This is a genomic window from Acetobacterium wieringae (assembly GCF_026646375.1).
Lineage (GTDB): Bacteria > Bacillota > Clostridia > Eubacteriales > Eubacteriaceae > Acetobacterium > Acetobacterium wieringae_A.
This window is the reverse complement of sequence record NZ_JAIPPU010000021.1, coordinates 1-49,515: the sequence shown is the minus strand read 5'-3', so window position 1 is coordinate 49,515 and position 49,515 is coordinate 1. Positions and strand designations below refer to the sequence as shown.

45 protein-coding genes and 1 riboswitch are annotated in these 49,515 nt (G+C 36.7%); of the genes, 16 read left to right on the top strand and 29 right to left on the bottom strand.

All coding sequences use genetic code 11. The annotated features are described in order from the left end of the window. From Q7P33_RS16065 to Q7P33_RS16050, 4 genes are all read left to right on the top strand, one after another. Positions 1–1,175: site-specific integrase (locus tag Q7P33_RS16065; RefSeq protein ID WP_303871757.1), on the top strand; the 1,175-nt coding region annotated here is incomplete at its 5' end. Continuing rightward, positions 1,159–3,426, top strand: coding sequence for a tyrosine-type recombinase/integrase (locus Q7P33_RS16060; protein WP_303871756.1), 2,268 nt, complete (start codon positions 1,159–1,161; stop codon positions 3,424–3,426). The genes Q7P33_RS16065 and Q7P33_RS16060, both read left to right, overlap by 17 nt. Beyond that, entirely contained in the window at positions 3,419–5,257 is a 1,839-nt protein-coding gene (locus Q7P33_RS16055) for a tyrosine-type recombinase/integrase (RefSeq protein WP_303871755.1), read from the top strand. Before Q7P33_RS16060 ends, Q7P33_RS16055 begins: the two co-directional genes overlap by 8 nt. Beyond that, positions 5,236–5,748, top strand: a complete 513-nt coding sequence (locus Q7P33_RS16050) for a hypothetical protein (RefSeq protein ID WP_303871754.1) — start codon at positions 5,236–5,238, stop codon at positions 5,746–5,748. Before Q7P33_RS16055 ends, Q7P33_RS16050 begins: the two co-directional genes overlap by 22 nt. A 46-nt stretch (positions 5,749–5,794) precedes the next feature. Here the strand turns inward: Q7P33_RS16050 and Q7P33_RS18085 are convergent, their stop codons facing one another. Further along, entirely contained in the window at positions 5,795–5,890 is a 96-nt protein-coding gene (locus tag Q7P33_RS18085; RefSeq protein ID WP_369693325.1) for a hypothetical protein, read from the bottom strand. A 496-nt stretch (positions 5,891–6,386) separates the two neighbouring features. Next, on the bottom strand, positions 6,387–6,725 hold the full coding sequence (locus tag Q7P33_RS16045) for a helix-turn-helix domain-containing protein (RefSeq protein WP_303871753.1): 339 nt from the start codon (positions 6,723–6,725) through the stop codon (positions 6,387–6,389). Between the two features lie 467 nt (positions 6,726–7,192). Between Q7P33_RS16045 and Q7P33_RS16040 the strand changes: the two genes are divergently transcribed. Further along, positions 7,193–8,437 (top strand): hypothetical protein, encoded by a 1,245-nt coding sequence (locus tag Q7P33_RS16040; RefSeq protein ID WP_303871752.1) that lies wholly within the window; start codon positions 7,193–7,195, stop codon positions 8,435–8,437. Between the two features lie 453 nt (positions 8,438–8,890). On the opposite strand, the gene Q7P33_RS16035 is transcribed toward Q7P33_RS16040, so the two are convergent. From Q7P33_RS16035 to Q7P33_RS16020, 4 genes are all read right to left on the bottom strand, one after another. Further along, positions 8,891–9,031, bottom strand: coding sequence for a transposase (locus Q7P33_RS16035; protein WP_303871751.1), 141 nt, complete (start codon positions 9,029–9,031; stop codon positions 8,891–8,893). 329 nt (positions 9,032–9,360) lie between these two features. Further along, a complete protein-coding gene (locus Q7P33_RS16030) occupies positions 9,361–10,050 on the bottom strand; it encodes a response regulator transcription factor (RefSeq protein WP_303871750.1) in 690 nt (229 codons plus the stop codon). Further along, positions 10,028–11,497, bottom strand: coding sequence for a cell wall metabolism sensor histidine kinase WalK (locus tag Q7P33_RS16025; RefSeq protein ID WP_303871749.1), 1,470 nt, complete (start codon positions 11,495–11,497; stop codon positions 10,028–10,030). The genes Q7P33_RS16030 and Q7P33_RS16025 overlap by 23 nt, the downstream gene beginning before the upstream one ends. A gap of 90 nt (positions 11,498–11,587) precedes the next feature. Continuing rightward, entirely contained in the window at positions 11,588–12,205 is a 618-nt protein-coding gene (locus Q7P33_RS16020; RefSeq protein WP_303871748.1) for a DedA family protein, read from the bottom strand. A gap of 291 nt (positions 12,206–12,496) precedes the next feature. Here Q7P33_RS16020 and Q7P33_RS16015 point away from each other — a divergent pair, with 291 nt between their 5' ends. The 4 genes from Q7P33_RS16015 to Q7P33_RS16000 all read left to right on the top strand — a co-directional run bounded on the left by Q7P33_RS16015 (position 12,497) and on the right by Q7P33_RS16000 (position 17,596). Next, a complete protein-coding gene (locus Q7P33_RS16015) occupies positions 12,497–12,868 on the top strand; it encodes a zinc ribbon domain-containing protein (RefSeq protein ID WP_303871747.1) in 372 nt (123 codons plus the stop codon). Between the two features lie 4 nt (positions 12,869–12,872). Beyond that, complete coding sequence (locus Q7P33_RS16010; protein WP_303871746.1) at positions 12,873–13,592, top strand: protein kinase family protein; 720 nt, start codon at positions 12,873–12,875, stop codon at positions 13,590–13,592. Between the two features lie 96 nt (positions 13,593–13,688). After that, a riboswitch (NiCo riboswitch) is annotated at positions 13,689–13,785 on the top strand. Positions 13,786–13,906: 121 nt separating this feature from the next. Further along, positions 13,907–16,429, top strand: a complete 2,523-nt coding sequence (locus Q7P33_RS16005; RefSeq protein ID WP_303871745.1) for a cation-translocating P-type ATPase — start codon at positions 13,907–13,909, stop codon at positions 16,427–16,429. A gap of 387 nt (positions 16,430–16,816) precedes the next feature. Further along, positions 16,817–17,596, top strand: a complete 780-nt coding sequence (locus Q7P33_RS16000; RefSeq protein ID WP_303871744.1) for a sulfite exporter TauE/SafE family protein — start codon at positions 16,817–16,819, stop codon at positions 17,594–17,596. A 644-nt stretch (positions 17,597–18,240) separates the two neighbouring features. Here Q7P33_RS16000 and Q7P33_RS15995 read toward each other — a convergent pair. The 15 genes from Q7P33_RS15995 to Q7P33_RS15930 form a co-directional block, all read right to left on the bottom strand. Then, on the bottom strand, positions 18,241–18,564 hold the full coding sequence (locus tag Q7P33_RS15995; RefSeq protein WP_303871743.1) for an STAS-like domain-containing protein: 324 nt from the start codon (positions 18,562–18,564) through the stop codon (positions 18,241–18,243). A gap of 61 nt (positions 18,565–18,625) precedes the next feature. Further along, the gene (locus Q7P33_RS18080; RefSeq protein ID WP_369693326.1) at positions 18,626–18,817 is read right to left on the bottom strand and encodes a hypothetical protein; all 192 of its coding nucleotides are present in this window, start codon (positions 18,815–18,817) and stop codon (positions 18,626–18,628) included. Positions 18,818–19,271: 454 nt separating this feature from the next. Then, a complete protein-coding gene (locus Q7P33_RS15990) occupies positions 19,272–19,988 on the bottom strand; it encodes a M48 family metallopeptidase (RefSeq protein WP_303871742.1) in 717 nt (238 codons plus the stop codon). Positions 19,989–19,991: 3 nt separating this feature from the next. After that, positions 19,992–23,030 carry a type I restriction endonuclease subunit R gene (locus Q7P33_RS15985; RefSeq protein WP_303871741.1) on the bottom strand — a complete coding sequence of 1,013 codons (3,039 nt, stop codon included), beginning with the start codon at positions 23,028–23,030 and terminating at the stop codon, positions 19,992–19,994. Beyond that, a complete protein-coding gene (locus Q7P33_RS15980; RefSeq protein ID WP_303871740.1) occupies positions 23,031–23,189 on the bottom strand; it encodes a hypothetical protein in 159 nt (52 codons plus the stop codon). Positions 23,190–23,302: 113 nt separating this feature from the next. After that, positions 23,303–23,974: a hypothetical protein gene (locus Q7P33_RS15975; protein WP_303871739.1), complete on the bottom strand. Its 672-nt coding sequence runs from the start codon at positions 23,972–23,974 to the stop codon at positions 23,303–23,305. Between the two features lie 115 nt (positions 23,975–24,089). Beyond that, the gene (locus tag Q7P33_RS15970; protein ID WP_303871738.1) at positions 24,090–25,226 is read right to left on the bottom strand and encodes an FRG domain-containing protein; all 1,137 of its coding nucleotides are present in this window, start codon (positions 25,224–25,226) and stop codon (positions 24,090–24,092) included. Between the two features lie 186 nt (positions 25,227–25,412). Next, entirely contained in the window at positions 25,413–27,338 is a 1,926-nt protein-coding gene (locus Q7P33_RS15965) for an ATP-binding protein (protein ID WP_303871737.1), read from the bottom strand. After that, positions 27,339–28,469: an SIR2 family protein gene (locus tag Q7P33_RS15960; RefSeq protein ID WP_303871736.1), complete on the bottom strand. Its 1,131-nt coding sequence runs from the start codon at positions 28,467–28,469 to the stop codon at positions 27,339–27,341. It abuts the gene before it with no gap. Then, a complete protein-coding gene (locus Q7P33_RS15955) occupies positions 28,466–28,603 on the bottom strand; it encodes a hypothetical protein (protein WP_303871735.1) in 138 nt (45 codons plus the stop codon). Before Q7P33_RS15955 ends, Q7P33_RS15960 begins: the two co-directional genes overlap by 4 nt. Before the next feature lie 257 nt (positions 28,604–28,860). Continuing rightward, complete coding sequence (locus tag Q7P33_RS15950; protein ID WP_303871734.1) at positions 28,861–30,021, bottom strand: hypothetical protein; 1,161 nt, start codon at positions 30,019–30,021, stop codon at positions 28,861–28,863. A 61-nt stretch (positions 30,022–30,082) separates the two neighbouring features. Then, positions 30,083–31,369, bottom strand: coding sequence for a restriction endonuclease subunit S (locus tag Q7P33_RS15945; RefSeq protein ID WP_303871733.1), 1,287 nt, complete (start codon positions 31,367–31,369; stop codon positions 30,083–30,085). A gap of 11 nt (positions 31,370–31,380) precedes the next feature. Then, positions 31,381–32,919 (bottom strand): type I restriction-modification system subunit M, encoded by a 1,539-nt coding sequence (locus Q7P33_RS15940; protein WP_303871732.1) that lies wholly within the window; start codon positions 32,917–32,919, stop codon positions 31,381–31,383. 380 nt (positions 32,920–33,299) lie between these two features. Then, positions 33,300–33,809, bottom strand: a complete 510-nt coding sequence (locus Q7P33_RS15935; RefSeq protein WP_303871731.1) for a leucine-rich repeat domain-containing protein — start codon at positions 33,807–33,809, stop codon at positions 33,300–33,302. Positions 33,810–34,083: 274 nt separating this feature from the next. Next, on the bottom strand, positions 34,084–34,359 hold the full coding sequence (locus Q7P33_RS15930) for a hypothetical protein (RefSeq protein ID WP_303871730.1): 276 nt from the start codon (positions 34,357–34,359) through the stop codon (positions 34,084–34,086). A gap of 266 nt (positions 34,360–34,625) precedes the next feature. Here Q7P33_RS15930 and Q7P33_RS15925 point away from each other — a divergent pair, with 266 nt between their 5' ends. From Q7P33_RS15925 to Q7P33_RS15915, 3 genes are read left to right on the top strand one after another with little or no spacing between them, the layout of a single operon-like run. Further along, complete coding sequence (locus tag Q7P33_RS15925; protein ID WP_303871729.1) at positions 34,626–34,994, top strand: GntR family transcriptional regulator; 369 nt, start codon at positions 34,626–34,628, stop codon at positions 34,992–34,994. After that, the gene (locus Q7P33_RS15920; RefSeq protein ID WP_303871728.1) at positions 34,991–35,845 is read left to right on the top strand and encodes an ABC transporter ATP-binding protein; all 855 of its coding nucleotides are present in this window, start codon (positions 34,991–34,993) and stop codon (positions 35,843–35,845) included. Before Q7P33_RS15925 ends, Q7P33_RS15920 begins: the two co-directional genes overlap by 4 nt. Before the next feature lie 4 nt (positions 35,846–35,849). Further along, the gene (locus Q7P33_RS15915; protein ID WP_303871727.1) at positions 35,850–36,614 is read left to right on the top strand and encodes a hypothetical protein; all 765 of its coding nucleotides are present in this window, start codon (positions 35,850–35,852) and stop codon (positions 36,612–36,614) included. 81 nt (positions 36,615–36,695) lie between these two features. Here Q7P33_RS15915 and Q7P33_RS15910 read toward each other — a convergent pair whose 3' ends face one another. Genes Q7P33_RS15910 through Q7P33_RS15900 form a run of 3 tightly spaced genes read right to left on the bottom strand, consistent with a single transcriptional unit; the run spans position 36,696 to position 37,922 of the window. Further along, positions 36,696–36,938, bottom strand: a complete 243-nt coding sequence (locus Q7P33_RS15910; RefSeq protein WP_303871726.1) for a zinc ribbon domain-containing protein — start codon at positions 36,936–36,938, stop codon at positions 36,696–36,698. Positions 36,939–36,982: 44 nt separating this feature from the next. Further along, entirely contained in the window at positions 36,983–37,330 is a 348-nt protein-coding gene (locus Q7P33_RS15905; protein ID WP_303871759.1) for a VOC family protein, read from the bottom strand. A 4-nt stretch (positions 37,331–37,334) separates the two neighbouring features. Next, positions 37,335–37,922 (bottom strand): TetR/AcrR family transcriptional regulator, encoded by a 588-nt coding sequence (locus Q7P33_RS15900; protein WP_303871725.1) that lies wholly within the window; start codon positions 37,920–37,922, stop codon positions 37,335–37,337. A gap of 185 nt (positions 37,923–38,107) precedes the next feature. On the opposite strand from Q7P33_RS15900, the gene Q7P33_RS15895 reads away from it, so the two are divergent. Further along, a complete protein-coding gene (locus Q7P33_RS15895) occupies positions 38,108–39,076 on the top strand; it encodes a GIY-YIG nuclease family protein (protein ID WP_303871724.1) in 969 nt (322 codons plus the stop codon). 219 nt (positions 39,077–39,295) lie between these two features. On the opposite strand, the gene Q7P33_RS15890 is transcribed toward Q7P33_RS15895, so the two are convergent. The 5 genes from Q7P33_RS15890 to Q7P33_RS15870 all read right to left on the bottom strand — a co-directional run bounded on the left by Q7P33_RS15890 (position 39,296) and on the right by Q7P33_RS15870 (position 45,512). Next, positions 39,296–41,830, bottom strand: a complete 2,535-nt coding sequence (locus Q7P33_RS15890) for an ABC transporter permease (RefSeq protein WP_303871723.1) — start codon at positions 41,828–41,830, stop codon at positions 39,296–39,298. After that, positions 41,823–42,503, bottom strand: coding sequence for an ABC transporter ATP-binding protein (locus Q7P33_RS15885; RefSeq protein WP_303871722.1), 681 nt, complete (start codon positions 42,501–42,503; stop codon positions 41,823–41,825). The genes Q7P33_RS15890 and Q7P33_RS15885 overlap by 8 nt, the downstream gene beginning before the upstream one ends. A gap of 97 nt (positions 42,504–42,600) precedes the next feature. Further along, positions 42,601–43,443 carry a sensor histidine kinase KdpD gene (locus Q7P33_RS15880; protein WP_303871721.1) on the bottom strand — a complete coding sequence of 281 codons (843 nt, stop codon included), beginning with the start codon at positions 43,441–43,443 and terminating at the stop codon, positions 42,601–42,603. Next, on the bottom strand, positions 43,440–44,120 hold the full coding sequence (locus Q7P33_RS15875; RefSeq protein ID WP_303871720.1) for a response regulator transcription factor: 681 nt from the start codon (positions 44,118–44,120) through the stop codon (positions 43,440–43,442). The genes Q7P33_RS15880 and Q7P33_RS15875 overlap by 4 nt, the downstream gene beginning before the upstream one ends. A 216-nt stretch (positions 44,121–44,336) precedes the next feature. Further along, positions 44,337–45,512, bottom strand: coding sequence for an NADP-dependent malic enzyme (locus tag Q7P33_RS15870; protein WP_303871719.1), 1,176 nt, complete (start codon positions 45,510–45,512; stop codon positions 44,337–44,339). Positions 45,513–45,848: 336 nt separating this feature from the next. Here Q7P33_RS15870 and Q7P33_RS15865 point away from each other — a divergent pair, with 336 nt between their 5' ends. The 3 genes from Q7P33_RS15865 to Q7P33_RS15855 all read left to right on the top strand — a co-directional run bounded on the left by Q7P33_RS15865 (position 45,849) and on the right by Q7P33_RS15855 (position 49,350). After that, the gene (locus Q7P33_RS15865; protein ID WP_303871718.1) at positions 45,849–46,172 is read left to right on the top strand and encodes a hypothetical protein; all 324 of its coding nucleotides are present in this window, start codon (positions 45,849–45,851) and stop codon (positions 46,170–46,172) included. Positions 46,173–46,249: 77 nt separating this feature from the next. Continuing rightward, positions 46,250–47,374 (top strand): tyrosine-type recombinase/integrase, encoded by a 1,125-nt coding sequence (locus Q7P33_RS15860; protein WP_369693324.1) that lies wholly within the window; start codon positions 46,250–46,252, stop codon positions 47,372–47,374. Further along, positions 47,374–49,350, top strand: coding sequence for a tyrosine-type recombinase/integrase (locus Q7P33_RS15855; RefSeq protein ID WP_303871717.1), 1,977 nt, complete (start codon positions 47,374–47,376; stop codon positions 49,348–49,350). Before Q7P33_RS15860 ends, Q7P33_RS15855 begins: the two co-directional genes overlap by 1 nt. Positions 49,351–49,515 lie beyond the last annotated feature (165 nt).

The window sequence follows — 49,515 nt, the reverse complement described above, 5'->3', positions numbered from 1 at the left end:
GAGGTATTTTTTATTGTCAATCTCTTGACCTATTTAAATTATACAGGAAGCTTTTGTACTGCTTTTTAGATATCACTAATTGTCGATTGGACAACCTTCAAAAAAAAGAAATCGATAAACTCATATATTTTCTTTTGGGTTTTTCTCCCAATGAAGGTAGCTTTGCAATTAATTTGTTAACAACACGAAATAATGCAACGGTCAACTCTTATCTTTCGGTAATAAGAGAGTACCTTTCTCATTTAGATATTGAATGCCCGGCACTTCATGATAGATATATAGTTAGAGAGGCTTCAATCAACCCCAAAACTGAGAACTCTCGCACCAGATTCAAATTCAGCACTAACCTTAAAACAAGAACTCCAGCCAATACAGTTCCAAAATACATCTCCGTTTCTGAATTTTCGGAACTTATTGACCTAATCAGAAAAGATAACAATATATTGGCTGAATGTATCGTAAGATTGATGTTCCAGTTTGGTCTTAGAATTGGAGAAGTTTTGGGAGCAACGTTTGAAGATCTCACAGAAATCAAAATCGAAGATGATCTATACCCAGTTTTATTTATTCGAAATCGCTTCTCAGACCGTCAATGGCAAAAGGCCAAGAGTTGCATGAATATTCATAATACAAAGCAATATAAAAGCAAGAATTACATAGCGAAAAACTTAGGCTACCAGTCTGTGATGTTAACTTATGACGTCTTTGAGTTGCTTAATGGTTATATCGAAATTTTTCATACAAAAGCACGAAAAAACAATCAAAAAAAATACACTGCTAACGTTCTTGCAGACAAAACTACTCAAATTAAATATGCAGATGATAATTATTACATTTTCCTAAATTCTTATGGCGATATACTCTCTCAACAGGCCTGGAACAAATCACTAAAAAAGTTACTTAATCTTGCCAGGATCACATTGGATCGAAATTGCAAAATGTCCAGTCTTAATCACAGATTCCGCCATGGCTTCGCGATGTTCCATGTCCAACATGCAAAAACTCCAATACTTGAATTAAAAGAATTAATGCGCCATCGAGACGTATCGAGCACAATGATTTATTATAATCCTACAGAAAAAGATGAGGCAGAAATAAAAAATAAATATGTAACCGAATTATACGATTTAGTTCCAGATTTGAGAGAAGGCTTTAATTATGACTCGATCAAGTAAAGGCGAAGTACAAAACCAATATGAGACACAAATCAATTCGATTTGTGATTCAACTATTAGAACATACCTAGAAACAAAGTGGCTAGAAGCAGTAGCCCAAACGAAAAATGGTCATCTAACTGAGGTTGATAGTCGGAAACGAGCACGATTATTTGCTTTTGGCGAATCAATTAAAGATCTATGGATCGAAAGCATACAATGGAACCCACTTTGCGAAATTGTTAATAACACGCCTCTCGCCGCACCCGGAATCTGTGATTTTATTTATTTTCTATTGAAAAACGATCTATACGCAGGTGATCATAGAGAAAAATTGAATGAATTAAAAGAGTTCTTTTCTGCATTCAACATTACTAATTCTTCTATTCATAAAATATTCATTTTTGATGAAGTCGAAAAAATCTATTACTATCAACCTGATCTGTTATTATTAGGTCGAAATTATTATGGTCCTAGATTTATATTCATAAATTCCGACACTAAATCGATAAGAGAACTACTATTCGATTTTTTTGCTCAGGACAATCCTGGAGGTTCTGTTTTTTGCAATGATTTTTATACTCTTTTTAGTCAAAGTCTCGAGGATAATCTATGTGAAGTATTTAAACCAAGTGATTTTAATTGCATTACTTATCAAACTCAACTAAATTTTTTTTTAAAAGCAAATCTAAAAAAAACGAAAACAGTTATCTTATCTCTAAACAGATTCTATGTTTATCTATCGGACATACTAGGAGTCGAAATATTTAAGAAAACAGATGCATTAGAGTTAATATTTCTCAAGAGACAAGATTATGCGCAAAGAATGATAGATGGTTTCGAACCTATTTACTTTAATCCTTATGCGCCTACACCAACATCAGACAAATGGATTTTGCATGTTAATAACAACGACCAAAACAGTACAACATCAAGTCCAATAACAACAAGAGTGTATGACTTTACGTCAATTCACTCCCAATTCTATCGCAATCTAACAAAAGACTATATTTGGAATAATAGAACCATAAATTTTACGAAGAAAGGGCGTCTCTTAAACAAACTTATTAATCCGCTAAATTTTATTCGTGGTCTTAAAAACAAGCCTAATTCTCCTAATCCCAAAGAAGATTACATCAATATTCAAGAGTCAATTATTATGTATCACTGGATTGACACGACTTGCCAAACCAATTCCAAAAAAAACAATTATATTTTCGGGATTAAAAGTTTTTTGAATTATGCACAGAAGATAAACACAATCTCACTAGAACCCCTATCTCTTAATTATATCAATGAATTTCCAAGAAAGCCCGATAAAAAAGCAACCGCAATTCCTGATCATGAACTCGAGAAAATTAACAGCATCATGGTTAAGCACCTTAACGATTCATACCTTAATCAATTATTTTACGCTATTTTTCACTTGTGCTTACAAACGGAGTTTCGAATTTCTCAAATTTGTTCCTTGCATGCCAACTGCATCGTTCCAACGTTGAAAAATAATCAATATAAAATTTTGACAAAAAGCAAAACATCTAACGGACAACAATATACTGCCATAATCTCAAAAATGACAAAAGCTCACATTGATAATATTATTCACATTTCAGAAAAAACAAGAAATGAATGCACCGATCCCAAAGTTCAGCATTATCTCTTTCTTTACAAGGGTAGACAACATACCTATCGACCGCTTACTTCGCAAAATTTCAGACTATATTTTGAAAAATGTTGTGTTTTAGCTGGCGTTGAACAATATAATCCAAGCAACCTCAGGGACACTCACATGACAAAGGCCGAAGAATTTCGAATGCGACATAATGAAAGTGATGCTGTTTTGACGGTACTGTCTGGTCATCGTCAAGTAGATATAACTCACAATCATTATATCCAAACACAATTAAAGAAAATGCTTGAATCGACCTATGGCATTATCATCGGAGATATCGACATTAACGGAACTATTATAAGCGAAATCAAAGATAGTCAAATATCAAACCACGAACACTTAGTAGAACAAGGATGTGGATACTGTTCGAAGGAAACGTGCGAAATTTATAACGGGATTTCATGCTTGATGTGCAAGGATTTCGTCACAACAGTAGAAAATCAAAGAGATTTTGAAATCGCAATCCTTAAATTGGATACCCTAATAACTTCAGCGCCAACACAACATGACAAAGATGATTTATCCAACATAAAACGCCTATTTGTAGCGTATCTACTGCAAATTCTAAAACAACAAGAGGAGGTTACCGCTAATGGCTAAAAATGGTCAATCAATAAATTCAATGAACATTACAGGTATTGAATGGACTCTAGATCGGGATTTTCATTTTGGCATAGAAAATGCCAAATACATGGAAGCGCTAATCGACGAAATCAAAATTCTTCCAACCAAGAGGGGGAATATTGAGTTTTCATCGAACGTGTGGGATTTTAGCCATTGTCAAGAACATAAAAGCAAACTAAATGTCGTTTTCAATTTCAACTCTATTCCTACAGTGTTTATACAGCAAATGAAAATGTTCGTTCTTTTATCTACTATAAATTGTAGTTATTCAAAGAATAAAATTTCGACTATTTGCAACGAATTCCAGCGCATAAAAAACTATCTTAAATTTCTGCAGAAAAACGGTATAAATTCGATTAGTTCGTCTAATGATCAAATAATTGATTCATATATCGAAACTAAAGCATCTTTATCGACTAGGTCATTAGAAGGACTCTACACTTGCTTGATCCATTTTTACGAATTCTTCATCATAAATTATAATTATACCATTAATGTGGATATAGTTAAGTTAAAAGAAATTAAAGTTTTGCATCAAGTTGTTAATCAACAAACAAAAGAAAATAATAAGACACCCGATATTCCAAAGGATTTCTACAATAAAGTCGTTGCATTGATGATTTCGACTATGAGAGATCCTTCTCAAAATTACAAAAACCGATCCGCTGTTTGTGCCTATCTTATTATAAGTCAGACCGGTCTAAGAATAACAGAAATCCAAACCCTAGAAACTGATTCGCTGAAGTGTTTAACTTTACCTAATCTCAATTGTAACGCTTATTTTCTAACATATAAAAATTTTAAATCTGGAAATGCATTTAAAGATTTCATCAATGTTGATATTTTTGCCAACGAATTAACAAAAGAAGCTTTTGAAACACTCTTAGAAATGCGTGAATCTCGTCCAAATAAAGACGGAAACTCCTATATATATTTGCCTGATGTCAAACATCTACCCGCCGCACCTTATACACTTAATCGAGCTTTCCATAGTTTTCTCAATAAAAAAGCCGACTTTGCAAATCCCGATTTTTTTTCCTATCCGGGATTGCATTCTGTAAAAGTTACCAAAGAAAAACTGGTTATATCTCCAACCGTGAAACAATTTCGAGTTCATGTTTGCACAACACTATATGAACGAAATGTACCTTTACAGTACATTCAAAAATTCATGGGCCATTTATCCAAAGAAATGATGGGTTATTATGTTCGGCCTAAGAACCAAAAGCAAGAAGATGCCGAATTTTCAAACAAATTATTGAATGATCTGATCCATAATCAGGCCTCATTGATTGGGACATACGCTTCTGATATTCATAAGAATATTGATGATTTTATTAAAACAAAGAAATTAAACATTGCAACCGATCTCGAAGAGATCATTGAACAGTTGAACGGTCAGTTCATTATACGCGCAAAAAGAGGCGGGGTTTGTATCAAAACATCAATCCGTGATTGTGCTAAGGATGCCCGAACAAATGAAATGTTCTGTGCATTTAATGTCTGCCCCAATTTATTTCATTTATATTACATGGTAGACATCTCTTATTCAGATTTCCAAAAGACAAAACAGACATTTCAATATAACGCCGCACATGGATATAAATTACAAGCATTGAAGGAACTGAATAATAGCAAAGCAATCTGTACTAAAAGATTAATTCCTGAAATGCAAGACTTGAGAAATAGAATTGACTTACTTGGTGTAGAAAACATTTTGCAGACGTACCCGAATTTGTCAGAAATCATTTTTAATTATGATACAATCCTTGAGGAGGTTGAAAAATGGAGCAAGATAACATTTTAGATATCATAAAATCAGAACTTTCAAATATTGGGTATTTCTATGAAGAACTTTCATTAAACCAACAAGAACACATCAGAAAAATTGGTCGCGAAATTTCTAAACGATTGATGTCTCAAAAATCGGCTCTAAATCAGATTAGCCAAAACAAAATTTCAATTTCTTCCATAAGCGAATCTGTCGGAATTTCACGAAAAACCATTTATAATAATAGAGTTTTAGCAGAATATATCAAAGAAGCCGAAATACAATACTCTAAAAACATCCCAACTAATAAAAGCGACGAAAATATGAAAGAACAGTTGATCATTTCACGTGAGATAATCAACAAAATGGTAAAAAGAGATATTAATCTGGAAAACAAAAGAATCGAAATCGACAGTTTGCAAAAACAAATTGTAGCCTATAAAAACGAAATTCAGAATCTCATTGAAAGGAATATTGAACTTTCTAACGAGCTTAAAAACGTAACTCAACTCAAGATCCTAAAATAAAACATCCTAAATGCACAAAAATGTTCGCTTTGTTAATCAATATTGTTTACTTAACAGGAGGTCTTTTTGAAAGATAACAAATTATATGAACATTATGCAGAACTTTTTTCAGTAGATCCCAAAACGCTTGGGAATAGTTCATATGCACTAGATGGCACATTTCGTGGTCAATGATATAATCCAGTATCAGAGCGCAGAACACTTGACACATTTCCAATTAAACAACAGCTCCTTGTATTTTGTACAACTTCCCCAGCGTTTCAGGTTTGCAAGGAAACTGATGCCAAATCCATGCGACTAAGAAAAAACAATCCTTCAGGCGCATACAGCGCCTCTTGTTCTGCCATCCGTTATACGTTACGCCAACTTATGAAAAGCACATGGAAAGATACAATGCGTTATCGCATATCGGGAGATCCCTTCCCAAAGTATAAAGCTGTCGTTTTCGACCTGTCAAAAGCAGATGAACTACCACCATCTCATTCTGGTAAGAAAAAACATCTAAATTTTAAACAATCTCATTTATATTCTACTACCAGCCAACATTCTAAAATTTTGGCTGGTACTTTCGTTGATAATGCCTGTCCACGTCATGATTTAAATAACACCGTAAATACTTTCTATAATCCCCGATTCCTTCATTCTTTTTTATATCTATCAAGTTCAAGGAGAATATGATAGATTATTTCCTGCTCCGAACGATTCTTAGCGAGAATAAGTTCATAACATTGCGCTAGTATTCCGATTTGCGAGTGATTTTCTATGTCTATTTTTTCAAATAATTCTGAAAGGGAAATTCCTAATGCCCTTGTGATTTTTTCAATGCTTTCGATGGTGGGATTCTTTTCGCCTCTTTCAATTTGACCAATATAGGTCGGATGACAACTCGCTTTTTCAGCAAGCTTTTCCTGACTTAAATCAAGTTGCATTCTATAATTCCGGATTCGTTTTCCAAGTATCTTTACAATATCGTCCATTCAATCACTCCTTTCGGTATAGTCTATAAGTATTATTTTCAGTTTTCTACATACTGTTGATATTTATTCCAGGCAGTGATATACTATAAGTATTCTTTTTTAGTTTTTTCATATTTAACGTATAAATGTGCCTTTTTAATTAGGCTTTGAATATCCACAATAAACTTTATATTAAGACAGTCAATCAAACTGCAAACAGCGGATTTCAACATAAAATGACTAATGAGCTGTCGCTTTTAGTCTCTATAACGTGATGCATCTAGTTTTTGTGATTAACTGATATCACAGAAGTATATTTCAGAAACGATTTTTGAAACAAAAAACCCTCCTGATTAATCATGTAACTCAATTAATCAAGAAGGTTTTTATTATGGATCTAATACCATATTAAAGAAAAGCCAACCAGAAAATAATCGGCCTATTTGTAGATGTTTATCATTTTTATAAAGGCTATTGTGAGGATTAAAATGAATACTAAAGAGCTTCATAAAAGCTTAGATCATCTGTCAGAAGATAAAATCAATGAACTTATATCTCGATATTATAACAACGAAAATGTGAATTCTTTACTCACTGAATTTGACATTGATGTAGGTCCTTCCAATTTATGTAAGTTATTTCCGCCAATTTCACATCCGGATTTTCCATGTCCGAATTGTGGCAATTCACTCTCATCCCAGCCACAATCAAAGAGTAAAAGTCGAAGTATTGACATTAATTACCTTTTTTGTACGAATTGCGGCCACACTAATAATTCGATTAAAAACTGCCAATGTAATTATTGTTCAAATATTCGAAAAAAAGCGGAAGCACGACGAGAAGAAGTGAGACGATTAAAAGAATGCGAAAGAAAAAGCATTCAAGAAATTATTAAGAGAACCTATGATATCAACAATAATATACCTTATCATTTTGATGATTTAAATTTTAGACATAAAGTATATCTTAGCACGATTTGCAAAGCATTGCTTATCGAAAATTACTCTCCAGTTGCACAATTGTATCCCATAGAGATTTTTGATCAAGCAAATCCCATATCCCCAACAGATGAATATACAAAAAAGATATTTGTAGAACTTTGTCGACTAAATATACTAATACCCAGTCCAATTTCAGACATATTGGCTTTTGTCCAAGAGGATGAATGCGGTAATTTTGATTATCCGAATAATTTTCCAAATATAATTTTTATTTCTAAAGTATGGTTTGTTATTAATATAACCTGTAATGAAGGATTTGATGCACTCATTCAAAAATTGTTACTTGGTGATTACTATAATCCTGAGGTGGATGCGGAAGAAGCACTTAAACTATGGCAAAGTATAGCCAAACAAGAATGTATCAATTATTTTGAATATCAATTGAATTCTGTTCAGTTCAGTACAAATTTTGGAAAGAAAACAAATATCATCATTGAAAAGCTACTTGAAAGTTTTTCCATTTCCCAAATTTATGCACTGATTTGGAAAGAAGTTGCTAGCGCTTCGAAAGCTTTTCTTGAGCATCAATACTCGAGAACATTTGCTAAAAATATCGCGATCAGTGGCGTGGAGCGCTATGGTGAACGTGCACTTGAAAATGGGTGGGATATAATAAAATACTCTCGAAACAAAAATGTTCCTCAAAGTATTTTAAGTGAAGTTTTTTTTAATAATGTTCTTTTCATAAAGGACGATGGATTTAATAAAGCACCCAACATCGATTTATTATAACTCAACTTTCCCCGCCTAATTGACTAAACAAAGCTTTATAAAAGAGGCCTGAGAGTCAATCTACTGCAGGAGTTGATTTTTATAGGTACTTATCTATACCCTGCATAGCCAAGATAATCTGATGTTTATTAGCATGAATATTCGGTTGACTTTCAACTACTGAATGGTTTCATTCTTTCATTCCCACCCCCATTTTATCACTCGACTTGCTTTTAAATGAGCCAATGCGAGAATGTCTTTTAGTTTGAATTTTCCTCGGAGACTGTGAACGATTCTCGCTGTTTTTTCAGAAGAGATTCCTTCTCTAAACGCAGTCTCCTCAGTTCTTTTATAAGCGCTAAATCTTGATAAGAGACCTCACTTGTTAAATATGATTCTACAATAAAAAGCTTCTTTTCAAAAGAGTATCTATCATTTTTTCTCGATCTTATTAATCCATCATCACCGAAAGCTCTATATATAATTAGCTATCCATTTTTTTACATCCGTTTTAGAAGCTATGCCATAACGCTCAACGAGGCATTTATAACTGCCTCCACCATTTAGGCAACCCATAACAACTTCCTTTTTTAACTCAAAACTATATTTTGCCATTAAAAAACCGACCTCCAATCGTTAGATTTTTGGTCTAACTTTTGGGGGTCGATTCACATCACTATCAGGTTAAAGTAACTGAAAAGATCTTGGGGATTGAGCTTTTTGGATCACATCATTACAAATTCAAAAATTCCTTATAAGTCTTATTGAAATAATAAATCCTATGATATTCCAAGGCCCATATCTCTAGAACGTCTTGAAGAAATTTTGATGAAATTCGGTTTAATTGAATCCCTAAACGATGATTATCGGATATAATCAAACATTGTAATCTGCTGTCGTCGTTGAACAAGTAAAATCTAATATATTCCTACATTTTTTTATTTCTAAGCTTTAAAACGATAACCAACACCCCATACGGTTTGAATATATATGGGATTCGAAGGATCTTTTTCAATCTTTTCTCTCACTCGATTAATATGAACCGCTACGGTTTTTGTGTCTCCATAATTTTCCATTCCCCAAATTCGTTCATACAATGTATCTTTACTGAAAACGATGTCAGGATTAGTAATAAAAAATAATAGTAGCTCAAATTCTTTGTTTTTGAATTCGACCTCCTGATTGTTGATGTATACACGATGTTTTTTTATATCTACTTTAATGTTCCCAATGTGTATGATCTCCGATTTGACTAATTGGTCTACAGTTAATCGTTCGTATTGAGCAAAATTCGCTTTTACTCTGGCAACCAGTTCTGTTGGAGAAAAAGGTTTTGTAATATAATCATCACCACCCAATCCTAGTCCTCTTATTTTATCCACATCTTCAATTTTTGCGGTTACCATGATAATTGGTATGTTAATGACTCCTCTTACCTGCTTACAGATTTCAAATCCATCAATACCCGGAAGCATTAAATCAAGCAGAACCAAATCATACTTTCCTGATTTTATTTGATTTAAACCTGCAATACCATCCTTCTCAATTGAAACCTCAAAACCATTGATCTCTAAAAAATCTCTTTCAATTTCTGCAATAGCGATATCATCCTCAACTATCAGAATTTTTTTCAAGCTTGAAACCTCCTAATTCTTTTGGAAAACTCATAATAATAGCAAGTCCGCCATTCATTACATTCTCTGCTCGCATTGAACCACCCAATCGTTCTAGAATCTTTGCTGAGATAGCAAGCCCTAAGCCACTCCCTTTACTTGGATTACATCTAGAAGGATCAACCCGATAAAAGACATCAAAAAGATGCTCTAATGCTTCACAAGGCACACCTGGTCCATCGTCAGAAAATGATAAGAGTACCTCATCTCCAGCTTCCCAACATATTATTTCTAACTTTGCCAATTCTTTGTTTTTATACTTTACACTATTTTCTAAAATATTTATGATCGCATTTCGTAATTGGATTCGATCAATAAGAACGGTTGATTTTTTTGTATTATTCTTAAACTTAATACTAAGACTTTTTCTCTTATATTCTTCTAAAACCGAATTCACTATTACGGTCACTTCTCGACTTAATTCAACACATTCCAGATAAAATGGAAATTCCCCAATATCCAGCTTTGAAAACATGAATAATTGATTTACAATATGTTCCAGATCATTCGTCTTTTCCTTGATGATGTTTAAATAACGTTTCTGTATGACTGGTGTTGAAGCGACCCCTTTTTCAATTCCTTCAACATATGCTTTGATTGAAGTAAGTGGGGTACGTAAATCATGAGAAATCCCGGCAATCAGCTCTTTTCGATTAGCTTCATCTTTTTGTTTTCCATTAACTGAATCCAAAAGACGTTGAGCCATTTCATTAAAATCAGAGCAAATCGCCGAAAATTCGTCTTCTCCTGTGTATTCAATGCGATAGTCCAGTTGACCATCACGAATTTGGTGAACACCATAAACGAGTATGTCTAAGGGACCTGTAATATGATTAAATACAAATTCAATTAAAAAACGATTTGTCAGGATGATAATAACAATAAAAAGTAAAAACATAAGCAGACCGAGGCCAATTAAAACATCTCGATAATTTTCGTAATTATCTCCTGTATACCTGAGATAATTATTATCCACCAGAACAATACTGTATTCTCCGGCATTTTCTCGATAAACAGCCGTGTTATCCATCACAAAAAGATGTCTTTCATCTTGTGAAAGAACAATATCGATAAACTGATTTTTGTTTGAAGCAGTTAAGGGATATATTTCTTCTTTCCCCACAAAAACGGATAGCGACAAGCCAAAATCCTTATACCGTTGATTGAAATTTTTCACTTCCTTTTTAATCAACTCTAAATCGCCGTTTGTCGTCAATTCTTCACCATAATTGCTTGTTTGCTCAACTGCGTGCTTGAAATATTCATCATCAAATAAGATACGATTAAAATCATACCCTGTTACACCTAAAAATATCAGCACTATTCCACTTACTACCAAAACACCCAAAAATACGGGTATAACTAGCATTAATATATTTGAAAAAAACAACCGCTGTTTAATCGTCAAAAACCATTCACCGCTTTCTTCGTTTTTTCAGTATTTTAACATAATCTGTTCGATTAATCTGAACGAATCTGTCAATCACTTTGAAAATATTTATTTTTGTTTTTTCCTGACACTTTTTATTTTATAACAAAGACCAATACTTACTAAAGTAAATGCAATAGCAATATACGTAATCGTTGAATAAACATCAAAATAATATAAGATCGTCTGCCAGGATTGACCCAATATCATTCCACAAACCACAAGAATACTATTCCAAATGAGAGAACCCATGACAGTATAAAACACAAAGGATTTTAAATCCATTTTTGCCATTCCAGCCGGTATGGAAATAAGACTGCGAACAACTGGGACAACTCTACCAAAAAAAACAGCTTTTTTTTCGTATTTTTTATAAAACTTCATTGCTTTTTTGATATCGGTTATTTTTAATCCTAAATATTTTCCATATTTAATTGTAAATCTTTCAATTCGTTCGAAATTGAGTATTGTCCCTAACCAATACAATATAATTGCGCCAATTAATGAACCCGCTGTTGCAACTCCAATAACCCCTAATACGTTCATTTCAGTTTGAGTTGTCATAAATCCGCCGAATGCTAATATAATTTCGGATGGAATCGGAGGAAATACGTTTTCTATAATAATAAGTGTAAAAATTCCTAAATACCCAAATTGCTCCATAATATTAATAATCCAATCTTGCATAAATTCACTTCCTTAATTTATTTTTTTAAATTGTGTTTGCAGGTTTCATCTAATTTTCAACTTTTTAAACCCCGCTAGACTTGTGTATTATAAAACAGATAATTAAAATTCAAAGTAATAATAGTTAAAATTTTTATAAACTGATCAATAACTTTTAATTTAATCGTTTCTATATATTTGTAAATATTTATTGCATCAAACCTTAATTTTGTTTAATTCACTTGACGAAAACAGGTTTGATACTATAAATTAGAACTAAATAAAATCATATTTTAAAAAGAGGTGTAAAAAATGAGTTATTCATCAAGGTCGTCAAAGAGTAAACATTATAAAAGCGGAAATCAAGGCAGCAGTCACTATAAAAAGAAAGGGCTCTTCGGAAATATGTTTGATATGCTCGGTTCTGGTTCAGGAAGCGGAAGACGTACCCAACATAACAACATGGGAAATCCCTCTCAAACTACTCAGCCCAGTCACCAACCGACCGGTAGTCAAAATACGACGGTATGTGGAAGCTGCAACGCGACAATTCCAGCGGGTTCAAAATTTTGTTTGCAATGCGGCCAAAAAGTAAATAACGCCGCATTCTGTTTAAACTGTGGTGAAAAACTTCCACCTGGTTCAAAATTCTGTCTCAGCTGTGGTCAAAAAGTAAATCAGTAAACTGATGCTTTTCAATAATAAGTTAAACCTTATTGGAAAACAAATTGGCGGATATACCATATCGACCCTGATTGGCCATGGTCGATATGGTATCTGCTTTCTTGCACGTTCAAATAATGGTCAAACAGTTATCTTGAAAAAATTTAGGCCTCAGATGTTTAAGAAAAATTGGAAGAAAAACGCCTATGAAGCCGTCATGCTTTCGCAATTAAATGACGACAGAATACCTGAGTTATTGGGTATTATCAATGAAAAGAAATTTTATGGATTTGTTCTGGAGTATAAACCAGGACATACTGTAAAAGAAATGCTTTTTAAACAGAATTATAAATTTTCTAATGAAGAAATTTTCAATATTGGTACTAAACTCATCAGCATTATCAAATACCTTCATAAAAATCACATCGTTCATCGCGATATCCGAACACCCAACGTTCTGATTGATCAGGAAAATGTATATCTTGTGGATTTTGGGTTGGCAAGATGGGCTGATCCAAATCAATACCCGTTTGATTTGGATTTTTCTTATCTTGGCGATTTTTTGTTGTATTTATTCTATTCCTCCTATGAGACGACAAAAAAACACAAGCAATCACCTTGGTTTGACGAACTAAATTTAGCCCCTGAGCAAAAAATATTTTTAAAGCGATTACTTAGACTTGAAGAAACCTATAAATCTATTGATGATATCGAAACTGATTTTATTCGATTATTTAAGATTTAATTCAAAGGTTTACTTCATTTCGCAAATAACCATATCTTGACAAATCTTCTAAAATATATTAGACTATAACTATCTCTTTGCACTGCATATCAATTTACAGTACAACCTGATCAGGCGATGAACCTTAAACCGTTCATGGTGCCGGGCCGTAACAACGGCAGCAGATTTAATTTTTAACATCTGTGGGACAGAAGTATGTTCCCACGGGTGTTTTTTTATACCCTTTTAAGAACATTGACTGGATTTAACCCATTTATGGAGTGACTTGGAGGCTATTATTTTAAAGCCAAATTGGCTACAAATGGAGGTTTGATTTGAAAGAGTATACAACCAGTCCAGCAGGACTAACCACCCTAGAAGCGCTTCAGCGCCAGGAGCAATTTGGGAAAAATGAATTAACGCCGCAGAAAAAAGAGAGCTTTTTTCACAAGGTACTGCATATTATTTGTGAACCGATGTTTCTCTTACTGCTCGTTGCAGCAGGTATTTACTTTATTCTGGGAGAACCCCGGGATGGTGCAATCATGCTGGTATTTGTTATCGGTATTATCAGTATTGATGTCATTCAGGAATGGAAAACCGATAAGACACTTAATGCCCTCAAAGATTTATCCGCACCCCATGTTAAAGTTATCCGTGATGGACAAGAATTAACCATTGCCAGTGTCGATCTGGTTCCCGGTGATTTGATGATGGTTTACGAAGGTGTGAAAATTCCAGCTGATGGAATTGTTATCAAGTGCAGCGATTTATGTGTCGATGAATCATCACTTACTGGTGAAGCGGAAGGCGTTTGGAAAATCACAACCGAAAATGTCGATCCTTCTTCGGATTATTGGCGTAAAGATTATTGTTATGCGGGAACCCTTGTTACCCAAGGAACGGCAACGATCCAAGTTGACAAAATCGGCGCAACCACCGAATATGGAAAAATTGGTACGAATGTGGCCGCTGCCCCGGATGAACCAACGCCACTACAAAAACAAACCGGAAGCCTGGTTAAACTTTGTGCCGGGATTGCCGCTGTTCTGTTTGCTCTTGTTGGAGTTGTTACCTATATCAACATACCCGATCATGCCTTTGGCGATCGTCTGATTGAAAGTATTTTAGCTGGTATCACCCTGGCGATGGCGATGATCCCGGAAGAATTTCCAGTCATTCTTACTGTATTCCTTTCTATGGGAGCATGGCGCCTGGCTAAAAAACAATCGCTGGTTCGTAAACTGCCTGCCGTTGAAACCCTCGGTGCGGTTTCTGTTCTTTGTGTTGATAAAACCGGAACCATCACGATGAACCAGATGACAGTTCAAGATACCTGGGCAATTGACGGCAACGTTGATAATCTTTGTGAAGTCATGGGACTTGGCTGCGAAACCGATGCTTACGACCCCATGGAGAAAGCAATGCTAACACATTGCGAAAAAGTAGGTTTTTCAAAAGAACATCTCTTTGGCGGTCAATTAATTACCGAATATGCCTTTACCAATGAATTAAAAATGATGGGTCATGTTTGGTATCATGATGCCGAAATCATTATCGCAGCAAAAGGTTCTCCTGAAAGGATTCTCACAATTTGTGATCTTTCATCGGAAGAGCTTTTAGTCGTTGATAATAAGATACGTGAAATGTCTGAGCAAGGTTTGCGGGTTATTGCTGTTGGTTCTATGAAACCGGCAACAGAAGCAGAAATCCCTCCCGAAATTACGGATTGTCAGCTGACTTTATGTGGGTTAATTGGCCTTGCCGATCCACCTCGAGAATCGGTCAAAAATGATATTGCACTTTGTACTAAAGCTGGCATTCGGGTGGTGATGATCACCGGTGACAATGGCATCACCGCTGCGAGTATTGCCAAGAAAATTGGCATGCCCAACTCCGATCATATCATTACAGGCGATATGCTCAATGACATGACTGATGAAGAATTATGCGAAAAGGTTAAAGATGTTAGCATCTTTTCCCGGGTTGTTCCGGAACATAAGATGCGAATTGTTAAAGCCTTTAAAGAAAATGGCGAGATTGTCGCCATGACTGGTGATGGTGTTAATGATGCTCCGGCTTTAAAATATGCCGATATTGGTATTGCCATGGGCAAGCGAGGTTCTGAAGTATCTCGTGAAGCTGCGGATCTCATTTTAATGGACGACAACTTTTCAACCATTGTTTACACCGTGAGAGATGGCCGTCGCGTCTATACTAATATTCAAAAGGCGGTCGGCTACGTGTTTACCATTCATATCCCCATTGCACTTGCCGCATTACTTGCCCCACTGCTTGGCGTAGGCCCGGGAAGCCTGCTATTATTGCCGCTTCATGTCGTATTGCTGGAGTTGATTATTGATCCGACTTGCTCCATTGTCTTAGAACGTCAACCTGCTGAATCAGATATCATGGAACGAAAACCGCGTGATCCCAAAGAGAAGTTACTCAATGCCAGCATTCTCTTAAAAAGCATCGCCCAGGGTCTGGTTTTATTTGCCGCATCTTTTGGCACCTATTATTATGTTTTGGGACAAAATCCAGAGAATCCGGAACTTGCCAGAACGATGGGTTTTGCAATTATTATGCTGGCCAATCTTTTCCTTGTCCAAGTCAACAGCTCTGATCATGATTTTGCATTTCAATCGATGAAACGATTGGCAAAAGATAAGGTGATGTGGGCCGTAAACATTGGAACTCTCGTTGGGCTGTTTATTATTCTCTATACCCCACTGAACGCCTTTTTAAAGCTTGCCCCGCTAACAGTTAGTCAGTTCTTTATTGCCTTTGGTATCGCCGGCGTTTCAGTTTTATGGTATGAAATAGTAAAACTTATTAAAAAAAATTATCATGTTTAGAAAACTTCCTTATACCATAAATGAACCACGCCCTTTCAAGTAGACAGTGGTAAAACTTAAACTTACGCCGTCAATCACATTTTGAGTTTGCCGGCATACTCTTGCTCAAGATCTCTGATCGTTCATGTATTCAATGAAGGGTCATGAAATTTAAACGTTTTTGGTATCGGCGATGATTGAAATAGACTATATCGGTGTCTACGAGGCCAATATTATCTTATCATAGAAGGATTTTGCACGACATACATTACACTTCCGTTCACTCTATTCTCCCCAGCACAACTGGGGAGAAATCTTTTCATACAATTAACAGTTTGGTTGGTTAACACGTTTGGGGGATAGACAAAAGAAAAAATACTAAAGATTTAATGAAAGCGACGTCATATAATGAAAATTGGGGTAATCTATTTTTTTATTATTGTTTTTGCCAATACCATCGGATCGATTTCCGGAATGGGTGGTGGCATTCTTATCAAGCCGATGATGGATGCTATTGGCATTCATTCGTTGGTTGAAATTGCTTTTTATTCCTGTACAGCCGTTTTATCAATGTCAATTGTTTCTACCTGTCGACAACTTAAAAATCCAATCAATATAAATATAAAACTGGCTTTGTTTCTGTCTTTCGGTGCTCTGATAGGAGGAATTTCAGGCCAATATATATTTAACCAGTTGCTGGAATTTCTTCCCGATGATTCAGCAGTTCAATTAATTCAAATTATTATAACCGTTTCAACTCTGGTCTTTGCGTTGATCTATACCATCAAGAAATGGCAATCACTAGAACTTGCCAACGTAATATTCTACTTTCTCGTTGGTGTATTCCTTGGTTTTTTGGCCTCTTTATTGGGTATTGGCGGTGGTTCTATCAACGTGGCGTTACTGATGTTCTGTTTTGGCATCCCCATCAAGGAAGCCACGGTGTATTCCATCATTACCATTCTTTTTTCCCAGCTTTCAGCCTTAATCACCATGGGATTTACCACCGGCTATGATTTTTTTGACCTAAGTTTGTTGTTATCCATTGTTCCTGCTGCCATCATTGGTGGATTCCTTGGCGCAAAACTCAGTGGTATTCTGTCTGAAAAGATCGTTTTAAAATTATATCAGCTTATCATCATTGCTGTGATTGTCTTAAATATCTGTAATGGAATTATGCTGAACTAGCTCAAAGGTTGAGGTTCAATGTTTTTATCCTGATTAAGAGCAAAACACCTGCTACTTATAACGTAACAGGTTCTATCTAACATCAATATTGTTGCGTAGTTCTTGGTGGCTGAGAAGGTCGGAGTCGAACCCACGTCCGAAAGCTTTGTTAACATTGAAATTCTCCGAGCGCAGTCATTACTTTTTTCTCGTTTTTATTCTCTGTAATGAAAAAAATCAGAACCCGTCTATTTATTCATCAGAGGAGCAAGACATTCTCCAACAATGGTTCCCTACTATCATGAACACCAAATCCAAAACCGCAGATTGTGATGGGTGGTGTGCGTCAATTTGTTTGTCGTGAAGTTTGAAATTATCCTTGGAGGCTTACTAAGCCCTTGTTAATCAATATTGTTTACTTAACAGGAGGTCTTTTGAGATAAGAAGCAACTGAATTTTAAGACCGATGAGCACCTGATCCGACCTCATATCACTGCATTCAAAGGGATGATCAGTCGATTAAATTGAAAATCGTGTTGAATATGGACGTCTCAGTCTCGTATTAATCCCCCTTTCAATTTTTATTTGCAAATCAAAATTGAAAGGTTTGTCTAGCTTTTGAGAATTTAATCATTTCAAATAATTGAAAATGCACCTTTTTCTACTTAACATTTTCGGGGGTTTTCATTAATTAAGCAGTTTTCTGTATTCAAAATTCTTGTTATCATTCCCTTAACTTCATCATTTGCATTGATGTAATTAATTTTAATTTTTGATGTTTTATTCTGAAATACAACAAAGATTTCATGACCAAAAGCCTGTCCAATGTTATTGATTTCTTCAAAATCAAGAGTGACCTCTTTGAAAGCACTTAAATTCTTTAGAATGCGTCTTGCCTCAGATCTTGACATGGGATATTTATTTTTACATAAAGTGTTCAATTTGATTTCTATCATGTCAGATCCTTCTTCTTTTAATAATTCCATCATTTTATTAGTCCTCCAGTTAATAGAATATTCATTTCTTTTGAATTGAGTGCAATTTATTAATTTACGATATTGCTGTAAGATCATTACTGGTTATTGTACTACAATCAAAATAGCAATCTTGCTCTAGCTCATCAGATATTTCTTCCGTTAAATCGTTAAATGAACAACTAAACAAGTCACATATTTTTTCAAGTAGATTGACCTTTAATCGAAGTTCATCTTCTTCAAATTTTATTATTTGTGTTTGATCAATTCCTAAATATATCGCAAAGCACTTCTGACCAAACGTGTTTTTTCACGCATCATCATAACTTTAAATCCAATTCTATTAGTATTCATTGCTGTTTCTGTAATCCTTTTCCAATATTGTAAGATTGTGATCGTGAATGCTGGCAACAAATCCCGGATTGCAGAAATCTGTGATCTGGACAGAAAAACAGTAAGACCAGCTAATAATCGTCTCGGTAAAAAAATGCACTATCCGCTAAAATTCGATAGAATTGAGTATTCCAATTGAATAGTGCACCTATTCCGATGATTCAGAGCACTCGGGGATGCTATCTAATTAGAATACTCACAAACCACAAAAATTTATAATTCAGCCCATCTTACTTCTTACATTTCTCATCCTAGTCGATCTTCAAATCTGCTTGAGAGCAAACCTTCCCGAATAACCATGCTTACCTTTGTCCAACTTTCACGTTCTCTTAAAAATCATACCTCAACCCATTATTTTTCAACCATTCCTTCCGATTTTCATAATCGGGTAGGACTTTTTTCAGAAGCTCCCAAAATTCTTGGGAATGATTCATATGCACTAGATGGCACATTTCGTGGGCAACGATATAATCCAGTATTGGAGCCGGACACATGACGCATTTCCAATTAAACAACAGCTCCTTGTTTTTTGTACAACTTCCCCAGCGTTTCCGCTGATTCTTGATTACCAGCCGTTTTGGAGCCATGTCAAAATAAGTCTGATAATAGGCCAACCGTACTTCGATCTTTTCAGTTGCCTTATCTCGGTACCAGTTTTCCAAAGTTTTTCTGATCATCGCTTCATCCCTTGTTGGCGTTGTAACAACCAGCTTCCCTCGATAAAGCTTCGCCTCTGAAAAAGTTACATCCGGTTCATATTTTATATCCAAGCTGTAATTACGACCCAAATACGGAAAGGATTCCCCATTTATATACTGTTTATGACTTTTTTGATGTTCAATTTCTCTGATCTCAAAAAGCTTACTGACAATCCATTTCGATTTGCTCTTAACCAACTCCAATATTTCCGCTTCGTCAAGACCCACCGGTACAATGACAGTGATCCGATCTGGCGCTTCGATTTCAATCGCCAAGGTTTTTCGTTTTCGGTAAACCACATCAAATGTGATCTGCTGGGTTCCATATTGATAGGATAGCCGGTTCATGATCTAATCCAACTCCCCATAATGAATTTTAGCCAGATCCATGATCGGATTGATCAAGCGAGCGACACCATCATAGCCTAGTACCGTGTAGTAGCTCCCCAGAAGCATTTCATAGATCGCTGTTTCCATTTCCGACAGCCGGGTAGGATTCGTTTTAAAACCCCGAACCCGATTATCCAGAATAGTCTTTTCGATGTCCATGGTGATGTCTTTAAACACATCCTCATCATAACCCGCAGTATAGGTTGCCCCTCCATCTTCAACTTTACTGGGAGAACCTGAATTTTTGATCGTTTCATAAATGGCCAACTGACGCTTCTGGGTGAAGCCCAGATCTCTGGCAAGTTCCTCCTCACCATTATTCAGTTCTCGTTCCACAAACTCTTCTAATTGTTTCCGACGTTCCTCCCAGTTCAAGTTGGTTTCTTCAATGAGCTTTAGCAGACGTTCCAACAGGGTCTGGTAATGCACCGGGTTCTCTTTCATCTTGACTGTAATAATGTGTTTGATTGCATGCTCCATGGTGGACGCAATGGCTTCATCTGACCCGTGATAGATTTTTTCCTTAAAGTCTTTATCAAATAAGGTAATGGGTTCAATCCACTGATAAACCCCTTGGGATTTCAGATGTTCTGAGATCAGTTCCCGGGCCTTTTCGCCACAATCTGAAATATCGATGGCGTCTTCCGGCTCAAACCGTGCCTTAGCTCCTGCTCTCAGGTAAGACAACCATTTCAGAGCATTAAGATCGTCCTGGGTCACATGGGTGGGCATCAAAGTATTCACAGCCACAGCAAACCGTTTATAGGCCGTTTCAAATTCAGCCCGGATGTTCGCTGGCTCTAAGACATTCATCAGAGCATCCAGATTGCTTTTATCCACCCCGTCAAACATACGCATGGCCTGCTCCTTGTAATCCAGCATTTTTCGGTACAGGCTGTCGATGTTTTCCATTGGTTCCCCCACATCAACCGTGTCAAAGATTTGCAGTGCCTCCTCCAGATGCCGCGTCACGCCGAAATAATCCACCACTCTACCAAAAGCTTTGGTTCGTTGGCTTTCCACTTCTTTTCCGTTTTCATCACATTGCTTAAACGACTTATCATAAGTTCTGTTGACCCGGGCAATGGCTTGAAGCAGGTTGTGTTCCTTCAACGGGCGATCAAGATACATGACATCTTCAATTTTTGCGTCAAAACCAGTCAGAAGCATGTCTTTTACAATAATCATACACAGGCGATCCTTTTCAATTTCCCGTTTAAACCGGGCAAGAATCAGATCCTGTTCCCCCTTGGAAGTTCGATGGTTCTTGATCATTAATGCATCATTATTGTCCGCCGAAAAAATAACCGCGACCTCAATGGGGTTATCCCCAAAAACTGACGGCATATGCTTCATCAGGGCATTGTAATATTTCACACAGGCTAACCGGGATACGGTGACAACCTGAGCCTTAAATCCCAGTTTATAGCTGTTATCCCGATAATGGATCAGCAGATCTCGGGCGATATCATCAATGCGGTCATCCGCCTCCGCTAGGGTAATTTTATTAAAATACCGGGCTTTGATGGCCTCACGCTCCAAATCGGATTTGTTTCTAAACCCCTCATCAAAATCCTCATCCAACTGTTCCTGAATGATCTGGAGATCCTGCCGGCGACCTTCATAGACAATGGCGACTGTATTTCCATCTTCAACCGCCTGAGAAATGGTGTAGCTATCAATGAGTTCTCCGAAAGTTCGGTAAGTGGATTTATCCTCTTTCTCGATGGGAGTTCCGGTAAAACCAATAAAGGTGGCATTGGGTAGAGCCTTGCGCATATTCATGGACAGGTTGGAATACTGGCTACGGTGCGCCTCATCGGTAAAGACAATGACATTACTTTTATTAGTTAGCACCTCAATGGCCTTATCAAAAAACAGCTTGATTGCTTGGTGTCCATCTTCAAAAATTGGCTGTTCATCGGTTTCGCACTGGAACTTCTGGATGGTTGTACAGATGATCTTTGCCTGCCCTGCCGACAGCAACGCCTTCATTTCCTCCACGGTTTCTGCCCGGGTGAGGATTTTGTCCAGATTGGATTTGGCCATCGTGTAGGTGGCCGGAAAGATGCCCTTGAAAGTATGATAAAGCTGTTTATCCAAATCGATACGGTCGGTGATAATGACCAGCATGGTATCTTCCAACCCCTTGGTCCGTCGGATCATCCGGGCCAGCATCACCATTGACAGTGATTTTCCGGAACCCTGAGTATGCCAAATCACGCCACCCTTCTCAAGCGGGGTTTTTCCGGCTTGAATCCGTTTGATGGCTTTCATACAGGCTCTGAATTGTTGGTACCGGGCTAGCTTTTTAATCCGGATGTCTCCCTCGGTTTCAAACAACACAAAAAACTGCATAATTAACAGCAGGTTCTGCTTTTCCAGAAGACCCTGCAAAAACAGATTCTGACCGTTGTTTTTAAGATCCACCATATCTTGAACTTTAAAAGGATATGGGTCTTTCCACTCCAAATAATAGTCGTAACCTGCAGTGATCGTCCCAGCATAAGCGTGGTATTTATTGATGATTCCTGTGAAAAAGTTGGTGTGAAAGAGCTTTTGAGCCCCTTCAGAAACCACATCACTGCGACTATCCATGTAACGACAGAGCTGATCGTAGGCGTCTTTTTTACCCGCCTTAATGCCCATGCCACCTTCTTTGAAAGGCGATTTTGCCTCAATCACCACAATCGGCAGACCATTAATAAAGATGATCAGATCCGGGTAAATGGTTTTATTCAGCCCCTGAACAGCAAACTGGTTGGTTACCAGAAAATCATTGTTCTCCACATCTTCAAAATCAATGAGTTTCACGGTGAGTTTTTTCTTTTGCCCTTCAACCGACTGGGTAACCGTGAATTCCAAATCCACAATGGCCCGATGGATCTTTTCGTTGATGGCCAGCAATGAGGTACCCAAAGCGTCGGAATTGGTGAAATACTTGAGGGTGCTGTCCAGTGACGTCACGGTCATCCATGGATTCAGGCGAGAAAGAGCCATTCAAAACCGCTTAATGAGGATCACATCCCGAAGGGACTCCCGCTCACCAAAAGATGGGGTCAATTTCTCCCCTTCCACGTAATCATAGCCCAAGTTTCCGGTGAGATAATCAAGGGCCGGTTTTTCGACTAATGTGTACTCGTTTCCAAGATATGACATGGTGCCTCCTAATTGATATGATTGAATAATGTGATTAATTGTTAACCGTTCTCATTAAATTTTCGTTTTTTAATGACTGCTGGATTCTTACCATCTTAGGCTGATTATTTATTTTAATTAATTTCCCAAATGGTAATTCTAACTTGATTTTTTAAAAGATCTTCCACTGATTTTTCTACTAACAGTTCCGTTATTTTATGATCATCCGGCACTCCACTGTTTCCTCCAATGACAGGGTACATGCAGTCTATGATTGGTTTAACCGTACCCGACGCAATCGTTGCGATGCTCAGATTTGTGGGGCCGAATTCCAAACGCATGGAACACCTTTCATTAACGCAAGCCCGATTATCAAAACTCGCTAACCATTCCGGTATTCTATGATCTGTGGCTTTCTTAGGGAATTCTCCTTGATAGATGCCTACGAATATTGGTTTCTCACCGCATCTTTCAAACCCAGTGCTTACAACATCTTTTAATATTAGCCCCGGATTTTCATTTTCTTTCTTTACCGCTTTCCAACTCACGATATTTTTTCGCTTCTTTTCATACCATCCCAATTTCGAGGCCAGCACAGCAAAAACAGGCTCACAAAGATTATCAATATCAAATGCGTATTTTGACATATTATCTGGTGTTATTCTGAATTCAAATTCGAGTGAGTTGTACTGATTATTTTCGCTTCCAATATATTCCTTGATGGTATTTTTCCACTCTATCTCAGAGTTTGTGGCAAAGGTTGCCGGTCTGCCTGGTATCCAGTATTTTTTTGGGGTGCAAGTCATTGTTTACCCTCCGGTTCGTGTTCTTAAGTAGTCGTTTAGTAATTTCTTAACCTTAGTTTGAAGACCTAAAAAGTTTGTTTTAAAAATAACTGTTCCTGTGTAATAATGTAGATCCTCAATACTTGCTTTTTATGTATCGCGCAATACTATCGAAGTCATTGTAAATATATTTTTCATTAATACCGATGAAATCCAAGTCATGAAGGATTTTATTTTTGTTTTTTACAACAATAATCTCATCTGGCCAAATTCTCTGAAGCGACAAAATGTGGCTATCATACACTTCTTCTTTATATGACAGATAGTTTTGATATATAAATAAACTCTCCTGATGAATCCCACGGTTAAAAGCAAATATTGGTTTGTAAACCATCAGCGGCAATCCATCAAACCAAGGATTATACATTTTATTTTTGATCATTTGTTTGATAAATAGTCTTAAAAAAAAGAAGTATATATAAACTACATGTTGCTCATAATTTCCCCTGTCAATTTCATGGGAAAGACTGTCATTTTCAAAGATAACGCTCCATCTGTTATCTGAATTAAGTACTTTTTTGTAATCTTGGTATTCCGGCAAATTAATTTCTCGTTCGCTTTCTGGTATAGAATCCCAGCATAAAAAGCTATCAAATGGACTTTTATCGTAAAACACATATTTATAATCATCAACTAGTTCTTTGAAACAATCATAAAATGCCTTTTCGTTTTCTTTTTCGAATTCTTTCAAAAGTTGATAGAAAGCCTGAACCGCTTCTTCACAGTCTGAGCTAATAATTTCTAAAATATTATTATTCAAACCTTTATTGAATATTTCAGTAATATCAATACAACGATTTTTGATTAAATAAATGTATCCGTACTCTGAATCATTGTCTCTATCATTTTGACAAGCAAAATAAAGTGACACTAATGGAGAATTTGAAAAATCTATCAGATTCGTTGGTAAACCATGATGTTGACAGAATCCTAGAAAATTTTTCTTTGTTTCTTCATTGATACTATTCCATACTTCACGTCGATACTCCTCTTTCATTTTTAAAAATGGATATTCTTCATTACTACCAAATCCTTTATACTCAGTTCTAAATGCCGATGCAATTATTGAATCATAAGGCGCTGGTTCTCCTCTAAAATAAGAGTTCTTATAATTATCATTTGTAACCAATTCAATGAATTCTGATAAAGAATTTACAATAATCTCTTTGGGCGATTTTAATTCACCCAAGTCCTCATATGCTGATAAACCCAATAATTAAACACCTCCTGAAACTTTTTATTTTTATACTATCAAATGGCTAAAAAGGTATTTGTCTTTCACGTTTTTAATTATGTAATCTTGCGTAGGAGGAATATCACTTAGTTTTATTAATAACGTATAATGCATGATGTTCCCATCTGCGACTTAAATCAATAAAAATGCGAATCAATTTTATCTTTATAAATCAAGACCCGTTGTCATTTTGTTAATTTTGAGTACTGGCTTTTTTTTGCGCCATAGTTTTGCTAAATCTGCACTATCACTGTTTGGCACTTCATTATCGTCTAGTCTTTCAACCTGTACCAAAAGAGGCATTTCAAAAGAGGTGCCAGTAATAATGCACTGTCCTGGAGTAAGACTAGATAACCGTTGTCGAGATAAGCTATCCAAGGAGCTTAATGTATTTGCAATCATTTTTAAATCTAAATCATTTACTAATCGGTGTAGAAAAAAATTATGTAATTGAGAAATGATTGTTGACGAAATATCATAAGGTCGCTGACTGGCAATGGTCAAATAGAACCCAAACTTTCTACCTTCTTTTATTATTTCTTCAAAAACTTCTAGCCGATAATCTTTCCAAGTACCTTCTTCTCGATTTGACTGTTCTGATAAAATATTGTGTGCTTCGTCAATTATAAGATGAAATGTATGATCAATTTTTTCATCATCTTTACAAAGTTTCTTGTGTGTATTATATTCTTGTTTTGCAACTAATAATGGGATAATTTTTTTGGCTTCGAGGTTGCAATTTTTCATGGAAATTACCATAACTGTTTTTTCATTTACAACCGGTCCTACTTCAATTATTTTGTCCAAAAAATTTGATCTTGACTGAATTCTTGAAAGTAACGGGTTAACATGTTCAAACTGAAAATTATTATAGTGTAAACCATAAATTAATTGCAAATTTACGATAATGATTAATTTATCAATGAGTTTTAACTGTTCAATTTTTTCCAAAATATAACCACAACTAATTATTTCACGAAGAATTTCAGATTTTTCATTCACGTCCCCATCTGACATTCCTGAAATAAATATATCACTGGAAGGTCGATTATGATAATAAAACGAACCTGCCTTCGAATGCCACAAGCAATTAATCCAGGGGATTTCTATCATTTCACCATCTTCATCACACCAAAAACCGCTTTCATCAACAGAAATTCCGATAATTTGATAGACTTTTTTCAATAGTTCCAAAGCTTCTTTATGATTATTACCTTTAAACACATTCCTAAAACCCATGCAAATCCCGTCTATTATCACTTGGGCATCAATATCGTTGGTATCTTTATTAACATAAAAATTAATGGCATTTTGTAAAAAAGGACGTTGTGTCTTCTCAGTAGCAGAAAAAAGAATAGATAGTGTCTCAATATCCCAAAAGCTTTCAGGTGTTATTTTAAACTTATTACTAGTTATATTATTTGTTGATAGATTTATGACATTTTTTTCCGATGTTAATGTATCAGGTCCCATATATTCCCCATTAAAATCAATAAACAAAAACTTGCTCTTATGCTCTAGTTGAATGCTTTTATTATTCGCTTTAAATAATTCTGTATAAATTTTTGCCAAAGTATTTGATTTGCCGCTACCTGTGTTTCCAAAAATGCCAAAATGCGTATTAAAAATCTGATCCCATTGTAACTCAATCGTAATTTGTTCCTGAATGCTTTTACCTAAAGGTATCGTATTATTTGAAATACAACTGCTTCCATGAATAATTTGACGAATTTCCAGATCATTTAGTAACACAACTTCATTGAAAATCATCGGGAAGCATTTAATTCCGAATTCAAATACCTCGTTGAAAAAGCTTCCAATAATTGATAGCTCGACTTTTCTTGTAAACCTATTTAATTCGAATGTCTGGTTTTCATAATCTCTCGATTTATCTTCAAGGTATTCTTTTTCAACTCTTCCTACAATTTTGTATGGGCCACGAATAATACCAACATACTCGCCAATGTTGACACCTCTATATGTTTCACCATCATAGAAATATGAAAGCATGTTTGAGTTCTCTCTCATTTGAACCGTAATTCTTAAACCATCAATAGTTATAACATTTCCAACTACATAATTTTTTTTCATTTATATGCAACCCGTTAGCATATTATTCATGAAATCAAAATTACCGTTGATTTTACTACCATCTATATTCATTTCATTAGTTGGATAAAATTCGACGTTTTTATATTGACTAAATTGTGTTCTCAATAACGCTAAACTAATTTCATCATAAGCAATAATAATTACTTTTAACGAAGGATTTAACATAGAACGTTTCAAAATATTTAAAATATGTTCGTCTGCAAAAGAAAATGCAAAGACGATTAAAACCGTATCACGCTTTTCCATCTCATAACTGAAGGAGCGAATCATTTGATAATAATGCTGTTCAAATACCGTTTCATGGAACTTCCATTTGTCCGGATTAATAATCGGAAGTGTTTTATAAGCATCATAAAATTCTTCTAAGAAGGTTTGATTAAAGTCTAAAAGTGTTAATTCTTTGTTGATATTAAAACAAATATCGCCACCTAAAAAAGATGTATAATTGAATATTTTGTCGATTTTTTCCAACTCAAAATTTTCATTTTCTAAAATTTCGTCTAATTTTTCCATACAATTATTTTTATAACTCACGCTTATATGCTCATTTTTTTCTTTTCCCCAGCTGACTGAACCATGCATTTTAAATAGGTTAATTGTGGGTACTTCTCGTTTATAATTGTCATTGAAGCCGCTGTGTGAAACATTTAAATAATAATTATCAGTGTCTAGTTTCTTATTGATAAAACCTCGACTGCCATCATTAAAAAAGCACAATGGATTTGAACAAATAGTCAAATCAAAAGCAGATTCAAAAAGGAGATCATAATTTGTAGTGAAAATATTAGCACGTCTTGGTTTTTCATTACTTTCACGTGTTAAAATATCCAATAATATACGAATGAATTTCTCATATGAAGATTGGGTTACAGCATAATTACTTGACTCCTTTTTCATTTTTTGCAATTGCATAGGAGAAATCCATTTTGCATAATAGTAGCAATATAGAAGAATTTTATTATTATCTGTAATCAGTTTAGAGGATAATACTTCTTCAAAGGATGGCAAATTATCGCCTAAACTTAAAGTTTGAAACAGGGGCATACTTGCACCTGAACCGATTAAAAAATTAATGTTTTTCCCACTAAGCGTTTCTAAAACAGTACTCATTTATTCTCCTTTAATTTTGCTATTAAATTTGACTTTGAGTTCTTTTGAAAGTCTGCACTGATGACTTTTAGAAATGGCGGTTTTCTTTCTTTACCCACTTCATTTACACCTGCAATATCTGCTTGCTCGATCATTTTAGAACACCTGAAATCATCCAAAAGAACTTTTTTTAGCTTGTAAATAGGGATTGGTTTTGAAATCGGAATTTATGTGGTTCGACGCCACTCTCTCAGAAATATTGAGAATCTCTTTCATATCGGCAATCCATTAGGTTTTTACAGTAAACCACACATTTTTTTGAAGAAAGTTTGAATTTCTATAGATTGCCGTAGGCTTCTCCATAATTATGATATAAAACGACTAACTTATTAATTAATAACACAACAACCTATTATTCTAATATCTTCGAGTCATCTAAATTAAGCGAAATTGTCTTTTCTAAGGCACTTGATAATTTATTCATTAAGTTCGTAATAACCACATTCTGTTCATCAAAATGCTTTCCATTAAAACAACTTTCTATTAAGCCATAGAAAGGTAATTCCTGGTTAAGTAATTTTTGATCTATTATGAAAACACCTTTATTTTTCAAACTATAGTGCATCATACAGCTTCTAAAATCGCCATTAAAGTAAGTATCCCGATCCGCTTTTATTTCATCGATCAAATTTATCAAATCTTTCATTTCAGATGAGTAGTCAATGTTTTTGTTAATGATATTATTTTTGAATTTTTCCAAACCACAATAAGCATAGTATGTGACAATATACTTGATCCTAAAAAGATATGTATTTTCTTGAGGTAGTATGGTACTCAGCAAATTTTTAACTCCATTTAGGGTAGCTAGTGTATGAATGAGAAACAATATTTGTGCTTTGTCCAACCCATCAATATGCCCCAGATTATCAGTGTGCATGTCTTTATAAAAAATTTCCACATCAGTTTTTATCGGTACTGTAAATTCAGTCAACTTAACTGGTTTTAGTAGAGTGGTAATAGATTTTGTGCATTCGCCAAGAAAAATGCCTAGTTGATGCATCGATTTAGAAATTTCTATATCCTTATCGTCTGCTTCTCTAATAATTGATTCCATGTATTGCGTGTTACTAATATACCGATGGTAGCCGTCGGTATAAAAGCCTATATTATAATAGAGATTATTCGTTTTTATAAATTCATACTTTACTTCATTTCTGAATTTTAAGTCAGCCTCCTCATCAATTTCCAAAATGCCTTTATAAATCTTGTTTATTTTATTCATTGTCTTCTTTAAATCATTACGAATAGTCTCAGGAGAGTGTGAAGAATTATTTTTTATATTAGTAAGGATTCTTTTTTCTTTTAAAATATTTAATGCTTCCACACAAGATAAAGATAAATATGGCAGTATTATTAAAAAAATAATTGGAGCACCTTCAGTTGGTTGATTCTCATTAATAATCTTTTCAATGGTTTCAAAATCATTTTTAATTAACTGCAAATTCAAAATTTCGACAAAATTCAGATTCTTTGGTTTATTCTTTTTTGAGGATCTCATTTTATTATTACTCATATTTCTTCCTCTCTTCTATATGAAAATCAATATCATCTCGGTAGTTTTCCATAACCGCTCTTTAGTTTACTCTGATTTTTCCAGTCAACAGCTGTTCCATCAGTCCTTTTTTTAGCTTGGTGAAATCTGTTTTTTCTTTTTCATAGAGCTTGATGCGGTCGTCGATAGAGAATAGAATTTCGGCGATGCGATGCTGTTCTGAGAGTGATGGGATGGGTAAAAGTGTCTTTTTGATAATATCCATACCTACAAGATTTTTCATTGCACCTCCTTGCGTGTTTTCTGTTATTTTGTTTTGAAAAGCTTCCCATTCGAAGTATTGATAAAAAAATCCATCATTAAATTTTTGCTTGTCCAGAGTTATTTTCAACAATGCTTGATTGATTACTCCTTTTTCAAAACCCTGGGGAATCCGAAATATTTTCCCAATTGTTCCTGAACAACTAACAATAAAGTCCCCTTCTTTCAAACTGAATCGTTCTAATTCTTTAAATTTAACTTCATCAATAAAATAGTTGCCAATTAAAGCACTTTTATTTATGGCATTTTTTTGTTCATAAACTTTGTATCCTTTTTCTTGGAAATATGCTTTTTTTAGTGCTCCGCCAAAAGGGCCCCTAACCAATCCTTTTTTTACACAAATATTCTCAAGTGTATTCACTTCCCATGCCTTAGGTATTTCTCCAATCTCAGTATCTTTAAACTCGGTATGGCCGATACCCCGAGTCAGTAGCTGTTGCATCAAGGCTTTTTTTAGTAGCTGAGTGTCTGCAATGATGGTGTCCAGTTTTTCCAGATGGACGTCAGTGGCGGACAGGATTTCGGCAATACGGTGTTGTTCTTTAACAGTTGGTAACGGGATTTCAAGTTCTCTAATTTCTTCAAGATGTAAATTTGTGACAGTACCCTGTTTTGCCCTTAGTTTGATTTGTCTGAGACAATTATCTGACTTGAGAAATTGTTCGAGAAACTTTTTATTTATTGAACCTTCTGTCACCTTAATCAAACAAAGACTCACAAAGATACTAAATTCTTTTTGCCAATCTATTATTTTCGGAATACCTATAGTTCCGTTTTTTGAATATAAAATATCACCCATTTCAGGTTTGCATCGTTTTACAAGTTGAATATGTTCTTCTTTCGAAATATACTTAACATTTTTCCAATCTATTTCTTTTTTTTGTATGTCAGTTACTCTTAAAAAAGGTATACCTATCTCAGTATACTGAGGTGTTTTATGAGTACCATCAGTAATCTTAGTACACAAGCTTTTTAATTTCAATACCGCCCAATCCTCCGGCAATACCCCAATCTCTGTTTTCTTATACCCGTCTTTAGTTTCTTTCATCCCATCCCTCATTATATCTGTTCAAAGCCCAGTTGCTTCAAAAAAACGTTAATGGTTTCCTTAGACGTTGCCAGTTCAGCTTCGCGTTGGGACAGTCGAGCGATAACGACGTCCATGTCGATGGATTCTTCCTCCACTGAGGTGTCCACATAGCGGGTGATGTTGAGGTTGTAGTCATTCTTGCGGATGTCATCTAGATTAGCCAAGGTGGCAAATTTATCTTCGTCGCTGAAAGCGTCGTAGGCATTGATGATATGATCGATATTTTCCGGGGTCAGTTTGTTTTTGTTGCCGTCCTTGACAAAACCCTGGGAGGCTTCAATAAAGAGCACCTTGCCCTTGCGGTCTGCGGTCTTGTTCTTGTTGAGAATGATTACGGCGGCCGGGATTGAAGCACCGTAGAACAGGTTCTGGGGAAATCCGATGACAGCTTCAAAAAGATCATCTTCCAGCAGGCCTTGGCGGATCTTCCCTTCTTCACCGCCTCGAAACAGAATCCCATGGGGCACTACCGTGGCCATAATCCCTTTAGTGTTTAGGGAGGCCAACATGTGCTGAACAAAAGCAAGATCACCATAGTTGGCTGGGGCGACCCCATAGTTGAAACGACCGTAGTCGTTTTTCTGGGCGACTTCCCGGCCCCAGTTTTTCAACGAAAACGGAGGATTAGACAGCACCATGTCGAAGGTTCGAAGTACGGAACCATCGGTGTTTTGCGGGTGACGGATGGTGTCGCCTTTCCAGATAGTGGCACCAGAGACGTCATGGAGAAGCATGTTAAGCTTGGCAATAGCCCAGGTGGTGAGGTTGATTTCCTGACCGAAAAGCTGGAGGTTTCTATGGTTCTGTCCCTGACCTTTGACGTACTCGATGGCGGAAACCAGAAAGCCATCTGATCCTGCACAAGGGTCATAAATGGACAGGTTTTCGTGGGGCTTGATCAGTCGGACCATAATATCTTTGATCTGGGTAGGGGTATAGAATTCTCCGCCTTTTTGTCCACCATCATCGACAAACTTCTTGATGAGATACATATAGGCATCCCCTAGAATATCCGGAGATACAAGTCCTTCATTGGAAAGGTTCATCGAATCAAAGATCTGAATTAGCTGATTGAGCTTGCCATCGGGCACCCGTTCTTTGTCGTTATAATTAGCAGTGGTAAGCACCCCCACCAGTTCAGCGTTACGAGGCTCGTCTTCGATGGCTTTGAAGGCCTTGTCCAGTTCGGCACCAATGTTCAGGTTCATGTCTTTGAATTTGGCCCAACGAGCTTGCTTAGGAATAAAGAAGTTCTGATAGACTTTTGGATCTTCTAACACCTGTTCTAAAGCATTCAGTGGCAGATTTTTAAACTTGATTTGCTTGTCAGCATGTTCTGCGTCAAACTGGTCGTTAATCCGTTTAAGAAACAGCATCCCGAAGATATATTCCATATACTGGGTTGAGTTGAGGGTACCTCTGAGAACATCGGCACAATCCCATAATTTTTTTTCAAGGGTGGCAAGATCCAGCTTAATGATTGTTTTCTCTGAAGTGATATTTTCCATTTTTTTCTCTCTATCTTTATTAATCTGGCAGGTTTCCGCCGTTTTGTTACTCTTTGTAATGTATATTTTATGAAACTATGCAATCTTAGCATATTATTATAATTTTAACGCTTTTAGCGTAAACAGGCAATTAGTTTTCTAATATTTGTCAAAATGCTTCAACTTTATTGATTTTTTCTATTTAGCAAACCTTGCTCTTTTCTTATACAAAAATAAAACCCACAGCATTATGTACTGTAGGTTTAGCATATAAATATAATTGAAAATCGTCGGTTTATTTGTTAATCTATGTGCTTTCTAGTTTTCAACATTCAATAATATCCGATAATAACAATCAAATTATTAGCAAACAAGTATAAAGTCATACGGAATTCTCTCCGTCATGCTTTATCCGACCGGTGAAGTTTTACATTCGGACATCCTTCAAAAGCTTTATCACTGATATCCTCTATGGTAGAGGGTAAGTAGACATCTACTAAGCTAACACAGTCTTTGAATGCCCAAGCCAAAATTTTTCGGGTTCCCTCGTTGATTCTTACTGTTTTCAGCTGAGCACACTCGTTAAATGTGAAAGCAGCGATCCGATCAACACTGCCGGGAATATCGATTTCTTCGATACCACATCTGGTCATGGCATATTGCCAAAAATCTTTGAGATTAGAAGGTAATTTCACACTTTTTAATTTCTCACATCCGTCGAAAATGAATCCTCCAATCTCTATGATTGTATCTGGAAATTCTACACGCACTAATTCTTTATGTCCTTTAAACAAATCATCACCAACGATAAGAATATCTTTATCCGCTGGAATAATTGCTTCTTCCCCGTCTCCATTAGCTTCCATTAAGCACATGCCAAAATCTTGAGTTTTATAATAATACTGATACATCTCTTATTTTTCTCCTTACGTTTCAAGGTAATATAATTTTGCATTATAAATGTTTTTTGGTTCCTGTTTTAGTATAGCATAAAAGAAGTTCAAACTGCTTATTTTGAATCAATCTCGCTGACAATATTTTTGCACACTTTTCCATCCCAGCAATATGGTTTGAATCTACTATTTTGATTCATTATAGTTTTGTAGCTAGGTTTCTTATTAAAGAAATCTTTATTTGATATTTATGTTGCTCTTACACAGTAATAAGATACGAAATATTACAAGATTATAACATTTCGTATCTTATTACTGTGTAACAAAATCCGTATATGCGATTACACACTTTACGAAGTAAGCATATGCATCCATCAAAAACAAAACCACCAATCTCGATAACGGTATCCGGAAACTCAACCCGCACCAATTCTTTATGGCCTTTAAAGATGTCATCCGCAATAATTAAAATATCTTTGTCCGCAGGAATAAGCGCTTCTTTACCATCACCTTTTGCCTCAGTCAGACACATGCCAAAATCTTGCTTTTTGTAATAATATTCGTACATAAAACGTGCTCCTCTTCATTCGTTTTTAAAATTGTTCTTCACTGCTAAATTTAAATCAACTTAATTATTCAGTGATAAGCATTTATCGTCATTTGTGAGTATAGCATAAAACGGTTTTGAATAAAATCTTTATGCACAGTTCATTATAAATCCTATTTTATAAGCATCTTTCAAATTGCTATTGACATCCCGACAAACTTGCATTACAATAGCATTATAGTTAGTTAGTCACCTAACTAACCAACATTCTGAAAGGGGGTATCCCTTTGCAAATTAATTTTGAAGATGAACGGCCGATCTTTGCCCAAATTGCCGATGGCATTGAAGACGCCATCTTAACTGGAGCGTTTGAAGAAAGCGGTCAGATTCCATCGATAACTGAATTGTCGGTCAGTTATAAAATCAATCCGGCCACGGCCCTTAAAGGCATCTCACTCCTGGTTGATGAGGGCATTCTATTTAAAAAGCGGGGTGTCGGCATGTTTGTCGCTCCCGGTGCGGTTTCAAGACTACGGGACAAACGCAAAGAATTATTCTTCGATCACTATATTAAAAAACTCATCGAGGAAGCAAAAAAATTAGGTATTACCAATAAAGAAATATTGGAAATGGTAGAAAGAGGTTATCAGGAATGAACGGAATCGAAATAAATGATGTATCAAAAACATTTGGTGACACACTAGCTTTGAATCAGGTGAGTTTGACTTTTGGGCCCCACAAAATATATGGATTATTGGGTCGAAACGGCGCTGGAAAATCGACCCTTTTGAATATCATCACCAATCGACTCTTTGCCGACAGCGGCCAAGTTACCATCGATGGTCTGCCCAGCATTGAAAATGATCCGGCTCAGAACAAGGTCTATCTGATGTCGGAAAAGAATCTCTATCCCGAAAGCATGACCTGCGACGAAGCTTTCAAGTGGACTAAACAATTTTTCAAGGATTTTGATTTGGATTATGCACTCAACTTAGCCAAGCAATTTAAACTGAACACCAAGAAAAAAATCCGCTCGCTGTCGACTGGTTATACTTCTATTTTTAAAATCATCATTGCCCTTTCGGTCAACACCCCCTATGTCTTGTTTGACGAACCAGTATTGGGCCTGGACGCCAATCATCGAGAAATGTTTTACCGGTTATTGATCGAAAGATATAGTGATAATCCATTTACTGCGATTATTTCCACCCATTTAATTGATGAAATTGCCAATCTGCTGGAGTATGTCATGATTATCAAAAACGGTGAAATTATGGTAAACGAATCCTGTGAAACCTTATTAAGCAAGGGTTATGCCGTTACCGGCACAATCACACAAGTGGATGCCTTTATTGCCGACAAGGAAGTGATTGGCACCGATGTACTGGGCGGTTTAAAAACCGCCACTATTATTGGTTCAATTAATAAGAGTACCGTGCCTGACTGGATTGAGATAACCAATTTAGATTTACAAAAATTATTTATCAAACTAACCAATGAGGAGTAACGTAATGAAACTACATGCAATTTATAAATATCAGCTTGCGGATCACCGAAACGCTGTTTTAATCTTCAGCGCAATCATGCTGGCAGTGATGGCGCTGGTTCCTATGCAAATCAGCTTTTCTTCTGACATCCTGACGACGAATCAGTCCGGCCAAATCGCAGGCCTCGATATAGCTCCCGCCGTATTTCTCTTCGTTTGCGGACTGAACGCTTTTAAGGAAAATTTTCTATTTGCCCTGCAAAACGGTATCTCCCGAAAATCCTTATTCGTGAATCGCCTCTTCGTCACCGTTACATTGGCTGTGATGATGACCCTGTTTTCACTGCTGCTATTAACACTTGGGAAATTAATTGAATCACCAGCAAGCGGCATTGCCTATTCCAGCTTATTGAGTATGATCTATCAATCAACTGGTGCTGCTCCATTTAGCATTCCATTTGAATATCTTATCAGTTTTCTTTTTCTGACGGTTCTTTTTATTGCTGCTCAAGCCCTCGGTTATCTGATTACCGTTGCCTTCTATCGGATGGATAAAAAACAGAAAATCAGTTATATTGTTGGTTTTTATATCATTGTGTTTGTGGTCTTGCCACTCATCGATATGTTCATCTCTGGCCAGATTTCAACCTTCCTGCTGAAGTTTTTAGACATGGTCATGGGTATCTCTGCCCATAACCCCTTTATCGGAGTATTCTCCTTGCTGATTTTTAGTATTATCGCAACTGGATTAACTTGGATACTGATTAGAAAAATCGGGATTAAGAATTAATCAACAAAAAGTAGCCGCGATGGTCTCAGGTAATGCGAACCATCACGGCTACTTTTTTATCGTTTTATTTCGTTCTTATTTCTAAAAAAACCCCTTCCACGCTGGCAGTTGACGCATCATGTTCTCCACCGCCTTTTCTGCGATAGCTTTGTCAAGTCCTTGGGTTTTGATGGTGAAATTTAACAGACTCTGTTTTTTTTCTTCAAATGATTGCATCGATCCATCTTCCTTTGCGCAGTAGATACAGTACTCCTTACTGGTGTCACCCATCGCAAAGTCGCTTTCTTTCTTCATTGGCATTCCGCATGCTATACATGTTTTCATCTGTTTCCCTCCTTGAATCATATAATTTCAATCATTACCTACTCTTAACAATAATCCGTTATTCCCAATCGATTGCCAAATAGATCTTCAAATTCAACCGCATTACCCGTTCCAATCTGATACGGCTTGCTTATAAAATTCACGCCATTTTTGTGAAGCCGTATATACTCTTCATTGACATTGTCCACAACAAACCAGATGGTCGGTTTTGCATCCGGATATTTGTTTTTTTCCTTTAGGATAATCGCCGGTTCTTCATCACCAACGTTAAATGCAGCCATGCCCTTGTCCGAAAAATCAAACTTTAATTTCAGACCGAGCACATTGGTATAATAGTTTTTTGCTTCCTCCATATTGTCGACAGGCAGAAAAAAATTATCGTAGGATTTCATATCACTAATTCCTTTCATTTTCTAATAGTTTTATATAGTTCAAAATCAATTCATCCTTATGCTCCGTTAGCACTGATTCTGCTGAAAAAAGATAGCTATTGGTCAGATAATAGTGTATCAAACCTAACCAACTGTTAAAGATTATATGCATCGGTATTTCTTTGATTTCTTTTTTTTCTTTCTCCCGTTCGATCACCTGACTAAGATGAAGCGAAACCACTGATTGGATATTAATAAATACAAACTTTGCGTCCTGAGGCAAACTGTTAATATCAGAAATTAGCTTTTTATAAAAATCTTCATAACGGATCAGTACATCAATATGGGCCGCCAAAAAAGTCTCCAGGCTTTCATCCTTTTCCGAGAGGAGATGCAAATGCTTATTAATTTCAGAACCAAAACGTTCAAGCAGACAAATTAAGAGATTCTCTACCGTTGGAAAATGAACAAAGATTGTACCATGAGAAACATTAGCTGCCTTGGCAATTTGATTGGTCGTGGCACTAAACCCTTCTTCAGCATACACACGATAGGCGGTATCCAAAATCAGTTTTCGGGTTGCCTCTTTTTGGATTTGACGTTTCGTTTTCATTTCATTGACTCCAAACTCATTGACTTTGTACTTATTGTATTTCTTTTTGTTCAAGATGTCAACAATTTTCTTTTTTACAGTTTCTTCAATAGTTCAAACTGATCAAGGTTAAATTAGCTACTGTTATGTTATTGTATAGGAAGGTGAAAAATGAACTATTTTTAGCCATAACCTAAAAAAATGATATGGAAACCGAAACGATGAGCCATTTAAAGCAAAAATTAAACCAGATACCAGCACTTCCCGGTATTTATAAGATGTTTGATTCCACTGGTCAAATTATCTATGTTGGAAAAAGTAAATGTCTAAAAAAAAGAGTGCAATCCTATTTCACTAAATCCGCTAAGCAACCCAAGATCGAACGAATGGTCTTTTTTATTACCGATGTCGATTATATTGTCACCGATACCCATTTAGAAGCCCGTCTGCTGGAATGTCAGTTGATCAAGGAACTCAAGCCGTATTTTAACTCGCAAATGAAAAACGACCGGCGCTATTTTTATCTCAGACTTGCCAAGTCAGGCCATTCTCATGCGATGTCCATTGTATTGGAACGAGAAGATGATACTTTTGGACCGTTTCGAAGAAAACATTTGATTCAATCAATGATCGAGATGTTTACGCATCTCTTTCCCATTGTTCACGAAACAAATCGTTACATTTTTAAATACCACACGCTGCCCGAGGTCATGAATCAAGATGATTTTTCCAGGAATCGGGAGTCGTTGATCCAGTTTTTTTCAGAAGAGAAAATGATGCAGCGTTTAATAATACAATTGACGCTCTGCATGAATGAAGAGGCTGCCCAGTTCAACTACGAAAGGGCTTCTTATTATCGTGATCTTATCTCGGGACTGACTTATATAAATCATGTTCTGCATGATTATAAACAGCTCGCAACAAGCGATCTCATTATACGGATACCGGTTCAGGATGGTGAAAAACTCTTTTTTGTTTCAAAAAGTAACATCATCCTAAGAACACATTTTTCGACACTTACACCAGCTAAAATTGATGCCTTTTTAGATGAAGGCCTCAAGACAAAATCTAAATTCGCCTGTAAATGGGACGAAAAAGCCAACATTGATTTTCAGAACATCCTTTTTTCAGAAATTCAATCCTTGCCGGAAGAGTGTATTTTAAAAATATTATGACGTTCTCAATATTCCAATGTACTCAAAACTTCCAAATTTTAGTTAGCCATTAAGTCTATACTTTTGTATTTTCACAACAAAAAACAAGTGATTATGTTTGATCAAAGAAACCGATCATTCTAACCACCTGTTTTTTTGTAACTTTGTTTAGACAAATTGATTTAACGCAACGTATAAATACCGGCTCCCCGCCCCCCCAACAACGGGAATCCAGGCATATTATTCTGCTTCCCGGAGCCTTTCAACAATGCTCTGATTATTAGTCGTCACATCGGCAGTCCATGGGATCAGAACTCCCATAATAAATAAGAACGGAAGAACCGACAGTAGTGGCCATATAATAAATTGATAGCTTAAAAACCATATTAAACCAGAAAAAATGTTCACAATGACAAGTGAAAATAAACCGCCCAAAAACAGAGCCACAATTCCCGTTCCCAAGGCCAAATAAAGACCTTCATAACACAACATGTTTCGTAATTGCTTTTGCGTCATACCAATGCTCTGAAGCATCGCAAATTCTTTTCTTCGGGTAATGATGCTGGTAACAACAGCATTGATAAAATTAAGAACACCGATCAGACCAATGATCAGACTCAGCGCGCCGCCAACCATAATAACCGTCATTTTCATCTCTGAAAGTGACACCAGCGTGGTTAGCTTCGATGTATAATTCATCATGGGTTCAACCATATTGGTATAGTTAGCTAAAAAATGATCCATGGTTGCTTCATCAGAATCGGCGACATTATACGTATAACTCATCACTGCTGGTCGAGTTACCAGTGTTTTATAAATATCAGTCGGAAGGTAAAAGGAATACTCCCAGCCGGTAAGGTCAGAATTTGAATAGTATTTGACCGCCACATGAGCTAGCACGGTAAATTGTTGGGTCGTATACTCCCGATCCGCAAACGATTCGGATGTTCCTTTATAATTGTGAAGTTCCACCACCTCGCCGATATCATAATGGCTTGATTCGGTTTCCGGATTATTATTATCATCCAATCGTACCCCTTCAAGAATATAATTTCCCGAGGCCAGCTTGTCATAATCCAGTTCACCATCAAGAACCACCAACCGACTCAGTGGGAATTCTTCCAATCCATAAACCGCCGCATAATGATCACCGTACTCATTGGTGTTGATCCTATCGTCGCTATTATCGGTACAGGTAAATATCTCATCACGACCACCGTACAGACGACCGCCTTGTTGAAAGCCCGGTTGTGTTTGCACCGCTTCGATAAAGGTCTCGGTTGTTTGATTTTCACTGCCAAAATAATCATATTGAAAATAGTCAGCATGGGCAATCAAAAAATCCGCATCGTTAAATTTAGACAAAAACTTATCCATATCAATACTGGTAGATAGCGTAAATACTGTATTCATCAGAACGAGACTGAGCGATAAACTAAAAACCACTAAGATGGTTCTTTTTTTATTGCGACCGAGATTTGCCAGCGCCATACGATGAATTTTTGCACCATCTTTTGACTTTTTGTTTGTACCACTATTTTTTTTATCACGATCGGTGTAATTAACAGCTTCTACCGGTGAAACAGATCCGGCAATTTTTCCGGGTTTTAAGGTGCTGATGATCACTGTAATCAGTGCAAAAAGAGCTGCTCCCACAAAAATCCAGGGATTGGGCGATACCGAGACCGTACTTCCGGCATAGGTTGTATTACGCATCACCAGTGGAACCAGGGCTTCCCCAATAAAAAAACCTCCGATTAAACCAATGGGAATCCCTATAATACTTAAGAGTAATGCCTGATTTCGGATTATGACTTGAATCTGTTTTTTAGTCGTTCCGATGGTTTTTAGCAACCCATAAAAGCGAATATCACGAATTACTGAAATCTGAAAGATATTATAGATAATCAGATAACCCGTTAAAATAATCAGCAGTAAAGCTGCAATTAAAGCAATCCAAGTTTGTGCATCCATTTTAAAATTCGTAGAAAGGTAGGACCAGTTCACATTGCTGGCAAGATAGTTCGGAGCGTTTTCATCAAAAGAATAACCACTTTCGGTAATCACTTTTGCCAGCTTGTTTTCCAAATCCAGGCTATTATCAAACATCATATAAGCCTGGATCGTTCCAGTCATGGAATAGTCTTCTTTATAAGTATTTTGAAGTTCTTTTTGATGGGCATCGACATAAGCCCGGGAGGCAAAAATCTGTCCAACATTAAAAACAGGATCACTTTCCCACCAGCCAGCCAGCACGAAATCTCGGATTACGGTTTCTCCCCGAATATTTAATGTTAAGGTGAGCGGCGCCCCCACTTCAAGTGGAACCCCCATCAGTTGAAGGGTTTTAGTATCTGCAATGGCCTCGTTTTCTGCAACTGGTTTATGTCCCGAGGTTGGTTCAATAAATCCCAGTTTGAGTCCAATATCATCATAATACCAGAATTCAGCACGACGTTTAAGAAATTCCTGATTCTCGACATCATCACAAAGCATTCGGTCATAGGCGATTTCTTTAATCAATGGATGCTCTTTAATCGTATTGAATTCGTTATCGGTAATGTATTTCACAACCGCATGTCCATCACCACCAGCCTGCCGCATCGACGCCTGCTGAATACTTTCCACCGTTCCCATTCCCAATGTGAATAAGGTCGTAAAAAGAATGGCTGTCAGGGCAATTGCGATTATTGCGATATAATTCCGGATTTTATTATTTTTAAAACTTTTATAGGCAAGATTGCGGATCGCTTTTTTGTTGGTCACCTTAATCATTCTCACCACGCTCCCTGATCTTGCCATCCTCAATTCGAATAATGCGATCAGCCATCTGTGCGATTTCTTCATTATGAGTAATCATCACAATGGTTTGTTTAAAGCGTTCTCCGGTCATTTTGAGTAAACTCAAGACATCCTGACTGGTCCGTGAATCCAAGTTACCGGTGGGTTCGTCCGCCAGGACAATCGCCGGTTTTGCTGCCAGGGCTCGGGCGATGGCAACCCGTTGCTGTTGTCCGCCGGAAAGCTGGGAAGGAAGATTAGCCCCTTTGGATGCTAGTCCCAGCATATCAATGATTTCATTAATGTAATTGACGTCAATGGTATTACCATCTAATTCGATCGGGAGCACCACATTTTCATAAACGTTCAGCACCGGAACCAGGTTGTACGATTGAAAAACAAAACCAATCTTCCGCCGTCTGAAAATCGTCAGCGGCTCTTCTTTGAAGGAAAAAATATCATTTCCCTCAACAAATACTTTTCCCGAGCTGGGGCGATCCAAACCACCCAGCATATGCAGCAAGGTTGATTTCCCGCTGCCACTGGTTCCTACTATGGATACAAATTCTCCCTGTTTGATAGAAAGATTAACATCGTCCAATGCTTTTACCAGATTATCACCGTCTCCATATTCCTTTTGCAAATTTCGCGTCTGTAAAATTGTCATTGCGCTTCCTCCTAAAGTTTATGTTTCGATTTACAAACTTTATCAAAGAATTCTTACCTGGTTCTGTCTGAAATCTAACAGTTTTGAAAGATTTGCGTTAAGTGGGCAGATAAAGCGAAAAAACGGACCCTTTCGCCGGGGTTGAACTCACCTTAATATACCCCTTTTGTTTTTGAATAATTTCCCGGGCCAGATAGAGACCGATTCCAATGCCTTCTTTTTGCTGAATACCTGGGCTGCGGTAAAAGCGTTGAAAGATTTGCGCTTTTTCATCTACAGCAATCCCTATCCCCTGATCTTCAACCGCGATGCACGTCACCAGTTCATACTTTTTTACATCTATCTTGATGCTGGTTTGGGCTTCTGAATATTTCACCGCATTGTCCAGGATATTATAGAGCGCTTCGGATGTCCATTTCAAATCATAGCAGGCCTGAACATCATCCGTATTTTCAACCGCAATATTGATCTGCTTTTGTCTGGCTTTGGGTAAAATTTCTGATAATACCTGTTCAAGCAATTGCTTGACTGGCTGTTTTTGGGGGTTGAGTTCAATAATATTGCTTTCCAACCGGGACATTTTAACTAAGGATTGAATTAAAAAATCCAATTTTTCAGTCTGCGTACTAATTTGCTCAACAAGTTCCAGATTATCTTTATTTTCAACCCGCTCTTTAAGCAATTCCGTATATAATAAGATATTGGCTAGTGGCGTTTTGGTTTGATGGGAAATATCCGACACCATACTTTTTATATTCTCCCGCTCCTGATTCGTCTGCATCATGGACATTTTCGAGGCACTCAAATAATGCATCCATTTCGATTCAAGACGAGACAGTTGACTTTCATCATAATTGCTTTCTGTAAAATTGCCAGTAATGGCATCATCAATCATCTCATTTAAACGATTTAACGTTTTTCTGGTGCTAAAAATACTCATGACTTTTTCCCCCATGTATAGCCCAGTCCATATACGGTCTGTATGTATTGAGGTGTTCCGGGGTCTTCTTCAATTTTATTACGCAAACGGCTAATAGCAACCGACAACGCATTTTCATCCACATATTCGGCCGCATTGGTCCATATTTTGTCCACCAGAGTCCCGCGAGTAACCGTTCTCTCTTTATTTTCCAATAATAAATGCAGAAGCTTTTGTTCCGTTTTACTCAGTGCCAGCTCGCGGTCACCCGCTTTGAAATACATCTGCTCAAAATCAAGATAAAGGTCGTCAATAATATAGATGTTTCTATTTTGTTTGATACTCCGACGAAAAACACTCTCGATCCGAGAACGGAGTACCATCAGACTGAACGGTTTTGTGATATAGTCATCCGCCCCCAGATTAAGGCCTCTTACTTCATCTAACTCCATATCATTAGCCGTAAGTATGATCACTGGAACCTCTGACTCTTTTCTGATCGCTTCCAGAAAATCAAAGCCGTTGCCATCGGGAAGATTAATATCAAGAATAACCATTGCCATCTTTTGGCTTAGCATTAATTCTTTTGCCATAGCCAATGTCGTTGCCTGAAAGAAGCAGTATTCGGAATCTTTTAATGCTAATACAATTCCATTATTTAACGCTATATCATCTTCAATGATTAAAATATGTTTCATTATTTAACTGCTTTCATTGTTATTATGCGTCATCGACACGCATTTCTTCGTTTTTATAAAAACCCCGACGCGGCTGCTGCGGGGTTAATTTATTCGTCAGATTTTGATAAAGTGGTATTTAAGCTAGGCACTTTCAATAAACTCACGCACTTCATATTTTCTTAAGGCATGCCCAGCCCGATGCTCAATTTAAATTGCCCAATTTACTTTGTTTCTTCAATTTTGTCTGGCAACACCCGAATCCTTCGCCGCCTGGTACACTGCTTCAGCCACCGCTTTTCCTACCCGGGGATCAAAGGCAGGTACAATAATATAGTCAGCAGTTCGTTCATCTTCGGCAATCAAATCAGCAATCGCTTTTGCGGCAGCAACCTTCATCGCTTCGTTGATGTCACTGGCTCTGGCATCCAATGCGCCTCTGAAAATACCCGGGAACGCCAGCACGTTATTAATCTGGTTGGGATAATCTGAACGTCCGGTTCCCACCACCCGGGCCCCAGCCTGAATTGCCAATTGAGGGTCAATTTCAGGATCCGGATTGGCCATTGGCAGAACAATGGCATTTTCAGCCATGGTTTCAACCATTTCGGCGGTGACGATGCCCGGTGCTGATACCCCGATAAAAATATCGGCGCCACTCATAGCATCGGCAAGAGTTCCTTTTTTGTGATCTTTATTGGTCATCTCCGCGATTTCCTGATGAACCCAGTTACTGTACTGTTCGTCTTTTGAGAGGATACCCTTGCTGCTACACGCGATGATATCCTTAACGCCCATATTGAGCAGCATCTTGATAATCGCCGATCCGGCCGCGCCAGCGCCGCTCATGGCCACCGTTACCTGTTCCCATTTTTTGCCGACAACCTTTAATGCATTCATCAGTGCTGCCGTCGTCACCACTGCCGTGCCATGCTGATCATCATGAAAAACCGGAATGTCCAGCTCCTTTTTTAAGCGTCTTTCAATCTCTGCGCATCTGGGCGAGGCAATATCTTCCAGATTAATCCCACCAAATCCCGGTTCAATCATCTTGACCGTCTTGATGATCACTTCCACATCTTTCGATGGTATACAAATCGGGAAGGCATCAACACCGCCAAATTCCTTAAATAAAACCGCTTTTCCTTCCATCACCGGCAGGGCGGCTTCCGGCCCAATATCGCCCAGGCCCAACACTGCCGAACCGTCAGTGACCACGGCCACCATGTTGCCCTTACCCGTATACTTATAGACATCTTCCCGATTTTTATGGATCATCCGGCAGGGCTCCGCCACCCCCGGGGTATAGGCCATTGACAGATCATATTTTGTTTTGACCGGAACCTTGCTGTCAATACTCAGCTTACCCTGCCATTCTTCATGCAACTTTAGTGCTTCTTCCTGAATTCCCATTGTATCTCCTTTTTACTCAACAATAATTTCTTCTTTTTATCGATATCTGTTTTCTTTCGCAATTGATTTTTTGTTTTATTCGGATCGTTTTGTCACTTGATTTCCTCCGTCATGCTTATCATTTTGTGTTTATTATACCATTTCTCCGATTATAACATTTATTATATAATAAACTGTATCGTTTTTTGTTCTTTGACTTTGAATCCAACCTACTATATAATAATTTCATTGAGATCACATCCTGATGAACTTCTTTCGTAAAATAGTGCGATTGATGAATTCTCACATCAACAATTGTTTGTTTGATCTTAAAATCACTTGTCTCAGGAGGCACAAATGTCAATTTTCACACTGATTATCCCAGTTATTGTCGTATTGTTGGTTATCTCCCTGTTAATGATGAGCTACGTTAAAGCGCCACCCGATACGGCCTATGTCATATCGGGTATCAAGCGGCGGGTCATTATCGGTAAAGCGGGAATCAAGATTCCTTTTCTTGAACGCGTTGATAAACTGGATCTCAAAATGATGTCTGTCGATGTCAAAACCGGGGAATCGGTACCAACCAATAACTTCATCGATGTTAACTATAGTATGATAGATGATAGACTTTACGGTGTTAATTGTATCCCCGAGCTAATATTTTTTTACAATAAATAATTATAAACTAGATGCAATAATATAGTATATATAGTATAATAAGAATGACTATAAAACTAGAATATGAGGTGAATTACGTGTGGGTTCAAAAAGTGATTATTCCGAATGGTGATATTCGATATATGGTCATTGATGACGATGGCACTCCAATTGAATCAATTCATAGATTCTTGAAGTTTAAAGATAATGCAGGAAGATCAAGGAATACACTGAGAGCATATTGCTACCACCTGAAGGCATATTTTGAATTTCTAAAACAAAAGGACGCTAATTATCTCAATGTAGGAATTGATGATATGGCTGAATTTGTCAGATGGTTGCAGACTCCAACTCGAAACACAAAAGTTGTGTCAATAAAACCGGTACATGCCGCTTTGAAACCAAATACTGTTAACACATATATCTCCAGTGTTGTAGAGTTTTACGACTATTTGATGAGGGTTGAGGACTACTCGATAAAGGTGTCGCAGAGATTAAAAAAGCAAGTTTCTGGTTCTCGTAGAGGGTTTAAAGACTATTTGTATCACATTAATAAAAACAAAGATTTTGATGTTAGGATATTGAAGGTCAAGGCTCCGAAACAACAACCTCGTGTTTTAACAAAAGACCAGATTTCCAAATTAATTGATGCTTGCTCAAATATTAGAGATAGATTCCTAATTCAGTTGCTTTGGGAAAGCGGTTTTCGTATTGGTGAATGTCTGTCCTTGTATCTTGAAGATTTTATTACAGATGCGAGACAAATCGATTTAAAAGACAGAGGTGAATTACCTAACCTTGCAGAAATCAAAACAGTCAACTGCCCGAGAAAAATAGATGTATCGGCTGATTTAATGGATCTGTTTTTTGAATACCTAGTTGAATTGCATGTCGATGAAGTTGATACAAATTTTGTTTTCATAAAACTTTCGGGCAAAAATAAATATCAACCGCTGGAATATACTGATGTTGACGCATTGTTTAAAAGGTTAAAAAAGAAAACAGGAATAAACGTCACTCCTCATATGTTTCGACATACGCACTTCGATACATTGCGCAAAGAAGGATGGGGCTTTGAAAAAATAAGACTGCGCGGAGGTTGGTCTAATGTTCAAACACCTATGCAAGTATACTCACATCCAAATGATGAAGAAATGCGTGAAGAATGGGAAAAAGCAGAAGCACATATGAAATTTAGTAAAAACAAGGAGGACAATAAATAATGCTTACTGCGATTGATCAGCAAATCGTTCAAACCGATGAAAAAAAACAAGAAATTTTAACATTCTTAAAAAATGCATACTGGAATAATGACATCTGGCATACAAAAGATCCGTTTTTCAATGATTACCGCACCGACCGGAAAGAGAAAAAAAGACAAAAAAACAACATCGATTTTACAGGCTTTAATAATTCAATTAAAATTGAAATCAAATATATGATTGCACAGAAATTGATTACTCAAGAAGTATTATTAAATACTGTCAGGAACTACAGTACTAAGTTCGAACTATGTGCAGAATTTTTAAAAATGAATTACCCCCAAATTGACAGCATTCGTGACCTGCCGTGGGACAGATTTATCTCACAGTGGAAGCTATTTCTTGTCAACAAAGGCTATGAAACAAATGATAAAGGCCGGTTTTCTGATAGAGCTAATATGGGCTTGGTAAACTGGCTACATTCTTTTGCTATTGATTTCTACGATACGCGAAATGAATACGAAAAAGATGTATGGGATTGTCGAAATATACCTGGTTTTAAAATAACTAACACTTACTCTAATTACAAACTTGATTTTACGCCATTTCCATCAACTTATCGAAATTTAGTGAAGCAATATTTAAAATTTAAATCAAAAGATGTTTCATTGGGATATGGAAATGTTATTCGCATAAGGCTTCAATTATTTTTTGAATATATCTACCAAAAAGAACCAAAATGGAACGATTTAACGAAGCTGACACGAAAACATATAGAAGATTATATCTGCTTTGCAAAAGAAGCTGCAAAAGGCACAATTACGTTAGAGCAAAGTAATTTATCTCAATTAAAATCCTTCCTTGAATATATCGAACGTTCTGAATATGATGAAGCACCATTAGTACCGGTTTCATGTTTAATTTTCAAAGAAGATATTCCTAATCAAGCTAAAGCAAATAGGGAAGCTGTTAAATATTTTCCAGAAGGAGTGCTGCATCAACTAGAAGAAAATCTAGAAAACATTTCTCCCCCAGATTGCATTCCGATCGTTATTCTATTGCGAGCAAGCGGGTGGCGTATATCTGATATTTTCAATTTGCGCTATGATACCTGTTTAGAAAAAACAACACAAGGATGGTACTTGTGTGGGGATATAGAAAAAACGCAAGTTCTGAATCACCGTGTCCCGATTACTGATGAAATTCAACATGTTGTATCAATTGTTATCAAGGAAACTAAAGCAAAAAGTACAGATGACAACAATCCCAATCACCTGTTATTCGTTCGATATTCAGGAAAAAGAATGGGGCGCTGTCCTTTATCTTCGATGATAACTAATGCACTTAATCGACTTGCTAAAAGCTATAACATTACAGATGATCAAGGCAATACATTTCATTTTAAAAATCACGCTTTTCGACACACAAAAGCTGTAGAACTTATCAATAACGGAATGAATATTCTACACGTTCAAAAATGGCTGGCGCATCGTTCTCCCGAAATGACGCTGACTTATGCAAAAGTCCTGGATACGTCAATGCATAAAGCGTGGGAAGAAGCAAGCAGTCGCGGCTTATTTAGAATGGATGAACACGAAAAAATAAAAGAAATAGAACTTTCTGAAACGGAAAACGAAGACGTAATTAAATGGGAAAATATCCGTACCAATCTCGATGCGGTCAGAATGCCTCTGGGCTATTGCATGAAACCTAAAAAGCAAAAATGTCAAAGTCAAACAATTCCTTGCCTGATTTGTAGTAATCTATGTACTACACCTGATTTTATTCCTCAATATGAACATGAAATAGAGGAATTAAAAGTTTTGATCGAACGCGCTAAAAATCTAGGACAAGAGACTTGGACTGCTAAGAGTGAGAATCTTAAGCAACGTTATGAAGATGTTCTGAATGTCTTGAGGGATGGTAAAATAAGACATGAAGTAGGAAAAAAAGGCAGAGAATATATCGGCAAAGAAAGAGACATCGGTAATAAATAGGAGGGCAAAAAGCAATGATCGCTACGATTGATAAGCAAATCATTCAAACTAATGAAAAAGAACAAGAAATTTTAACATTTTTAACAAACAAATATTGGAATAATGACATTTTATAATGTACACGCTTGTCAAGACACAAAATGAAAAAACGTTAGTTATGACTCC

What these genes read in the sequence shown, in the direction of transcription:
- Q7P33_RS16045 (WP_303871753.1), bottom strand. Translation starts at nt 6,725, where the DNA reads ATGGACGATATTGTAAAGATACTTGGAAAACGAATCCGGAATTATAGA.
- Q7P33_RS16055 (WP_303871755.1), top strand. Translation starts at nt 3,419, where the DNA reads ATGGCTAAAAATGGTCAATCAATAAATTCAATGAACATTACAGGTATT.
- Q7P33_RS15865 (WP_303871718.1), top strand. Translation starts at nt 45,849, where the DNA reads ATGTCAATTTTCACACTGATTATCCCAGTTATTGTCGTATTGTTGGTT.
- Q7P33_RS15985 (WP_303871741.1), bottom strand. Translation starts at nt 23,030, where the DNA reads ATGGCTCTTTCTCGCCTGAATCCATGGATGACCGTGACGTCACTGGAC.
- Q7P33_RS15920 (WP_303871728.1), top strand. Translation starts at nt 34,991, where the DNA reads ATGAACGGAATCGAAATAAATGATGTATCAAAAACATTTGGTGACACA.
- Q7P33_RS15955 (WP_303871735.1), bottom strand. Translation starts at nt 28,603, where the DNA reads ATGATCGAGCAAGCAGATATTGCAGGTGTAAATGAAGTGGGTAAAGAA.
- Q7P33_RS15995 (WP_303871743.1), bottom strand. Translation starts at nt 18,564, where the DNA reads ATGATGGAATTATTAAAAGAAGAAGGATCTGACATGATAGAAATCAAA.
- Q7P33_RS16015 (WP_303871747.1), top strand. Translation starts at nt 12,497, where the DNA reads ATGAGTTATTCATCAAGGTCGTCAAAGAGTAAACATTATAAAAGCGGA.
- Q7P33_RS18085 (WP_369693325.1), bottom strand. Translation starts at nt 5,890, where the DNA reads ATGAACTATTCCCAAGCGTTTTGGGATCTACTGAAAAAAGTTCTGCAT.
- Q7P33_RS15945 (WP_303871733.1), bottom strand. Translation starts at nt 31,369, where the DNA reads ATGAAAGAAACTAAAGACGGGTATAAGAAAACAGAGATTGGGGTATTG.
- Q7P33_RS15900 (WP_303871725.1), bottom strand. Translation starts at nt 37,922, where the DNA reads ATGAAAACGAAACGTCAAATCCAAAAAGAGGCAACCCGAAAACTGATT.
- Q7P33_RS15935 (WP_303871731.1), bottom strand. Translation starts at nt 33,809, where the DNA reads ATGTATCAGTATTATTATAAAACTCAAGATTTTGGCATGTGCTTAATG.
- Q7P33_RS16020 (WP_303871748.1), bottom strand. Translation starts at nt 12,205, where the DNA reads ATGCAAGATTGGATTATTAATATTATGGAGCAATTTGGGTATTTAGGA.
- Q7P33_RS15905 (WP_303871759.1), bottom strand. Translation starts at nt 37,330, where the DNA reads ATGAAATCCTACGATAATTTTTTTCTGCCTGTCGACAATATGGAGGAA.
- Q7P33_RS15950 (WP_303871734.1), bottom strand. Translation starts at nt 30,021, where the DNA reads ATGAGTAATAATAAAATGAGATCCTCAAAAAAGAATAAACCAAAGAAT.
- Q7P33_RS15880 (WP_303871721.1), bottom strand. Translation starts at nt 43,443, where the DNA reads ATGAGTATTTTTAGCACCAGAAAAACGTTAAATCGTTTAAATGAGATG.
- Q7P33_RS15885 (WP_303871722.1), bottom strand. Translation starts at nt 42,503, where the DNA reads ATGACAATTTTACAGACGCGAAATTTGCAAAAGGAATATGGAGACGGT.
- Q7P33_RS16060 (WP_303871756.1), top strand. Translation starts at nt 1,159, where the DNA reads ATGACTCGATCAAGTAAAGGCGAAGTACAAAACCAATATGAGACACAA.
- Q7P33_RS16040 (WP_303871752.1), top strand. Translation starts at nt 7,193, where the DNA reads ATGAATACTAAAGAGCTTCATAAAAGCTTAGATCATCTGTCAGAAGAT.
- Q7P33_RS15875 (WP_303871720.1), bottom strand. Translation starts at nt 44,120, where the DNA reads ATGAAACATATTTTAATCATTGAAGATGATATAGCGTTAAATAATGGA.
- Q7P33_RS15915 (WP_303871727.1), top strand. Translation starts at nt 35,850, where the DNA reads ATGAAACTACATGCAATTTATAAATATCAGCTTGCGGATCACCGAAAC.
- Q7P33_RS15895 (WP_303871724.1), top strand. Translation starts at nt 38,108, where the DNA reads ATGGAAACCGAAACGATGAGCCATTTAAAGCAAAAATTAAACCAGATA.
- Q7P33_RS15990 (WP_303871742.1), bottom strand. Translation starts at nt 19,988, where the DNA reads ATGAACCGGCTATCCTATCAATATGGAACCCAGCAGATCACATTTGAT.
- Q7P33_RS16050 (WP_303871754.1), top strand. Translation starts at nt 5,236, where the DNA reads ATGGAGCAAGATAACATTTTAGATATCATAAAATCAGAACTTTCAAAT.
- Q7P33_RS15855 (WP_303871717.1), top strand. Translation starts at nt 47,374, where the DNA reads ATGCTTACTGCGATTGATCAGCAAATCGTTCAAACCGATGAAAAAAAA.
- Q7P33_RS16000 (WP_303871744.1), top strand. Translation starts at nt 16,817, where the DNA reads ATGAAAATTGGGGTAATCTATTTTTTTATTATTGTTTTTGCCAATACC.
- Q7P33_RS16010 (WP_303871746.1), top strand. Translation starts at nt 12,873, where the DNA reads ATGCTTTTCAATAATAAGTTAAACCTTATTGGAAAACAAATTGGCGGA.
- Q7P33_RS16035 (WP_303871751.1), bottom strand. Translation starts at nt 9,031, where the DNA reads ATGGCAAAATATAGTTTTGAGTTAAAAAAGGAAGTTGTTATGGGTTGC.
- Q7P33_RS15930 (WP_303871730.1), bottom strand. Translation starts at nt 34,359, where the DNA reads ATGTACGAATATTATTACAAAAAGCAAGATTTTGGCATGTGTCTGACT.
- Q7P33_RS15960 (WP_303871736.1), bottom strand. Translation starts at nt 28,469, where the DNA reads ATGAGTACTGTTTTAGAAACGCTTAGTGGGAAAAACATTAATTTTTTA.
- Q7P33_RS15940 (WP_303871732.1), bottom strand. Translation starts at nt 32,919, where the DNA reads ATGGAAAATATCACTTCAGAGAAAACAATCATTAAGCTGGATCTTGCC.
- Q7P33_RS15870 (WP_303871719.1), bottom strand. Translation starts at nt 45,512, where the DNA reads ATGGGAATTCAGGAAGAAGCACTAAAGTTGCATGAAGAATGGCAGGGT.
- Q7P33_RS15890 (WP_303871723.1), bottom strand. Translation starts at nt 41,830, where the DNA reads ATGATTAAGGTGACCAACAAAAAAGCGATCCGCAATCTTGCCTATAAA.
- Q7P33_RS15910 (WP_303871726.1), bottom strand. Translation starts at nt 36,938, where the DNA reads ATGAAAACATGTATAGCATGCGGAATGCCAATGAAGAAAGAAAGCGAC.
- Q7P33_RS15980 (WP_303871740.1), bottom strand. Translation starts at nt 23,189, where the DNA reads ATGTCATATCTTGGAAACGAGTACACATTAGTCGAAAAACCGGCCCTT.
- Q7P33_RS15965 (WP_303871737.1), bottom strand. Translation starts at nt 27,338, where the DNA reads ATGAAAAAAAATTATGTAGTTGGAAATGTTATAACTATTGATGGTTTA.
- Q7P33_RS15975 (WP_303871739.1), bottom strand. Translation starts at nt 23,974, where the DNA reads ATGACTTGCACCCCAAAAAAATACTGGATACCAGGCAGACCGGCAACC.